We start from the raw sequence: 57,671 nt of genomic DNA, 5'->3' as shown, positions 1-57,671 counted from the left end.
GCCTTGCACGCGGGATATGGTGGTGTGCAGGCCCAGCGCATGGTTAATGACATGAATTTTGCTATCAAACGCAATTTTGCTGATTGGATCGGTTTTGCGCAGATGATCGTTTTTGATGTTTAGTACATAGTCATATAAAGCTTTGTCGGTTTTAATATCGTGTGCGGTTGGGTATTTTTTTAAAATTACCTCGGCAAGCTGATTGCTATCCAATAGTTGCTGTACTTTGGCTTGAATTGCGGCGGGGTAGGCGGCTAAGTATTTGAGTTGATTCATTTATATTTTTTCAGAAACAGTGCTGATATCAATACGATGGCCATCTATTTCTAATTTTAATAGCCAGTCTTGTCGTTTGTTGGTGCAAATAGGCAGGGCGGTTTGAGCATGCCAATGTTGCTGATCGTTTGATAGTAAGCGATAGCGGTTGGGGCCCATTTCCATACCTTGCATTTGCCAACTGGCGTGAATTTGCTTGGCTTTGCCCTCTACTTGTAATTGCACGGGTTTGTTGGCATTAAGCGGTGCTTGGCTGTTTACTTTGTAGCTTTGCCCTTCAAAATTAAAGGTACAGCCCTCACTAAATACTGGGCAATTAAGCCGTGCTTCTGGCTCATTATCTGGCGTAAACCAGCCAAATTTATTGCCAAGTACCGCTAAGATCAAAGCCAACACAATCACGTGCCCGACGATGATTTTAATTATCCACGTTTTCATACCCACGCTGCACGCATGATCGCTACGCCGTGTGCACCGTGTTCTTGTGCTAGGGCGATATCGTTTTTGCTCATTCCGCCTAAGGCGTACACCGGCAAGGGCCAGCCCAGTGCCAGTAGCGCGCTAAAATTAGCCCAGCCTAATGCGCTTTGATCAGGATGAGAAGGCGTGTCACACACATGGCCGAGCAGGGCGTAATCAAGGCCGAGTTGGCTGGCTGCAGCAAGCTCAGCGGCATTGTGGGTGGAAGCGCCTACCCAATCTAAGTGCGGGCGTTGCTGGAGCGCCAGCAAGCTGCGGGCGGGCAGATGCACACCGTCGGCATTGAGCTGGGTGGCTAAATCAATGGCATCGTGTAGCAAAACGCGGGTGTGTTGGCCGCGTGCAACGGCCAGTACACGCTCGGCTAGGCCGCGATATTGGTCTTGATTGAGCTGAGGCTCGCGCAAAATTAGCCAACTGGGTTTGTTTTGCTTAAGGCGGGCCAAAAATACGTCTTCGCCTAATTCGGCCACATTTGATAGCGTCATCACATTGGCTAGGGCTAGGCCGCGCAAAATAGGGCCATTGGCAGGCAAAATGGGTGAAACATTCAGCTTACCTGGTTGCTGCCAAGCGAACTCTTGCCCCTCATGCGCGGTGATTTCGCCTTGCCATGCCGTTACTCTAAAAAAGGAAAGACGGACACTGGCGTGTGGGTAATCAAAGCTTTGCACAATCCATGGCGTGGCCGCGGTGACTTCAATGCCCATCTCTTCGATTAATTCGCGTTTTAATGCCGTGATCTCGCTCTCGCCACTTTCTAGCTTGCCACCTGGAAACTCCCAATAGCCCGCGTAGGGCTTGCCTATGGGGCGGCTGCCAAGCAAAAACGAGCCATCGGCGCGCAGTAAAATACCTGCTGCAACATGAGTAATTTTGCGCATAAATCTTTGAATTCACAGAAGAGGCGGGCATTTTACCGTATTTGTGAGCGGGCGGCGTGTTACGTGAATACTGGGGCTTGGGGCTACGCCGCACTGATACGGCCAATCGTGGCGTAAATTAGAATTTTATTATTTAGCAATTTCTGTCATAAAAACACGTATATCATATCGGCGCTTTATCAGATCAATTGCAATATCAGGAAGAATCTGGTTAAAAATACTTCTAATCTGGCAGGGCATCTCCGTGTAAAGGATTTTAATAATGACGCCAGAACAAGCCAATAAAACGATCAATGATTTGCTGCGCATGATGCTGCAGCATCATGCGTCTGATTTATTTATTGCCGATGATTTTCCGCCTGCAATGAAAATTAATGGCAAGCTCACGCCGGTTGGCAATCAAAAGCTCAATGGAGTGGTCAGCAAGGCATTGGCGTATTCGGTAATGCGGGTTGATCAACAGGAAGAATTTGAGCGCGAATATGAATGCAATTTTGCGATTAATCCAGAAGGCATCGGCCGTTTTCGGGTTAATGTGTTTATGCAGCAAGAAAAAGTCGGCATGGTGCTGCGGGTTATTACCAGCAAGATCCCCGATTTTGATGAGCTAAAACTCCCCCCTGTTTTAAAAGAAGTGGTGCTGGCCAAACGTGGCTTGGTGCTTTTGGTGGGCGGAACAGGATCGGGTAAATCAACCACAATGGCGGCCATGATTGATTACCGTAATCAAAACACCCACGGCCATATCATCACCATTGAAGACCCGATTGAATACGTGCATAAAAGTAAAAACTGCTTGGTGACGCATCGCGAAGTAGGCCGCGACACTAAGCATTGGTTTGCGGCACTTAAAAACACCCTAAGACAAGCACCCGATGTGATTTTAATTGGTGAAATTCGTGATCGCGATACCATGGAATACGCTTTGTCTTTTGCTGAAACAGGCCATTTATGCATGGGTACTTTGCATGCCAATAGTGCGAATCAGGCTTTGGAGCGCATTGTTAATTTCTTCCCCGAAGAGCGTCATCCACAAATTTATATGGATTTATCCTTAAATATGCGTGGGATGATTTCACAGCGCTTAATTCCTACCCATGATGGAAAAGGGCGTGTGGCTGCGATTGAGGTTTTGCTTAATTCGCCTTTAGTGGCGGATATGATTTTTAAAGGCGATGTGGGCGGGGTTAAAACTGCCATGCTTAAATCAGAAGAGCTAGGGATGCAAACCTTTGATTCTGCACTCTTTCATTTATATGAAGATGGGCGAATTAGCCTAGAAGAAGCACTTAAAAACGCTGACTCGATTAATGAATTACGTTTGCGGGTTAAATTAAAAAGCAAAGACAGCAAAAGCGTTGGTCACGATGAGTTAGGCCATTTAAGCTTGGTGGCCGAAGCCGAGCCAGAGGAGGAGGAAGCACCATAGGCACAGCAGTTTTGTGTTTGCTTGGGGGCATCCTCCTGAGGGGCATGGCATGTTCCTTTACTACCTTACTATTACAGGCCTAATTCCCCCTGCAAGCCTAAGTCTTTATTCACCCTGACATCTACAGCACTATCGGCAAATTGCAGCGAGAGGGCATCGCCGTGTTTAAGATTTGCGCCAAGCCGAACCAGTTGCCCATCCGGTCGGCTCACTAGGGCATAGCCACGCGCTAACACGGCTTGTGGGTTCCATGGCTCTAAGCGGGCAGCGAGCATGGATAAGCATTGCTGCCGCTGCAAAAGCGTACGCGGTAGTGCGCTGGCCAGCCTTTGTTTTAGCGAGGCAAGTCTATCTTGCTGGCGGATGGTGCTGGGCTTGAGATGGTTTAAGCGCAGCGCTGATTGCGTCAAGCGATAACGGTTTTTTTCTAGCGCACGATTGGGAGCGAGATGCAGGCGGCGGCTTAGCTCCAAAATATAAGCGTGCTGCTGGGCTAGCCGTGCTCCAGGGTGTTGTAAACGTCTTGCTGCGGCGTCTAAGCCCTGCATTTTGCTTTGTAGCTGCCGCTCTACGGCACGGTGCAGGCGGCTGCGCTGGCGATCAAGGCGGGCCAGCCATTCCTCGCTATTGGGGCTCACCAGCTCTGCCGCTGCCGTTGGCGTGGCTGCACGGACATCGGCAACAAAATCGGCGATGCTAAAGTCGGTTTCATGGCCTATCCCACTCACCAGCGGAATGGTGCAAGCGGCAATGGCGCGTGCCACTACTTCTTCATTAAACGACCATAAGTCTTCTAGGCTGCCGCCGCCTCGGCACACAATCAGTACATCTACTTCTTGGCGCTGATTGGCTTTTTGGATGGCACTGGCAATCTGTGCTGCGGCATCTAGCCCTTGTACTGGGGTGGGATAAAGAATGATGGGCAAGCTGGGCATGCGGCGTTGCAAGGCGGCAATCACATCTGCGAGTGCGGCAGCGGCGGGTGAGGTGACGATGCCAACGGCGCGTGGAAAAGCGGGCAGGGGTTTTTTACGCTCTGGCGCAAATAAACCTTCTAATTCTAATTTTTGTTTGAGTTTTTCATAGGCAGCAAATAAAGCACCCAAACCAGCGGGGCGCAGGGCCTCAATGGTGAGTTGAAAATCACCGCGTGCTTCATACAAGGAAACCAGTGCGCGAGCTTCGACTTGCATTCCTTCACGAGGCTGAAAATCAATTAATGCAGCCCGATTGCGAAACATCACACACCTTACTTGTGCCTTTGAGTCTTTTAAGCTGAAGTAACAGTGGCCTGAATCGTAACGTTTAAAATTTGAAATTTCACCTGCCACCCACAACAAAGGAAAACAACTTTCTAGCAGCGATTTGGCGCGGTTGTTGAGTTCTGCAACGGTTAAAATGACGCCGTTTGTACTTGACAAATTCATGAAAATCTCGATTTGGATCTGTTTAATCCACAAAATGGCGCAAACTAACGATTTGCGTATGACTGTGAGTGTTGTAGTAGAGAATTATGCTTTAACTTGTTGATTTATATATGTATTAATAAATCATTATGTAGAATGTGTAGTTGCACATTTTTGCGCTTACACGCTATTTAATGCTTTTATTGAATATTGTGCACAAAGTTATCCACAGAGCGGTTGACAATAAAAAAACCATGGCAGATCACGGGCTTAGCCATCTTTTGTGTGGCACAGTTGCAGAATAACGCCGCTGAATAAGTGGGATTTTTGCATAATTTGTGATTTTAAAAACAAGGGAAATAAGCATTTTATCGCTCTAAACACAGATCTAAACACGGATCAGCATTTTAGTGAGAATGCACTTTGGGTGTTTTTGTTAGTGCACAGTGCTTCCCCCCGCCCCTTAATCCCGTTAAAGTTACGCGCTTCTAATCGTGCCTCAGGATTAAACACATGCTTGCTATTATTGAAGCGGCCGGTTGGCCGATCTGGCTCATTATCGCCGCTTCTGTTGCCACTGTAACAATCATCATTGAACGCTTTCTTTCTTTACGCCGAAGCCAAATTTTGCCTGATGGCTTGTTAGCGCGTGCGGTGCAAGACTATCGCGGCCAAGGCGTGAATGCCGAAATGCTGGGTAAATTGTCTGCTAGCAGCCCATTGGGCCGTGTTTTAGCGGCAGGCCTGAAGAATGTTCGCAGCTCCCGTGAAATTATGAAAGAGTCTATTGAAGAAGCGGGAAGTGTAATTGCTCACGACCTAGAGCGCTATTTGCCGATGCTGGGTACGCTGGCTGCAGTAACGCCGCTATTAGGGTTGTTTGGCACCGTGATCGGAATGATCGAAATTTTTGGTTCACAATCACCAACAGGTGCTGCCAACCCAGCCGCGCTAGCGCATGGGATTTCTGTGGCGCTGTACAACACGGCATTCGGGATTATTGTGGCTGTGCCTGCTCTGATGTTCTATCGTTTTTTCCGAGGTAAGGTAGATGGCTTTCTGGTGGAAATGGAGCAGCAGGCCGTTAAACTGGTGGAAGTTGTACACGGCGAACGGAATTAATCATGAATTTTCGTAAAGGACGTCATCGTGAAGAGCCGGAAATTAACTTTGTACCGTTGATTGACGTGCTCTTGGTGATTTTGATTTTTCTGATGGCAACGACAACTTACTCTAAGTTTGCGGAGCTAAAAATCACCTTGCCTACGGCAGATGCAGAAAAATCACCGGATAAACAGCCGCAGTCTATCAATGTGGCGATTTCAGCCAATGGCCAGTACAGCGTCAATGGTAATGCCACCACCTTTAGCACGGCTGATGATTTTGCCCTGCTATTGCGCCGTGCAGCGGGGGCTACGGCAGACCCGATGATTATCATCAATGCGGATGCTCAAAGCGCTCATCAAACCGTTGTTAATGTGATGGAAGCGGCACGCATTGCGGGCTATGGCAAATTGACCTTTGCTACGCAGACGAATGCGAAGTAAGTTGTTTATTGCAATGCAAGTGAGGCGGGCCGATGCTGCTTGATCGTATCTGGTACACGCCTCACCATCCCCTTTCCTACCTTTTGCGCCCGTTATCTATTTTGTTTGCTGGAATAGGTGCTGCGCGCCGTGCCTTGTTTACCTTGGGATTAAAGCAAAGTGTGCGCTTGCCAGTGCCAGTCATTGTGGTTGGCAATATTACGGTAGGGGGTACGGGCAAAACACCGCTGACTATTTATCTAGCCCAAAGCTTGCTGGTTCAGGGGTTTTCTCCTGGCATTATTTCGCGTGGTTATGGCGGCAAGACGCTTGTTCCTTTAGCTGTGAGCAAAGATAGCGATCCCGCCCAAAGCGGCGATGAGCCCATATTATTAGCCAGAGCCACTGGTGTGCCGGTTTATGTTTTTGCAGATCGTGCAGCCGCAGGCGCGGCCCTCTTGGCCGCACACCCAGAAGTGAATATTTTGCTCTGTGATGATGGCTTACAGCACTATCGGCTGCAGCGAGATTTAGAGCTGTGTGTGGTTGATGGTGCTCGTGGCTATGGTAATGGGGCTTTGCTTCCCGCTGGGCCCTTGCGTGAGCCTGTGTCGCGGCTAAAAACGGTAGATGCGGTGGTGGTGAATGGTGCTGAGCGGTTGCCAGGGCAGGCAGAGTGCTTTCAGATGTCTTTATTGCCTGGGGAGTTTTATTCTTTAACCGGCGCGGCGCGGCAATCATGGCAGGGTAAACGTCTTGCCGCCGTATGTGGAATCGGTCATCCGCAGCGTTTTTTTAATACTTTAACAGCGCTCGGATTAGAATTTACTGAGCACGCTTTTGCTGATCATCATCAATTTAGCCAGCAAGATTTACCTGATGCCGACATTATTCTGGTTACAGAAAAAGATGCAGTGAAGCTAGCAGGCCTCTCTGATGTTAGAATCTGGGCTCTGCCAATAAGCGCAAGCTTAACGCCTGACCTTGCTGGCTGGCTGGGGCAAAAAATGAATATGCTGAGCACGCGGTAATTACAAATTTCATAGCCTTACCGTCGCTTTCGAGGGCAAGTTTGCTCAAAGCAAACGCTGTAATCACCACTACGGTAAGGTTTGTGCGTTATCACCAAGCGGGCTCTTGCCCGCTGGAAAATAGCGTACTTCATCGATAAATAGCGAGAGAATGCCTAATGGATGCAAAGTTATTAGAAATTTTAGTTTGTCCGGTCTGCAAAGGCCCGCTGACTTATGAAAAAAGCCAACAAGAATTGATCTGCAAAGCCGATCGCTTGGCCTATGCAATAAAAGACGGCATCCCTGTGATGTTGCAAGCTGAAGCGCGTGAGCTTGCTGCTACGGAAGAAGTTCGGTGAGTTTTGTTGCACTTATCCCCGCTCGGCTTAAATCTACCCGTCTGCCTAATAAACCGCTAGCCGATATTGGCGGCAAACCTATGGTGGTAAGGGTGATTGAGCAGGTGCTTAAATCCTCGGCAAGCTTAGTTTGCGTAGCCACCGATGATGAGCAAATTAAAGCTGCAGTAGAGGCTGCCGGTTATCGTGCTATTTTAACGCGGGATGATCACCCAAGCGGCACAGATCGCCTCGCTGAAATGGTCGATTTGCTGGGTTTAAGCGATGATGCCGTGGTGGTGAATGTGCAGGGTGATGAGCCCTTGATTGATCCAAGCTTGATTGATGCGGTGGCGGCAAAGTTGATTGAAGATGCTAGCCTTGCTATGTCCACCGCTTGCCACACTATTGATAATGCCGCTGATTTTGCTAATCCAAATGTAGTAAAAGTAGTTTTAGATGCAAAGCAGCGCGCTATGTATTTTAGCCGTGCGCCTATTCCTTGGCCACGCGATGCATTTATGCATGATCGCTCGGTATTGCCCCCAGATTTAATGCCCTTACGGCATATTGGGATCTATGGCTACCGTGCTGGGTTCCTCCGAACTTACCGAGAACTGTCGCCATCCTACATCGAATCGATTGAAGCGCTGGAACAACTGCGCGTGCTGTGGCATGGTTACGCTATTGGTGTGCATATTACTGCTCATGCGCCCGTTGCCGGAGTCGATACGCCAGAAGATTTAGCGCGCGTGCGAAACGTTTTTAGCCAATTGCCATAATCAAAAATATTTCAACCATTAGGGAAAAACAATGAGACTCATTCTTCTAGGCGCACCAGGCGCCGGCAAAGGCACGCAAGCGACTTACATCAAAGAAAAATACAATATCCCGCAAATTTCCACTGGCGATATGTTGCGTGCTGCTGTTAAAGCAGGCACTCCGCTCGGTTTAGAGGCTAAATCAATTATGGATGCGGGCGGCTTGGTTCGTGATGACATCATTATTGGCTTAGTCAAAGAGCGCATTGCTGATGCAGATTGTGCCAATGGTTTCTTGTTTGATGGCTTTCCACGCACAGTGCCACAAGCTGACGCGATGAAAGAAGCCGGTGTAGTGATTGATTACGTGGTCGAAATTGATGTGCCTGATGAAGCCATCGTTGATCGTATGGCTGGGCGCCGTGTGCACATGGCATCAGGACGCACTTATCACGTTAAATTTAACCCGCCTAAGGTTGATGGTGTAGATGATGTAAGCGGTGAAGCGCTGATTCAGCGTGCTGATGATGAAGAAGAAACCGTTAAAAAACGCCTAGCTGTTTATCATGAGCAAACTGAAGTCTTGGTTGGCTACTACGGTGAAATGGCCGCCAGCGGCAATGCTACTGCACCTAAATATGTAAAAGTAAATGGTGTAGGGCAGGTTGAAGTGATTCGTGATCAGTTGTTTGCCGCTTTGGGTAAGTAATTTAAATTGCATTTAAGCTGTAAAAAAAGCCGCATTTTGAACTGACCCCAATAAGTTGGACAGTATAAAAACGAGGTGCTCAAGGGCTGGGTTCTGTATTGCACAGAGCTCAGCCCTTTTAACTTCAGCTTGATTCGGTGGTTATAGTCATGGATGTCATCCAGGCTGCTAGTTGTAAAAAGGGGGGGACTGCCCTCTATGACTTTACGGTTTTTCCACTGAGCATTCGGTCAATATGCTCTAGGATGGTATCTAGTTTGATGGGTTTTGTGAGGTAGCCATCAAAGCCTGCACGCTTAGCATGGGAGATTTCGTCGGAGCCTGTATCACCAGAAATCGCCAGTACTGGGATGTGCCGAGTTGTGCTTTGTTTGCGTAATTGCTCCAGTACGGCAGCGCCAGAAGCATCGGGTAGGTGCATGTCTAGCAAGATTAAATCAGGCTCGGCAGACAGGGCGAGGGCGAGGCCGGTGGCGGCGTTGCTGGCTGGAATCAATTTATATTGTGGGCGGTGCTGTGCCATGATTTTGACGAGCAATTGCTGCGATAAAATATCGTCTTCGATATAAAGCAAAATTTTATTATTGAGTGGGAGCGGGGTAGCCAGTGTGGTGGAGCAGTGTAAGGTGGCGCAGGGCAGGTCGATCCAGAAGCGGCTTCCCTTGCCTAGGCTGCTGTCCATATTGACTTCGCCACTCATAAGGTGTGCCAGTTTACGGGTAAAGGCGAGGCCGATGCCCGTGCCTTCAATCTCTATGGAATGATTACCCACGCGGCTGAATGGCTGAAATAGTAAGGCTTGATCGCTCTCTGAAATACCGTTGCCGGTGTCAGAAACCATGAGTCGCCAATGGGTTTCATCTGCAGCGGTAATGGTGATTTCCACACGGCCATTGGGGCGGTTGTATTTGATGGCATTAGAGATCAGATTCAGCAGCATTTGCTTTAAGCGCCGTGCATCGACTTGGGCAATAAAACGCCCAGTATTTAGATGGGGCTCGGCCAGATGCACATGTTTATCGATGGCGAGCTGGCGGGTTAGCTCAAGGCAATCTTGAATGATGGCAGTGAGATCAATGGGCTCGATGCGTAGCTTCATTTTTCCGGCCTCAATACTGGCCAGATCAAGTACTTCATTGATGAGCTCAAGCAAATGCCAGCCTGCCTTGGCAATATAGTTGCCCAGCTCGTGTGCGGTGGGGTCTGGCTCACCCTCTAGCAGCTGGGCAAAGCCTAAAATGGCATTAAGCGGCGTGCGCAGCTCGTGACTCATATGTGATAGAAAATCAGATTTAGCGCGGCTGGCGGCTTGGGCCTCGTCACGGGCAATACGTAATTGCTCTTCGGTGGCTTTAAGTGCGCTGATATCGTGCATGGTGATCAGCCTGCCAATGGCCTGTTGCCTGAGCAGCTGGGGATGGCTGTTTAGCTCAAAAACGCGGCCATCCTTTAGCCAGCACTCAAGCTGGCCATTGTGATATGGGTCTTGATAAAGTGTTTCTAGCCAGCGTAAAAAATGCGCTGGGTCTTGTAATTGGGATGCCATATGGTTAAAGAGCGTACTGCTATTGGTATTGGTTTGCCATTGCCAAATGATATTTACGCGTTGGTTAAAGTTGCAGATTATCCCGTCTAAATCGGTGACCAAAATGCCATCGTGGGAGGATTCTAGCGTGGCAGCCAGTAAGGATGAGCTGCGGGCGGTTTCATCCTCCAGCCGCTTGGCGGCGCTCACATCATGCACAGAAATCACGCAAAGCGGGCCTGTATCATCATTAAAACAACGTATGGTTTTTTGTACCGTGATACAAGAGCCGTTTTTGTGCCGGTATTCGCTTTGCACTGCCCGCACTGAGCTGATCGAATTTTGGCGTACTTCTTCCCAAAAAAACAAATCATGTAAGCCAATCTCAATATCCGCAATAGGCCGCCCCAGCAGGCTGGCTGCTGAGTAGCCAAGCAAACGCTCGCATTCTAAATTACTGCTAACGATCAGCCCCGAGCTGGGGTTGATGGCCAGCACCGCATAGCCACAGGCATCTAGTAGGGTTTGGGCATAGGGTTTCACTGCGCACTCGCATTAAAGTAATAACTGATGTGCTTGCCGGGGCTAAGATAAACCGCCGCTGCCTTGGGTAGCTGGGCCAGTTTGATCGATTTACAGATATTGAGCTGTGTTTCGTATTCTAGGTTAATGAGTACGGTGCCTTGGTCTTGCGTATTGGGGTTGTATACTTGAATCAACGGTTTTAAAGGCTTGGTGGTGTTCACTGCCATTACCAGCGCATAGCAATCATTGGAAAGTAGCACCAAAGACCCAGGTGGATATATGCCCATTGCTCTGATCAGTAAATTTAATGGCACCGGATCAAAGCTTGCTTTTTGCTGTGTATAGATCTGTGAAAGCGCTTCATGCGGCGTTAGCGATTCAGCAGGATTAAGGCGATTGCAGTAACTATCGTAGCAATTAACCAGCGCTAAAATTCGTGCCAGTGGATCAATTTCATCGTGTTTTAATCCCTTAGGGTAGCCACTGCCATCACACATCTCGTGGTGCTGGGCGATCAGGCGTAATACCTCTGGTGGTAGCCCCGCAGTTTTAGCCGCATTCACGCTCCATTGGCTGTGCTGTTGATACACTTTTTCTTCAGCTGCGCTGAGTGGGCCAGATTTCATCAGGATACGGTCTGGAATTTGCGCTTTGCCAATATCATGAAACAAAGCGGCCAGACCTAAAGTGCGAATATCTTGTTTCTGCAGCTGCATATCTCGAGCCAAAATTAAGGATATAACCACGACATTCAAAGAGTGGAAATACAGCTCCTCACCTTTGGTTTTGTCATTCATCAGGTGAATGATGATGTCGTTATCTACCAGCAGTGTATCCAGCATTTGCCCCACCAGCCTTTCTGCTCCAGCTAGGGTTTCCTTGGGGCGGCTATGGAGTTGCTTATCAATATTACGCACGGCTTGAGCCGTTGCAGCAAAGGCTTTGGCGCATTCGCTGCGCAACGCATTATTGTATTCAAACTGCTGCAATTTACTCTGCTTAGCTTCTAGCCTGACTCGCAAATCGGGATCAGGCTGAGCAGCAGGTGTTTCAATCACGGCCTCTTTGATTGCAATGGGTTGGATATCGCTTTTGGTGGGAGAGTAACGAATCTGCTGCACTCCTAGCTGCTTAATCATTTCAATTTGTTCACCTGACTTAATTTTAAAACTGCCAAAGGTAAACGGATGTTCATTCCACGGTAAATCTAAATGGATATACAGACCCACTTGCAATTGCTCAGCGTAAATAAAATGGACAAGTTTATCTATTGGCATGATACGGCAGGCTAAAAATCAGACTTTTAGTATGGCTTTTTTTAGAAAAAATGCAGGAAATATAAGCAAAGTCATGGTGTTAAATAAGTTTTTTATAAAAAAACAACAAGATTTAGAAATAAATAAGAAAGTTAGATATAGAGTTTTGTAATGATATGCCAGTTCATCCCCTCGCTGTGGGCTGGCTCTGTAGCGCTAAAAGGGCCTTTGCTGTGTAGCATCAGTTCGCGAATTCAAAAGCAAGACTCGGAGTGTATTGCTGCGGGCTGTTGTTTAAAGTGTGGCTTATCTTATTTAAAACATCGTTTTTTGAGGCCGCCATGTCTAAGCAAAAACAAGCAGCAGAAACGCTAAGTGACCCACGCTGGGCGGTGCTTATTGCGCGTGATGCTCAAGCGGAGGGTGGTTTTTATTACGCTGTGCTTACCACAGGGGTGTATTGCCGCCCCTCTTGCGGTGCGCGTTTGCCTCGGCCAGAAAACGTGCGTTTTTTTAGCAGCGGCCAAGCTGCTGAACAGGCAGGGTTTAGGGCTTGTAAGCGCTGCAAGCCCGATCAGGCCAAGGCTGAGCCGCATACCAAGCTGATTGCACAAATGTGCAGGCAAATCGAAATGGCTGACACGCCGCCCAGCTTGGCGCAGCTGGCGCAATTTGCACAGCTCAGCCCCGCTCACTTGCATCGAATATTTAAAGCGGAAACCGGTGTCACCCCCAAGGCTTATGCGGCGGCGCATCGTGGTCAAAAAGTGCGCGCACATTTAGCCAGCAGTGCTAGTGTGACGGAGGCGATTTATGCCGCTGGGTATAACTCTAATGGGCGTTTTTACGAGGGCGCAAACCAGCTATTGGGCATGACGCCTAAAAATTTTCGAGCAGGCGGTAGCAATACACAGATTCGCTTTGCCGTGGGCGAATGCTCACTGGGGGCTATCTTGGTGGCGGCGAGCGAGCGCGGCGTGTGCGCCATCTTGCTGGGGGACGATCCGCAAGCTTTGCTGCTTGATTTGCAGGATAGGTTTTTGAATGCAGAGCTGATGGGCGGCGATGCAGATTTTGAGTCGCAGGTGGCGCAGGTGGTGGGTTTTGTTGAAATGCCGCAGTACGGCCTTGATCTGCCGCTGGACGTGCGGGGTACGGCCTTTCAGCAGCGAGTTTGGCAGGCGCTGCTGGATATTCCTGCGGGGTTTACCGCCAGCTATAGCGAGATTGCACAGCGCATTGGCGCGCCAAAGTCTGCTCGCGCCGTGGCAGGGGCCTGCGCAGCTAATGCACTGGCGGTAGCGATTCCTTGCCACCGCGTAGTGCGCAATGATGGTGGCCTATCGGGTTATCGCTGGGGAATTGAGCGTAAACGCACTTTGCTGGAGCGGGAGGCTGGGCTCCTTGAGCAAAACACCCCTCGGCCCAAGTAAGCAAAACAATGAGGGCTCAATAAAAACAATGATGAATGATTTATTCGCTGATTTTGATGATGGCCTGCCGCAAAGAGAAGACTTAGCGGCAGGGGTGGTGTTGCTACGGGGCTTTGCGCGGGAGCAAACGGCAAGTTTGCTGCTGGCCGTGGCGCAGATCACGCAAGCTTCGCCTTTTCGGCAAATGAGCACGCCAGGCGGCTATCGGATGTCGGTGGCGATGAGCAATTGCGGCGCTTTGGGCTGGATTGCCGATTCGCAAGGTTATCGCTATGCGGCGCGTGATCCGCTCAATAATCACGCTTGGCCAGCCATGCCAGAGGTATTTTTAGCGCTTGCGCGCAGCGCTGCGCTGGAGGCGGGTTTTGCAGATTTTTTACCGGATGTTTGTTTAATCAATCGCTATGCGCCAGGTACAAAATTATCCATGCATCAGGATAAAGACGAAGCCGATTTTAGCGCGCCCATTGTGTCGATTTCCCTTGGCTTGCCAGCTATTTTTTTATTGGGTGGATTACAGCGCAATCATCCCAGCCAAAGAATAGGATTAAGTCATGGGGATGTGTTGGTTTGGGGCGGCCCAGCGCGGTTGCGTTACCATGGCGTATTAGCCTTAAAGCAGGACAGCCATGCAGAGCTGGGTGCTTGCCGTATTAATCTAACCTTTCGCCAAGCGGCGTAGTGATTTTTTGATGAACCAGTTACTTTCTTGCTCTATTCCTCTTACCGCCACCTTTCGTGCTGGCGATATTCTGGCTTTTCATGGCCGCGATCCGCAGGCCGTTTCTGAGCGGATTACTGCAAACACACTGCAAAAAGGGATGGTTTGGCGTGGGCAAGCGGCTTGTTTGTCTGTTTTTTTTCAGCCTGAGCAGGCTGAGGTGCAACTGCTGATAGATGGGGCGGCAGATGATGGCGATAGTCAGGCTGCGTTTGATGCGATGGCGTATCGCATGCTTGGGCTTACTCAAGATATTGAGGTATTCGAGGCGCAGTATCGAGATCATCCACTGCTCGGTGCTTTAATCAGCCAGCAAGCAGGGCTGCGCGTGCCATTAACGGCGACGCCTTTTGAGGCCTTAACGTGGGCGATTACTGGCCAGCAGATTAGCGTGGGGGCAGCGGTATCCATTCGGCGCAGATTAATTTTGGCCGCAGATATACGCCATTCGGGCGGCCTATTTTGTTCGCCCGAAGCTAGCCAGATTGCGGGTCTGAGTGAGCAAACCTTGCGCCAAGCTGGTTTCTCTTTAAGTAAAGCCCAAACACTGGCAACGTTGGTCGAATTGGTGGAGCAAAAGCAATTGCCGTTGGATGCTTGGGTGCAAAAGCTACCGGTAGAAGAAGCCAGAGCCGCACTTGAGGCGATTCGCGGCATTGGGCCATGGACGGTGAACTACACCATGCTGCGTGGATTTGGCTGGCTGGATGGCTCGCTGCACGGTGATGTTGCGGTGCGCAAAGCATTACAAATGCTGCTCGGCCAAACAGAAAAAATCAATGAAAAAGACGCCAAGATTTGGCTGGAAGAATTCTCTCCTTTTCGCGCATTAGTTGGCGCTCACCTTTGGAGTAGTTTATCCAAATTGGCGTAAACAGGCCGATGGTTGAGCGCCTTCGGCTTCAGTTGTCCCGACTGGGTGATATGAAATACGCTCAATGAGCAGCCGCTTGGATCTGGGTTGCTACTAAAAAGCCCATCTGCTCGACCAGCGTCAGCTGCGCCGCTTGCTGCAGTGCAAAACGGCTGTCTTTTAAGGCTTGAATCACCAGCAGATCTCCCCCTTGTCCCTGCCATTTTTGCCTGCAGCTTAAAATAATATCTAGGCCATAACGAATAACTGGGGTCAGAATAAAGTTAAATCCACTTTCTTTGGCTCTAAGAGTATTAAGCATAGTAGGATTTAATTTTGTTCTGACCCCAGTTATTAAATATATTAAATATATAGGCGGAGAGAAGAGAGAGAAATATCAGGGTATTTGCCGTGCCTCTGTTTTACCTACTTGCTGATATAGTCAGACAAAAATAGAGCAAGACTAATGCCATTGAATTAATAAATTCATATGGAATATTTATCAGTTCTATGGATGCTTTTAACGGAATGAGAGGCGATTTATGAAAATACTGAATGTGGTGTTGATCACCGTACTAATGACGCTGCTGGCAGGGTGTGCCAATTTGGCGGATGGCTCTGACCAGCCGTTTACCGGCAGTGGTGGAAAGGCTTTAAATATGATTCTGGTTAATCATACCAATCGGCCTATTTCGCAGGTTTTTGTGGGCACAAACTGGGCGGCTAATGCGGGGGCTGGTGATGCTAAAGGTCCTGACGGGGGGGGATTGTTTGTTGTTACAACGTGACTGACTGGCGTAAGCCCGTAAAAGTGATGTGGACTTTTAGTGCAGTACGTGAACAAAGTATTGATCATCCGGATGGCTCATATACCCCTGGCAAAGTTTTAATCCCTAAAGAGGACCATGTATTGATGGTGAATTTGCCGCCAAGGATGCCGATTGCCAGTTCTGATATGTTTAAAGATGAAGGTAATTTATGTGTCATTTTTAAAGATTTAAACACGGTTGAATTACAGTATTCGGTCAGTTTTGATTGTGGCGTTTTCTAATCGTAGCTTTAAATAAGGAAAATTATTGATGAAAAGATTTTATTGGCTCTTGATGGCCGTATTGATGGGCTTGCTGGCAGGGTGTGCCAATTTGGCGGATGGCTCGGACCAGCCGTTTACCGGCAGTGGTGGAAAGGCTTTAAATATGATTCTGGTTAATCATAACCATCGGCCTATTTCACAGGCTTTTGTGGGCACAAATTGGGCGGCTAATGCGGGGGCCGGTGATGCTAAAGGTCCTGGCGGGGGAGGGATTGTTTGTTGTTACAACGTGACTGACTGGCGTAAGCCCGTAAAAGTAATGTGGACTTTTAGTGCACTAGGCGAGCCTTCTTTTTATAACAAAGAGGGTATTCGTACAGAGGGTAAAATCACAACTCCGAAAGAAGACCATGTGGCGATGGTGAATTTGCCGCCAAGGATGCCGATTGCCAGTTCTGATATGTTTAAAGATGAAGGCAATTTATGTGTCATTTTTAAAGATTTAAACACGGTTGAATTGCAGTATTCGGTCCGTTTTGATTGTGGCGTTTTCTAATCGTAGATTTAAATAAGGATTAATGATGAGTCTAAGTCAGTCGGGTGCTTTTATTGAAGATTCCTCGCTATTGGCTGCAACCCGGGAGGCAGCTTTTGCGCGCGTTGCAAAAGAATGTAATTGGAGTACCCCTATAGAGCGGATTCAGTGTCGTTTATACCCCAAAATTAGTATTTATTTCGATGGTACGGGCAATAACCTTTATCTGGAGCAGGCAAAGCCGGTAGAGAAACAAGCTATCAGTAATGTGGCCCGATTATTTCTTGCTGCAAAGAGTAGGAAGGATGATCGGGAATGTTTTCGAATTTATATCCCTGGTGTGGGCACCCCGTTTAAGTCTGAGTTTATGGACGTAGGAGAAGACAAAGGCGGCGTATTGGGCTTGGCCTTTGGTAGTGGCGGAGAAATGCGCTTATTGCATGCCCTGCTGTCCGTTAAAAAGGTTTTAGATGTTGAGTATGGTGATGGGGCTATAAAGCATATTCGGGATATTCAGGTGGATGTATTTGGTTTCTCCCGTGGGGCGACGCAGGCTCGGGCCTTTGTGCGCCGCTTGCTGGATGAGCAATGTGAAATCAACGCAGAGGGAGGGGTGCTTTGGAGGTCGCACTTTGGAAAGAAAGCCCCCTTTACACTTAATTTTTTGGGCTTGTTTGATACGGTTGCCTCCGTGGGCGGCCCAGGGCTGCATAAGTACTGGGCAAATGATTTGCGTATTCCACCACAGGTAAAGCGATGCGTGCATTTAGTGGCGGCGCATGAGCTTAGAAGTGCTTTTCCTTTAGACTCCATTGCTTTTGCTGGGGTGTATCCGCCCAATAGCAGGGAAGTGATTTATCCTGGTGTGCACTCTGATGTGGGCGGCGGGTATTATCCAAACCAGCAAGGACGCAGTAATGATCTGGCTAAGATCCCCTTGCGTGAAATGTATTTGGAGGCCCTTAAGGCGGGGGTGATGTTGTTTCCGATAAATAATCTACCAGATAAACCAGTGCAGAAAGAGTTTGAATTACAAAGTCTTTCGGGAATTGCTGCATACACTAAATATCTCGAATATTTACCTCAATCCGGTGGTGATTTAGTAGCGCAAATTCGCGCACATCGTACTCCCTTTATCCATTGGCGAAGTATGCTGGCGCGGCGCGGTGATGCCAGTGCTTTACTGGCGGGGCTGCGAGCCACAGCGGATTGCGATGCGTGTTTGGCCGCGCCGGAATACCGCCCTCAGTTTCAGCACGATGATAAGCAATGGAAAGACAAAGCGTCCGAAGATGTAACCACACAGGGGAAGCAGCTGATTTCAGAGCAAAAGCGCTTAGTGAATCGGATTGAATTTATGCGTGCCCCTTATGATGGCGTTGGAAAAAACAGGGTTCCTCGGCCTCAGACCGAGTATGAGCAGTTTATTCTGGCCGCTTGGGATAATAAGGAGGCGCTGCCTGAGTCAACAGAGGCGTTCTTGACGCAGTATATCCATGATTCAGTCGCTCACTTTTCTGGCTGGCCTTGCGCTCTGTATGATCCCCGAGAGATTTATTTACACAAAGATACGGTTATTGCACAGCAGAGCACTGACCCGTTGATCGTTGGCTAGCTCACACTGGGTGGGGAAAGGTTTAACAAAGAAATAATGAAGGCAAAGCAATTAATCAGTTGAGCGTTTTTTTAATTAGTATCTGGCCCGCAATAGCGGGCCTTTTTTACGCCCAGTAAATAACTGGGGCCAGTGGTTCGCAGTAACAGTTATTGGGACAAGCAACCAATTTAATTGGCTTTACATATCACTGTAAATTTTATCTGATGTCAAATGTAATACCTGACCTATGCTTTACCTGCCAAATTCAAACAAAAACTTACATTTAACCATAGTAAATAAATCACATAGCTGACTAAAAAGCAAGACAAAGGTGGGAATTTCCGCTCAATCGTGTGTAATATATCGACCGAAATACTTCAGATCGCGCCCCGCAAGGTATTTCAAAGGGACGCAGCGTTTTTATACACCTAAGGTGGTAGTTTTACTGCCATTTTAGAGTGTCTACATCTTGTTAGCTGCTAGGAACTTCCTTATGCCCATCATCACCCTTGGAATCACCGTCCTTCTCGCCAAGTTGTTTCCATTCGGGGGCAGCTATTAGGCATGTTGCTTGGTGGCATGTACGGTCCAATCTTCGGCAAAGCATCACCAGCGTGGTTTCACTCAGCCATGCTTCTTGCGAACTACATTCCCGCCGCAGTTGCTGCAATCATCTTCGTTCGCAAAGCACAACTAAAAAGCCGTCTCCCGAAGGAAATTCCGGGAAAAACACCAATCCTTATAGGCGTAGGTCTGATTGTTTTGTACCTAGTCCCGCGCCTATTTGCATCAACCATTCCTGGTGGTGGGCCGGCCTATGTTGTATCGATGTTCGGTCCATTTTTCATCATTCCCGCCGACATTCTTATTGTCGTTGGGGTCACAAAAGCATTGCTCGCCACCTTGCCACGGCTAACCAATCATTCAACCAGACCTGCGCAAAAAGCTGCGCAGGCCGGTTAATTCAAATGTTAGAACTGTTCAAAGGAAATATTTATGGGTTTCCACGTTTCATGGATCACTATTCGCGGGATAGCTCCCGAGGCAGTGCGAGAGCAACTTCAACTTCGAGAAACAGGTGAGCGAGAAGAGTTGCCTGAATCTGATATTGCTGAAGCTCTTTTGCCATCGGGCTGGCAGTTGATATTTTTCAATGATCCATGCCCTGAAGAAATTGAAGACAAAAACCTAAAGGCTTTATCTGCAGGCTGTGAAGTAATGGCGTTCGTAGTTGAAGAGTGTTCAATGACTACTCTGGCCATGAGCTATGTAAATGGCGACTCCGTTTGGCATGTTGCACATGATTCAGATTCAGGATTAGAGCACATGGAAGTAACAGGGACACCCCCTGTGTGTTTCTCAGAGATTTATTCGAAATTATTGGCTGAATTGAAAGCGGACGAAAATCCTTGCGATTATTTGTTTGATGTTCCGGCAGAGCTGAGTAAAGTGCTTACGGGTTTTCGGCATGATTGCGACATCGAGGGCGCCGATGGTGATGTTTTCTCTATTTTGGAAAAAACGTAATTCAATAGTCTCAGCAAAACCTACAGGGTCAGGTCTTATATTTGATATGGGGCAATCAATTTGCCCAGCTTTGGAAACCACTATAAATTTTATCTTATGCAAAATGTAAGACCTACCCCCACTGATCCATTTTTTTGTAAGCAATATTGAGGCTGTTTGTTATTTAATCCAAAAGTAATAATTTTCCTTGAAGTGCTCGCGTTGGTATTTGCAAATTTTTATTTGCCATAATTTTAATTTTTGTTTGAATTAAAAATAAGCTGGCATTTAATTATGTTGATTAAATATATTTATGTCTGAGTATTTTTTTTTGCTTCCTCTTGGCTAAGTTTATTTCTCACCGAGATACAGCCAATTCTCTTCCTGTTTTCTAAAGTAAAACCATGAAAAAATCAATATTTATTCAAATGGGCTTTGTCATTGCATCGGCATTTACGGCGCAATATTCCTTGGCGGCCTTACCAAACAAAAATGTTGCTAAAGTAACGCCGCCTGCTTTATCTGATGAATTGTTAATCCGTTATGATCAGGCTTGGAAAATTAATTTTGCTCAAGATCATGCTCAGCTTTTGCAAGCTATTCCTGATCCACATACTATTGCCGAGAAAGAGCTAAAAAAGGCGCTCGAAAAACACGGTTATCATGATATTGATCCCAGTAATACTTTCTTCAATATGTTTAATGGTGCCAATAGCAGTCCAAGAAGTTATAACGGCTGGGAGCACACGGAGCAGCCCGCACGCTCATACACGCTTACTCAGGCGGTAATGCTTAATATCTTTAATGAATTTCGTGATGGTTTTCCGGGGGATATTAATTTATTTACGGGGGTTTATACTAAAGGAGCAGGGGCTAGCCAATATAATGAGCATAATGAAGTACGGCTGCTTTCATCAAAATTGTGGGATATTGATTATTACGATTTAGATATTCAAGCTTCCTATACTGCGGCATTAAAACAATTCTGGCAAAAATATAGTGAAAAGTTTACGCATTTAATGCGTGATAACTTTGCCTTTTCTGCTTATCAACAATATAAGCTGGGTTTGCTCAATCAGGCGCAATATCAACTGGCTAGAGCGGTCATTAAAGGTAAACGCCCGGATGATGTGTATGTTTATCGTTTTGATATCTATGGTTATGATTCAAGCGATATCCTTCTTATTGAGCAACAAGGCCATGAGCCGGGTTTACTTTATATTCCGGGCGCCGATCAGCCATTTATTGCATTTAATAATGAGCGGCAGCTTAAAAAAATACTCTACAGAGCCATACAATCAACAGCTTCTAGGCAAGCACTGGCAAAACACTTTAGTTTATATGATCGACAGGATGGGGTAAGTTATTCAGGGGTGGATTCCTCGCTCAATGCCCTGGCAAATCAGTCATGGGATGACTCTTATTTCATGATGAAAAAGCATCCGCTGTATGGTGATGTGTTTGCTCGTTTAACCGAGATTCAAAAAGCCAGAATGGCCAGCGATGGCGATACCGTGATCAAATCTAATAGTGAAGCAGAGCGCGATTATATTCTGAGTACCACTTATTCTTTGTTCTCTGTATTACCGATCATGGATATTGTTTTACCAGAGCTTGGCATTCCTCTTATGCTTGCCATCAGCACAACCCAGCTTGGTTTGAGTATCGATCAGTCTATTAATGGAGATACCTTCGCTGAACGGCAGCAAGCGGCCAAAATGACGGCCGTAAACGCCGCGCTGCTTGCTGCCACCGCTGTTATTCCTACTGTCGTTAAATTTGGTCGTGATGTATCAGAATCGCTGGTCTCTGTTGCTGCGAATATGGATAACCAAATCCTGCTTAACCGCGGGATTTCAGAGTCAGATATGGCGGTCTTCTCTCATACCCCGAAAGTGATCACACACCCTCAAACAGGTGAGGAATTACTAGGCGTTAAACTCACGGATCAGGCTAGGAATGTATTACTTAAAGCCGATGGATTTGGCATGTATAAGGAGGTTGATCCCTTAAGCGGGCGAATTCTCACTGACTCACGCGTGTTTCGGACTATCTCTTATGACACCGGAGAAGTTCAATGGCTGGGTCGTGGCGGTTTAAAAGGGGGTGTAGTCAGTGAAATAAGTGATGAAGGTAGTGCTTCTGTAAGCGCCGCGGGCACTTTGCCATCAGAAATTGTTCTGCCGGAAGACCTGCCGAAGCGCCCCGGATTAGGTGGCTCTGGCTATGCAAATATGAGCGGGCGTCTTGATGATGTCACCCGTGATTTTTTAGAATTAGAGATGAAAGTTGACCCATACGCCAAACTAACCGATGTAAAAGCCCTGCATCGTTTAAATAAGCAAGCGCAGATGGAAATCAGTCAAGTGCCGTTTTTATATAGTTACGAATCCAGGCTGAAAGGTATCACCACCTTCAGGGGCGATGAACGCTTGCCGGATGAAATCTTCCACTCAGGCTTTAACCGCCGCTTGGGCCCGGTGGAATATATACGATTAGCAAAGCATACCCAAGCCATCCGCGGTGTGATTTCAACCAGTCAGAATGAAGCGGTTGCCGTTGCCTATGCCGTACACAACCAGCGCGGCTATGTTTATGCCATTGAGCTTAATCGTGGCGGTGTGGCTGTTGAGACTTCTTTGCGCGGTGAAACTTTGCATGAAATTGCGACTTTGAATATTCCGCCAGAAGACATTATGTTTGCGCTTGGGCCGTTTAATAATACAGAAGCCACCCTGAGTATTCTTAAAGAAAATGCTGAGGCAAGAACCGCAGAGCTGCTGATTAACCCACACGCCACAGCATCTCCGGCAGTGGCAACAGCTGCATTTGAAAAACTCAAAGCCACATTAAAATATGATTTGAGCCCTGAAATGTCGTTTGCGGAGCGCTATGAAAATCGCCGGGATTTGTTCTGGCATGAAGATGAAACAATTATCCCTGACGCAATCCCTGAGCTAAGCCATTAAGCTATTTCGATAGACTGGATGAAAAAGATAGTAATCAGGCCAACACCCGCAGTGTGATTGCGGGTGTTGCATTTAGCTAAAACCGGCTGTGGCCACTCTGGAATTTGATCGGGGTGGCCACCAGCGTATCAATTTCGCAGCTGTGATTATACAAAGCTAATGATGGCCTTATGGTAGATTCAAGCCCGAAACAAAAACGGGCATTAGATGCTTGACCTCTACTTTTAAGTGAGCTTAAAAATGGGGGCTGGGGTGATTACCGTTAATGTATTGCATGCAATATATTAAAGGAGCCTAAAAAAATAGAAATAATTACTGCACTCTTTTCACTGTAATTTGTAAATTTTTGATCCCATGCTTTTCCAATTCAGCATTACTTAATCCCCTCTCCACCGATCGAGTGGATCGAGTGGATCGAGTGGAGAGGGGGATGGATGGACCATACACAATGGATGACCCATATGCTGTGTTTGCAGTAAAAACACCTTTTATTTTGACTTTCAAAGGTTGAGTCACTTGAGTTAAAGTATCTTTAACCAATTTCTTACCGTAATGATCAGTCATCCAACGCCAATCCCAATAGTCGCCCGTATCTCCTAAGCCTGGGTTGCTATACTGATAAGGTAGGTTTGTCATTGAATCAGTGGCTCGACCTATTGTATATTTTTTATTGATCGTGGGCCAACTTTGGTCATGGCTAAGCAAGGCATTTCCTGCACGCCGCATAAACCCAGAAAAATGAACGTCATAACTCACATCCGCATCAAATGTATAGGGATACTCAATATTAGAAACATATGTTTCCATAAAAACTTCTATTTTACTGTGAGGAGGGGCAGTGACAAAAACCGTATCTGTTATGGTTTTTGAATCGCCCCCCCCTTTTAATGATTCCCAAGTTTGGTTTGCACCAACCTCAATAGTAATATTAGTTTCACCAACAAATGGCCATTTAAATTGATTCATTGTTGTCACTTTCTGACTATATTCATATTTATCTTTTTTAGACCAATTTGATGAAACAATATAAGACAATGAGACGTGACTAGTTTGCTGAATATCGGAATTATTTGTTATAAAAACAGATTTACTTGCTATTTTCTTCTTTTCCGAAGAAGTAATCGAGTCAATATTAAATTGACCCGAATCAATCAAGTAATTAAAATTATCAACTTCTATTGATAATCTGTCTTTACAGCGATAACCATCGCAAGTTCCTTCTTTATACCCTTGGATCAGATATCCACCTGGCTTAGTTAACGACCGGCTAATAACCATACCGTGACCAATTTTATCCGCATTACTTCCCGCTGCCCAAGCGTATCCAAATAAATGGCCCAAAAGGGAGAGAGGTTGAAAAAAACTTTCTTTATTGACCAAGTTCCACTCAAAAACAGCATGACTACTTTCAGGGAAAATTATCGGGTCGAGTATTGGAATTGTAGGTTTTAATGAAGGGGTTACAGGTGTGCACCACGCTTCCACAGGAATAACTTTGTCAACTTTAATTTGACCTTTATGCCCCGAACCACTAATAGTCCAATTATTAGCTAAAGCCATTATCTCCCACACGCCCATTCTACTTACCAACCAACTCTGCAACACCCTTGCATTATCAGCGGTCAATAGCTTATAGCCGGGAGTGCAGTTTTTCTCAGCGAAAAATGATTGCCGATACACTTCATACATATTAACATTTTCAGAAAAAACGTTGCCTGCATACAATGCCATTGTAATAGAAAAAATATTTCTTTTGATGTTATAAGCCAAAATATACGCCTTAAAATTAACCATATATAAATTAATTAGCAGCTACGCTAATAAATAATAATATTATAAGATAATAATCTAGCAATAAAATATTAAAATAAATCTGCTCATACCTCTTGCGGACTCAGCTCAAAACGCTAAAAGTGAACGAATACTCTATCTATTGGGGATGACCATCGCAATCAATCAAACCCAGATGCGACAACGCGAAGCAGATAGTCCTTTATTCGCGCAGCGTACGTTTATCAGGTGAGGGGAGTGCCTTAGGTAAATAAGAAAAAACTGCACTTGTGACGTAGTGGAAATGTGTGGTTTTGTTGCACAAATCGGCCAATTCTTACATTCTTTCAGAATGAACCCATGAGCAAACCTGAACCGAGCAAGTACCCTCCCTCATTGCAAGGCCTATCACGCCGTACTTAAATCGCTTCACGCAATTGGGTACGCCAGTGACGGTGCGCGTGGCGTAAATCCGTATGGGGTTTGGGGTGGTTTGTTCTTAAATTGATTTAGCGGTGTCACATCAGTTAATAAAATACTCAAATGGTACCAGCAGCTCTGCTTCATCTGGCCGCTCTGGCGGGATGCGTGGTAGGGGCGCTGCGCGCTCTAGGGCTTCTAAGGCGGCGCGGTCTAACGCGGGTACGCCAGAGCTGCGCTCTAGTTTGGCTGCTAAAACTTGCCCTTCGCGATTTATTTTAATGCGCAAGTAAGCTACGCCTTCATCGCCACGTATGCGGGATGCGGTGGGGTAGCGGCGAAAGCGTTCTAGCCGCGCAAGTATTTTGCCTTCCCAGCTATTGCTGCCACCACTGGCTTGCTGGGTGGAAGCGGGTGCCGCCGCTGGGGCGGCGGCAATGGAGGTCGATTTATTTAATGGGCCGGTTTCGGCGCTTTGTTCTTTGGTTTTGGGCGGGCTGCTGATACTAGCGCTTAGGCTAGATACAGTGCTCTTTGTTGGGGGGCCTTGGTTTCAATGGGCTGTGGAGTAGCCTGAGGTGTTGGCTTGGCGGTTTTAGGCGCTTGTTTGGCCGCGGCTTGGCTCACTTTCGGTGCTACTTTGTCTTCTAATGGCACGGCTAGGGCTGGGGCTTGCAGTATGGTGACTTCAAGTTGCTGGCTTTCATGCGCTGTTACGGTATTGGGCGTACTCCAGTTTGCGCAAAAATAACCGAGTAGGCCTAAATGCAGTAGCAAACTCAGGCTTAGGCAGTATTTCCATAGCCGTTGCTTAGTTGGCTTATGCGTTGGCGCGTGTTGCGTGATGACTGAATTAGCTGAGTTGCTGTTTTCTTGGATCTCAGAAGGGCGGCGGATTAAGTAGATTGCCACCATCAACTCTGTGATACCCACTCCTACAACCACCCACCACGGGGCGGGGGTGAGGGAGAGGATCACTAGCCCAAACAGCATACCAAGGCAGGCGGCGCGTTTGGCGCGTAATGGCACCACGCGATGCTGCCGCCATGACTGTAGTGATGGGCCAAAGCGTGGATGCTGCAATAACCATTGTTCAAACTTAGGTGATGATTTGCTAAAGCAAGCCAGTGCCATTAGTAAAAAAATGGTGGTGGGCATTACCGGTAAAAATGCACCAATGATGCCAAGCAAAACCATCATGCAACCCAGCACGGTATAGGCCCAGCGTAATGGCGCATGCAGTCCACGTTGATGCATTAATACACCTGATCTAAATGGTTATTCATACGGGTGAAAGCAGCTTTGGCACCGGCTACTGCGCGTGTTTCTTCGGTCGCGCTTAAGGTAATGCCATCGAGTACCGCTACAAATTCGCGCCAGTTCTTCGCGCGTCCTTCAGGCGCTCCGGCTAAATGACGAGCACCAAATTCTTCGGATAAGCCAAGGCTTGCCGCCATTTTTAATAAAATGGCTGCGCCGAGTTTAGAGCCTTCGGTCACATACATCCAGCCCAAAGCGGTGGGAATATCTTGCGTATGCTCAAGGGCAGGCAAAGTATCGTGTTCCGGTAGGCTGCGTTCCAAGTCGGTGATATCGGCTGCGATACGATCATAGCGACGGCGCTCGGCTAAATCAGGGAAAAGGGCGGCTAGATCTGGGTTGTCATAAAGCGGATCGCAATCCCTTAGAAAGCCGTATTGGGCAATCAGAAAGCGGGCGTAATTATCACGGTTTGCAAAAGGCTTGTTGGCCATGATGCGCTTATCCAGCTGATCGTGTGTGTCAGTTGTTAAGGCTTTTAGTGCTTGGGTACGGCTTAGTTCGGCAACAGCATTCATAGTGGTTTGTTTACTCTAGTCATAAAGGTGGTGGGTGGGTATTTATAAATTGCTGGGGGTGTGGCCTTGGTTTGTATTCATTTCCCCTGTGCCCAGCCCGTCATCCCCGAGTGTTTTTATCGGGGATCCAGCAGCGCAGCTGGATTCCCGCCAAAGGCATGCGGGAATGACGGTAAAGGTATGAGGGCATGACGGTAAAGCTGGGATTTATTTTGAGTAGTGTCCTAAAACGCTTTAAAACTTCATCCCTAGCGACAAGCGCACGGTGCGGCCAGGCCCTGGCATCAGGCTGAGGGAAAGCGGGTCGATATAGTAGCGATCGGTGGCGTTGTCGATGCTCATATCTACACGGGTATCGGCGTTGATTTTGTAGCTGGCAAACAGATCCACCAAGCTGTAAGGCAGGGTTTTGATTTGTAATGTTGAGCCACTGTAGCTCTGCCAAGATGCACCTTCTTCGGCGGTGTTTAATGGGCCGCTTACATAACTAGCACGTACGCCCATGCTGAGTTTTTGATCCAGCAAACGCGCACCGAATGTGGCATTCATGCTGATCTTTGGCGGGATCATATTACTGACGTAAGACGAGCTAAATCCGATGGGTGAGCAGTCTGGGGTTTCGCTGAGTTTGGGCGTGTATTCTGCTTTGTTCCGCAGATAGCCTGCCATTTTTGAATCGCAAATCATGGCTTTATGATTCAGAGTGGCGGCTAGCTCGCCAAAGAAATCGCCACGGTCGTAAGACGATTGCAGCTCAAAGCCAGAAACGCTGAAGCTATCAATATTGGCCATGGAGAAGTTCTGATCCCAAGCCTTTTTGCCTGAGATCATCACGCGGCTGATGTATTGATCGGTGGTGTTATTAAAGTAGGCCACTTTAAAGCGCAGCTTGTCTTCCGTTGTAAATACATCGTCTTTCACAAAGCTAATACCGGTTTCCCAGTTTTTGCTGTGCTCAGGCTCCAGTGGCGAGGAGAAAGTCGCCGAGAAGCCAACCGTGGATTCATAAAGGCTAGGCATGCGCAGGCCTTCGGTGTAGCGCAGATAGCTGCTGATGTTGTCGCTTAGTTTAAATGTTAGGCCAAACGCAGGCGCAAAGCCGCTGCCTTCACGCTCAATAGGATCGGTGCGGCTAAAGGCCCCGGGGATATCGTTGTGATAAACCATATCGTTGACGGTGGATTCGTGAACTTGGCTGCTACTGATTTCTACCGGCTCTTCGTCTTTGTCATGCTCCAGAACAATTTTGTCGGCTTTGAGTGGGTTTGTTGCATCGCTAAATTGGCCGGTATTATCTTGATGCCAGAGCACACTGCCAATTCGATTACGTTTATCGTCATATAAATAGATGCGTTTCCAGCCTAGCGGCTCTTCAAGCTGGGTGGCGATGGAATTACGGTCTTTACTGCTATAGCGTAAATAGCGGCCACCGGCCTCTACAGTCAGCCAGTTTGTGGGCTGCCATTGCATATTAATAAAGGCGCTTTCTTCATTGCGTGTGCCGCTTCGATTTGTGCGGTTGTGGTTCACATCGTCTTGATCACGCTTTACGCTGTCTGATGGGGCGATATCTTCTTTTTGCAGCGAAAAACCATAGTCCAGGCTAAAAGCACCGTAGGCGCTATCAAAGCGCGAGGTATTGCTTATATCTGCGCCATAGCGCTGCGATTGGTTTTTAGCCAGATAGAGTGTTTCTACACATTGCTCGCATTCGTGATCCCAATTGGTGGGTTTACCTTCATGCGGGTTACTGAAAACATCGCCATTGCGGGCTGCGCTTTCCATATCGGTGTACCACAGATTGGCTTTCAGGCTAATCAGCGCATTGTCAGCGGGCTGATATTTATAGCGTGCGGTCCATGCATCAGTGCTGACTTCGCTCGGCTTCCATTGTTTAATAATGCCGGTGCTATTACGCAAAATTTGCGAAGGCATGATTTCGCCGTAAGTGCTTTTAAAATAGCGGTAGCTAAGCTCTAAAGCTTGATCGTCACTTAAGTTGATCGTGGTTTTCAGCAGAGCAGAATCGGTGGTGTTCGAGGTATTAAGCACTTCATCACCAGCGTGGTAAAACTGGGTGATGCCATTATCATCGCCATTTTCATCGATATTCTGGTAGCTGCTGAAGCCATTTTTACCCGCAAAGTAATTGCCAATGCTGCGATGGCTGATGGCCGCAACCACATCAAAATCATCTTGTTTGGTGGCGTAGGCAAGGCTTAAAAAGCCACTACGTGGGTCCAAGATATTGTTGCGATTAGCACGGGGTGTGGTTTCAAAATCAGTGGGTGCTTGCTTGCTATTGTTTTGTAGACCAGTGCGAACTCTAAAACCGCTACGCTCACCCGGCTTTAAAATATCTTCGCTGCGCAATGTTTGCATGCTCACCAGCCCACCAATCGCTCCCGCGCCTTCAGCACCCATGCTTGGGCCTTTGGCGATATTGATTTCGCTGATCAGCTCTGGGTCGATATAGCTGCGGCCGGCTATCCCTGCGTAGCCTCGGTAAACGGTGGAGGATTGCAAGCTGCCATCAATCAACACCGGCACGCGGCCTTGGCCCTGCATGCCACGGATATTCACATCGACTGCACCGCTATTTCTTGCATCGCTCACCACCACACCGGGCGTGCCCTTAAAAATATCGGCGGGTGAGGTGCCTCGAAAGCGATCAATATTTTCGCGGCTAATATGGGCAAATGAGCCCGGCTTTACATAGGGGTGATCGCTGGCTTCGATTTGCTCATCACTTAAAAATGCTGCCGCCGCGCCGCTGACTTTTACCGCATCAATGACAAAGGCATTATCCGCTTGCGGCGCTGGCTTTAAAACAATCGTGCCATCGCTATTTACCTCGGCACGCAAATCGCTGCCGCTCAGTAATTGGCGCAAAGCATCGCGCACGCTATATCGGCCTTTGAGTGCTGGGCTTTGGCGGCCTTCTGTAAGCTTGGCATCTACCAGCAACACCATGCCCGATTGACGAGCCAGCTCGTTCAAAGCGTGGCTCAGTGGCTGGCTGCTGATGTTAAATTCTGCGGCAGTAGGCTGGGCTGCATGGCTGGGCAGTGCTGAAAAAGCCAAGCTAAGCGCCAAAATCAAAGGACGAAGCGCAGTGCGGCGGGAAGGTTTCATTAATTTTTACTCGCTTGTAGATGATTTTAAGAATCATTCACAAGTAAAACGAATGAAACGCATTAACCCTGACGTGGCTGTGCAAATATTTTTTATTTAATTGATGTTACGCAGCCAAACCTAAATCTTGAAACACGGAGAAAAACAAGACTTGAATTAAGTTGTTTTATTGGTTTTTAGTGTTTAATACCCAGCGATTAAAATTCGTATCGCAGCAAGTAGTACGGGGCTTAAATCTCCCCTTGAAACACGCCGGAGCGAGTAACAAGCGGGGCGGGGTTTCGGCCAGGGAGCGAGGAACGAGCCAATCCCGCCTGCCGCCGACTCGATTGTCCGCAGCACAGGGGCCTTCGTGTTTCGTGGGGCAGCCTTCTTTGCGTACTATGATTTCTGGCCGTTCAAGAAAGTGAGTCCCCCGCGGGGATACCGCGCCAAAATCAACGTGCCGAAGGCACTAAAAAGATGATCACTGCGTAACATCAGTTATTTAATTGAGAGGCGAGTGGGAGTAAACCAGCAAAAGTGAATTTGCCTAAGCGCTGGTGGTAGGCGTATTGGCGAGGGTAGGGGGGCGCAAAGCTCAATAATGACATTTGCTTACATGGTGCGAAATATTGACTACTGGCTACTGATCAGAAGAATTTCAACTACTGTTGATATAGCGCGAATGAGCTGACATCCAGTTTGCTTGTGATTAAGGGCAAGCAAAGCTTGGAGTGGCATTGATCGCTTTTTTGCTTGAAGTGATATTGGCGATTTGTTAGGCGCTTTTAATAGAGGCTGATGAGTGAACTATTTAAATAGAATTAAAATTGGCGCTCGATTAACGATGGCATTCATGCTGATGCTGGTGTTTTTATTAATTATTTCTGTAAGCGTCTGGGCCGGTTTAGCCCGTATAGATCTAGCCATGCATAATATTGTGCAGGTGGAGGCTAGAAAACAGAGTGTGACTGCCGATTTAGAACGCCACTCTCAAAGTGCCGCACTGCTGCTATTACAAATTGTGACCACGCCTGAGCGACAAGCCCGTTTGCCTCTCTATACCGCTATGGAATTAGCCAGTAAGCAAACCAATAGCTCCTTTCAAAAATTGCAAGCCTTGCCTTGGGCGGAGGATAAGGTGGCCATTTTGCAAGCCTTGGCCGCGCTGCGGGAGCGGTATCTTCGCGCTTTTACCGATACGGTAGATTTAATCGAGCTAGGTGATCAAGCCACTTTAGCCCAACAATACGCTAGCCAGACTCAGCCATCCTTGAATGCTTTACTTGCGGCCACCGCACAATTGGCCGCTATGCAGCAAAGTAATATGTCGGGGGAGTTGGATAATGTATTAAAGCGCATGAGTGATACACGTTCTTTTCTCTGGGTTTTAAGCTTGGTCGCTTTAGCGGCAGGGCCCTTTTTTGCTTGGTCTGTAACGCGTAGCATTATTCGCCCACTTGGGCATGGCGTTGAGATAATGGTAAAGATGGCGGATGGCGATTTACGCTGTTTAGTGAAGATTGATGGGCGTGATGAAACCGCCATGATGTTGACGCAAATGCAGAAAATGCAGGCAGGGCTGGCCACGATGGTGTTGGGCTTGCGCGATTCGGCAAATCAAGTTTCTACTGCTGCGCAGTCTACCCAGCAAGGCGCTGCGGATGTTGCCGATGGCGTGGCTAGGCAGCAATCAGAGCTTTACCAAATCAATCGGGTGGTGGGCGAGTTTGTTAATAAACTGCATGTTGCAGAGCAAACGGCCAGCCTAGCTCAGCAGCAATCCAAACAAGCCGCCAGCTTGGCAGGGCGAGGCCAACAGCTGATTGAAGTTGCCTCACATGAAATCGCCTCTATCGCCAGCACCATTCAAAATAGTGCCGATGCCGTAGATGTATTGCGGCAAAGGGCTAACTCCATGCGCACCATGATTAGCTCTGTGACCGAAATTGCTGAGCAAACAAATATGCTGGCTTTAAACGCAGCGATTGAAGCTGCACGTGCTGGAGAAGCGGGCCGTGGGTTTGCGGTGGTGGCGGATGAGGTAAGGCGGCTGGCGGATAGAACTGCCAGCGCGACCAGAGAAATTCAAGGCGTAATTGAAGCGATGGATCAGCAGACCAGTGAAGCGATATTGCAAATTGGCCATGGAAAAAATGAAATGGCACGCGGGGTTAAAATGATTGGTGAAATCGTTGAGCCCCTCACCGAATTACGAGAAGGCGCAAATAAAGCTTCTGTGGAGCTAGATACCTTAAGCCAAAATATTTCTGAACAAGTCGCAGAAAGCCAAGCCATCGCCAATAGTGTGGCTTCCATCGCTCAGTTTGCGGATAACAATCTCAGCATCACACAGCAAGCCAGCCAAGATAGCCGGCAATTGTTTGAAATTAGCTTGCAGCTGCAAGCGCAAATGCAGCGCTTTCGGCTTGCATAGAGATGGTTTGATGCAGACTTATTGCTTTGAAATGGCGCCGTTATTAATCTGCACAGGTAATACTTGCGGCAAGGCGCGAGTAAATTGCTTGAGTTTATTAATCTCAAAGCTACCAGAAATACGGAGCTGGCCAAGCTTAGGAGTGGCAACGCTCAGCCCTGTATCGGCATAGCGTTCAAACTCGGCAATAGCATCGATGAGCTTGGTGTTATTAAAAGTTAATCGGCCTTGCCGCCAGCTTCCAACCGCCTCGGGAGCAATAAACTGCACAGGGGCCAGATGGTGATTGGCAAGTGACACCGTTTCTCCTGCTTGCAAAATAACGCCTGCCGATTGACTGGATGATGGCTTAGCGTAGACGGCTACTCTGCCCGATTGCACCGCAACTTGCGTTTGCTGCTGAATATTTCGCACCGTAAATTGGGTGCCAATCACGCTCACTTTGGCTTGATCAGTCAGCACATGAAACGGGCGGCCTTTGCTCACATAAAACATGGCTTGGCCCTTGATTAAGCGCACCTCGCGTTTATCTCTATACAGTGCTATTTCTAACTGGCTATCGCTATCTAATTCAATCCGGCTGCCATCGGGCAGTTGCTGCTCAAGCATTTGTCCACGCGCAGTGTGTATTTGCTGCTGGTAGCTTGGCGTGCTCAGCCAAAGGTAGCTACAGGCGAGTACTGCTAGCGCACAGCCAGCAAGTCGGCGTGGCGAGAAGTAAGCTTGGATCTGCTGCTTAAATCGAGCCCGTTTTTCTTGAGCGGCAAGCTGTTTGCGCTGCTTTGAAAAATGTTGGCCACAAGCGGCGGGCATCGCATCAATTAGGCCATTGATATCTTGCATCCCTTGCCAAGCCTGTTGATGAGCTGGGTGGCTAGCTAGCCACTGCTGAAAATGCAGCTGCTCATCAGGGCTTAGGCCATGTTCTTGGCGTAATAGCCACTCTGCCGCCGTGGTATCGGGATCAATGTGTGTGATGTGCATTGGGCAGCTCATTGTTCACCTCGACCATGCATGCCTTTTTTGCAGATCACTAGGGCGTTGATAATGTGCTTTTCCACCATATTGATCGAAATACCCATTTTTTTGGCAATTTCGGCGTGGCTTAAGCCTTCAAATTTATACAAAACAAAGGCCTCTTTACAACGAGGTGGTAAGTTATCAATCAGCGCGAGTAATTGATTCATCGATTGCCTGCCCGCAGCGCGATGCTCTGGCTCATCAGCCCGCGATGCGGCCAGCTCAAGATGCTCATAATTATCGTATTGGCGCGATTTATTCTGCCGGTATTGATCAATCACGATATTTTTAGCGGTGGTATAGAGCAGAGCCCCAAAGCTTGCGTCGTTATTGGCCGAAACTTGCTGATTGGCAAGCACGCGTGCATAAGCCTCTTGCACCACATCCTGTGCCTTATCGCGGCAGCCGATGGAACGGGAAATAAAGTGATGCAAATCGTGATAATAACGCTCAAACACTGCACATAACTCAAAGCAGAAAAGCGGCGAATCATACCGTTTGAATTTAAAGATAACAAGAATCATTATTATTTATAAGTGTAAGTTAAAACGTACAAATTATTCCATAAATTATATTCTGCGCCCCACCCCTCGATCTTGCTCCTACGGTAAGGTCGATACGCTATCCATCCGCGTATCTGCCTGCCGCAGGGTTAAGAGCGGTGGATGGAATCGAGTTTGAATAGATGGATCAGTGTTTTCTGGCCACAGATCACACAGATTCAGTGACGGAATTATTTATTCCAATTTATTAAAAACTGATGACTAAAGCGCGCACGACCGAGCTTTTTATTCAATAATCAGTACATCATGTCCGCGTCAGTTTATTGATGGGGTTTATTGTCTTTTTCTTGCACGAGTCCATCATGAAAAACACCCTAGATGCCGCCACCAAGCAAATGGCGAGTCAAATTATTTATCAGATTTTCCCCGAGCGCTTTGCTATTGGAGGCGGGCTTTCTAGCGCAGCAAAGCTTGCGCAAGCGGCGTATTCGCATCCAGATATTGTAAAGCGGGGCTGGGATGATACAACCCTAGATCAGCCTTGGGGCATGCAGTTTTTTGGTGGTGATTTGGATGGTATTGCCGAAAAGTTGGATTACCTACTTGATCTAGGGGTAACGGGCGTTTACTTAACGCCGGTATTTACTGCCCCCAGCAATCATAAATACGATGCAGTGGATTTTTTTAGCATCGACCCGATGTTTGGTGGAGAAGCTGCCTTGCTGCGGCTGATTGCGGCATTACACGCCAAAGGCATGAGCCTGACACTGGATGCGGTACTTAATCATGTATCCGACAGCCACCCGTGGTTTTTGGCGGCCAAGGCGGGAGATGCAACTAAGCGTGATTGGTTTAGTTTTACAGACGATGGCGGTTATCTTTGTTGGCAAGATTATGGCCAGATGCCAGAGCTGAACTTAAGCACCCCCGCCGTTCGCGATATTTTATACCGCCAGCCCGATAGCCTAGTACAGCACTGGTTAGCCAAGGGAGTCGATAATTGGCGCTTTGATGTGGCGCAGGATGTGGGAATAGAAGTGGCGCAGGAAATGGCGACCATCATTGCCCAGCGTTTCCCCAAGGCCGGCCTACTTGGCGAATTGAATGGCTTTTCGGGGAGCTGGTTTCAGGCGGGCGGCGGTTTTAAAGGCATGATGAATTACTGGTATCGCACCGCCACGTTGGCTTGGCTGGCGGGGGAAATTGATGCGCTGCAAATGAATTATGCGCTTAAGGACGCTAGAGCAGCTTACGGCTTAAGTGGCCTGCTTTGTTCATGGAACATGCTTTCAAGCCACGATACGCCAAGGCTTTTGACGACGGTGGGCAGTGTAGAAAAAGCCCAGCTTGCCATGATTATGCAGTTCACCTTACCAGGTATTCCGCTGGTTTATTACGGTGAAGAAATCGGTATGGAAGGCGGGGCAGATCCGGATTGCCGCCGCCCTATGCGCTGGAATCAGGGTGATTGGAATCATGCACAGCGCCAGTTTATGCAAGATTTAATCCGCATTCGCCAAAGTAATGCTGCGCTGCAATATGGTGATGTCTTGGTGCTGGGAGATCGCTTAGCAGGCAATGCGCTGGTATTTTTACGCTACACCGATATTCCCGGCGAGGCCGCCTTAGTGATCGTTAATTTAGCTAGCCAGCCGCTGATGACCAAGCTGCTCCTTCCTTACTCGCACTGGTATGACGGTGTGCCGCTGCACGATGCGTTTGGCGTAGCACCCGCATGCAGAGTGCAAGCGGGTAGCGTGGTGCTGAATATCCCCTCCCAATCGGCCGCCATCTACCTCGTGAGCGAGCCTTATCAGCACTACAATTTCTTTAAATTACGCAACCGCTAAGGCCGCTTTTACTGGTAAGCAAGGGTTGTTGCTTAATTAAGATTACATTAAATACTGTTTTTTCTTTTTATTTGGTAAGTTACAAACTAGGATTGATATATATAAATTACATTTTAACTTTATTTAATCTTTATTTTTGTTTGGTATGTGGCGATTAAGCCCGCAGCTACGCTTACTAAAAACCATTATTTTTAATTAAATAGTGGTTTTTTTCGGCCTGATGTTGCTGATTGGTCTTCCGCTATTTTTTGCCACTATTAATTTGGGGGGATTCATGATGAGTGAGGGCGTTGTTTTTGCTGCCGCCAAGCACAAACAGGTCATTGGCTGGTCAATGAAGCTTTCCATCGCTACGGTGGTGGTGCTGTGCATGCTGGTGGTGACCATGGCGGTGATCGGCATCGGTTGGAGCGGGGCGCGTACAACCCTGTTGGATACCGCATCTAGAACAGCAAAAGATGCGGGCCAGCTGATTACTGAAAAATCACGGCGCATGTTAGAGCCCGCCCAAGCGACGCTGCGTATGTTGGTAGATGATCCTATCTCCAATGCCTCCACGCTGGAAGAGCGTTTGCAGCGGCTGACTACCTTGGGCGAAGTGCTGAGCACGAATGAGTTATTTTCTTCCGTTTATGTGGGCTATAGCGATGGCTCCTTTATGCTGGTGCGGCCTTTAGACCGCGCGGATATTCGGGCTAAGTTTAATGCGCCGCCTATGGCTAATTTTTTGCTGCAGTCAGTGCAGGTTTTGCCTGACTGGCAGTTAAAAAGCGAGTACCTATTTTTTGATGCGAGTTATGGCTTATTAGAGCGCAGAAGCGCGCCGGAATATCGCTATGATCCCCGTACTCGGCCTTGGTATCAGGCCTCTGGCCGCACTTCCACTTCGGTACTATCTGAGCCGTATATTTTCTTTTCTAGTCAGAAAATTGGCGTTACGCTAAGCCAAAGAAGCCAAAATGGTAAAGCTATTTTTGGCCTTGATATGGTGCTAGATGATCTGGCGAGCAGCCTTGAAGGCTTGAAAATATCGCCCAATACCCAGTTGGCTCTTGTGAATGGGCAGGGCCGAGTATTGGCCTATCCGGATATGAAAAAAGTACTGATTAAAGGCGCTGACAAGGTTGAATTCAGTAGTGTGGATGGCTTGGGTGTTGCCAGCCTTAGCCGCTTAAGTGTATTGGCTCCTGAGAAGGGCAAGGTGGCCACTTATGAAGTCAATGGCGAAGAGTGGCTGGGAGTGGTTTTGCCTTTTGATGTATGGCAGTCAGAAGGAATGCGCTTATTGGTGGCCTTGCCCAGCAATGATCTCTTGGGCGAGCTACGCGGCAAATTATTTCATCTGATTGTAGCGGTGGTGTTGTTGTCTTTATTGCTGATGCCCTTGGGCTGGCTGGCTGGTGCCAAAATTGGCAAGAGTATGGATCAGCTCACATTACAGGCGCAGCGTATGCGCTGTTTTGATTTCAGCCTCAATCAACGTAAGCAAACCATGGTGCAAGAGGTGAATGACTTATCCGGCGTGCTTAGTGATATGAGCCAAACCATCCAGACTTTTTTGCAGATTAGTCAGGATATGGCCACCGAGCCTAAGGTGGAGCACATGCTGGACAATGTGCTAAAGCAGCTGGTCATGGCCACGCGTTGCGAGGCTGGAGTGGTGTATTTACTGAACCACAGCAGCGCTAAAATGGAGCGTGCCGTGGCAGTGGGGCCGTTATTTGGCCATACAGAGGCGGGCTTTGTGCATACTGATCGGCAGCAGGGCTCGCCGATGATTCATAAAGTGGCGAGCGCCCTGATCGAGATGCAGATTGAGCTACGTGGTCGCAGCGGGCAGCCTGAAGGGGTGCTTATTTTGCAGTATCAGGATGATGTTAGGCATGCTGACACAGCGTTTATGGAGTTTGTGCATAAGCTGTCTGGCATGCTGGCCGTATCCATTGAAACGCGTCAGCTGATTGAAGCGCAGAAAAAATTGCTTGATGCGGTGATTAGGCTAATGGCGGATGCGATTGATGCCAAAAGCCCCTATACCGGCGGCCACTGCGAGCGGGTGCCGGAGCTAGCTGGCATGCTGGTCGATCAAATGGGCCAAGAAGAAAGCGGGCCTTATGCCAGCTTTAATATGACCGAAGATCAACGCTATGAGTTTCACCTAGGCGCATGGCTACATGATTGTGGCAAGGTAATTAGCCCCGAGCACATCATCGATAAAGCCACCAAACTTGAAACCATTTACAACCGCATCCATGAAGTGCGGATGCGCTTTGAGGTGATGTGGCGCGATGCTGAATTGGATTACTGGCGAGCGGTGGCTTTGGGGGTAGATGAAAGCACATCAATGGCGGCGCTAAAACAACGCCAGCAAGCCTTACAAGATGATTTTACTTTTGTTGCCCGCTGCAATGTGGGCGGCGAATTTATGGCCGATGCAGATATAGAGCGCTTAAAGCAAGTTGGCGGGCAAACATGGTTGCGCTATTTTGATAAGCAGCTTGGCTTATCTGCAGACGAAAACCGCAGGCTAGGTGAGTATGTGCCTGAAGAGCTGCCTGTGGCCGAGCAACTGCTGGCAGACCGTGGCGACCATATTGTGCCTTGGGGAGCGCGCAAGCCCGCGGTAGAAAAAGATGATCCAAATAATCATTATGGTTTTGATATGGATTTACCAAAGCATGCGCAAAATATGGGTGAGCTCTACAACCTATCTATCCGGCGCGGCACATTAACGGAAGAAGACCGCTTTAAAATTAACGACCATATTGTGCAAACGCTGATTATGCTGCGCAGCCTGCCTTGGCCCGCTCAGCTAGCCAGAGTGCCGGATATTGCCGCAACGCATCATGAAAAATTGGACGGTAACGGTTATCCACGGCGTTTATCTGCCGATCAATTAACCACGGAGGATAGAGTGATGGCGCTGGCCGATGTATTTGAAGCGCTTACCGCTGCTGATCGCCCATATAAATCGCCCAAAACACTGACCGAATCGCTGCGGATTATGGCCTTTATGGCCAAAGATCAGCATATAGATACAGAGCTGTTTCGATATTTTTTGCACAGCAATCTGTGGCGGGTGTTTGCAGAAAAATTCATGCAGCAAGATCAGATTGATAACGTGGATATTGCTGCAATCGAAAAACTCTTGCCTGCTCCAACCGGCAATGCTTTAGCGGCCACGCCGCTGCTTCAAAGTTAATCTCACCAGCAGGCCGATCTTATGCTTTACACAAGAAAAGGCACACCATCAAGGGATTAAGTTTATTGATTTTACTGCTTGTTGCCTTACCTGCCTTAGCGCTGGAGCCACCAGTAATGAAGGTCATTCTGACTATTACAGGGAAAGTGGGTGACAAAAACACGGCTACGGCAGAGATATTTGATCTGGCGATGCTGGAAAAACTACCGCAGCAAACTTTCAACACGAAAACCCCTTGGGATGCGCTGCCTATTCAGTTGACTGGCCCCTTATTGCGTGATGCCTTGCTGCCAAAACTAGCGGCCAGCAAATTAAAGCCGTGGCGCTGAATGATTATAAAGCTGATCTTTCTTTTAATATTGCCAATAAATTTAATATGATCTTGGCGCATCAAAGGAATGGGTAAGCTATTCCCATACACACCAAGGGCCCGCTGTTTATTGCTTACCCTTACGACAGCAAGCCAGAGCTGCAAACCAAACCTTATTACGACCGATCTGCGTGGCAGGTGAAGTTTTTAAGTATCGAGTAGCGCCGCCGCCAATTAAGTACATTTATCGCTGCGGCTTAGCCTGAGCCGGTCTCTGCAGCTACGGCAATGTTAGAATTGTTTTTTTCCTTTGCCGGACCCCCCATGCCTTTTTCCCAGTTTGCCGCCAAGCTTGCAGAGCGCGCCGATGCAGGCTTGCTGCGCTCCCGCCGCCAAATTGATAGCCCGCAGGGTGCGCATGTGGTGATTGCAGGGCGCGAACTTATTAATTTTTGCAGTAACGATTACCTTGGCCTCGCCAATCATCCCGAGCTGGTCAACGCCAGCCAACAGGGGGCAGCGCAATGGGGGGTGGGCAGTGGTGCTGCGCATTTATTGGCTGGGCATTTTGGCCCGCACCAAGCGCTTGAAGATAGGCTGGCAGCCTTTGTGGGCATGCCTGCTGCGCTGGGCTTTTCTACCGGCTACATGGCTAATCTGGCGGTGATTACCGCGCTGGTTGGACGTGGTGATGCGGTATTTGCCGATAAGTTAAACCATGCCTCTTTAAATGATGCGGTGGCGCTTTCTCGGGCCGATTTTAAACGCTACCCACATCAGGATTTGGCTGCACTAGAGCGCTTGCTGGGGCCAGCAACGCGCCGCGTAAGCTGATTGTGGCCGACGCCGTGTTTAGCATGGATGGCGATATCGCACCGGTGGCGGCGCTTTTGGCCCTCGCCGAGAAATACGATGCTTGGCTATTTTTGGACGATGCACATGGCTTTGGCGTATTGGGGGAAGGGCGAGGCACGCTGGCAGAGTTTGGTTTAGCCTCAAAGCGCATTATTTATATGGCCACCTTAGGCAAGGCTGCGGGTGTATCGGGGGCCTTTGTTGCTGGCGAGCAAGTCTTATGCGATTGGCTGCTGAACACTGCTCACAGCTATGTATACACCACCGCCATGCCGCCACTTTTATCCTGTGCCATGCAGGCCAGCCTTGATTTAATTGAGGCCGAACCTTGGAGGCGGCAGCGTTTGGCCGAGCATATCGCGGCCTTTAGAGCGGGCTTAAAAGAGAGTTGCGACTTACTTGATTCCAATACGGCGATTCAACTGGTCTTGCTACCAGATAATGACGCCACTATCCGCATCGCCAAAGCGCTATTTGAGCGCGGCATCTGGGTAGGCGCAATCCGTCCCCCCACCGTGCCCACGCCACGCCTGCGTATCACTTTATCGGCAGCGCATTCCGATGACGATATCGCCGCTTTGATTTGTGAATTAAAAGTGTTGATGGATATGTAGGGCTGGTGCAACCCGCCAGAACTGAGTAAGAGATGTGAAAAAACGGCGGGTTGCACCCATGTCTGTTACACAAAATAAAAAAGACCTTTTTAGTGCCTTCGGCACGTTGATTTAGGTGCGGGCGTCCCGCTGGACCTTCCTTTCTTGTATGGCCAAGAAACGAAGCCAAAGAAGGCCACCCCACGAAACACGAAGGCTCCTGCGCTGCGGACAATCGAGTCGGCGGCGGGCGGGATTGGCTCGCTGCCTCGCTCCCAAGCGATCCCTCGCCCCGCTTGTTCCTCACTCCGGCGTGTTTCAAGGGGAGATTTAAGCCCCGTGTCGAGAGCGTAGTCATCATCTTTTGTCTTAGTTTGCTACTAAGAACCAAACGAGTTAGTGCATATGGGGTTTTACAGGCACGACGAAGCATGAAGCCGTATTTAATTTTTAAATATTTGGAAAAATATTATTTTTATGAAGGGTTTTTGTAAGTATGACTAGCAATTTTTTACATATTGAATCAATCGGCCGTGGGCCAGATGTGGTTTTGCTGCATGGCTGGGCAATGAATAGTACGGTTTGGCGCGGCGTAGCGGCCGCACTAAGCGATGATTTTTGCCTGCATTTGGTGGATTTACCCGGCCACGGCAAAAGCCATCGCGATCAGCCTTTATCGCTGGACTATATGGTGGCTGCGCTGGATGCAGCCTTTCCTCGGCCCGTGCAAGTGATGGGGTGGTCTTTAGGCGGTGCGGTAGCGAGTCGCTGGGCTTTGGCGCAGCCGGATAAAATTCGCTCGCTAAGCTTGATTGCCTCAACACCATGTTTTATGCAAAGAGAAGACTGGCAGCCCGCTATGGCGGCATCCACCATGAGCCAGTTTGCCGACAGCTTAGCCGTAGATTGGCAAGGCACATTAAAGCGCTTTATTAGCTTGCAAGTACAAGGCGGAGAAGCCGCAAGGGCGCTGGCTAAAACACTGAGCCAAGAATTATTTTTACACGGCGAGCCTAGTCTTGCGGCCTTGCAGCAGGGGCTGGCTATTTTGCGCGATACCGATCTGCGCGGGCAAATGGCCGAGCTAAGCTGCCCAGTATTACTACAATTTGGCAACCGCGATACGCTTACCCCGCTGGGTGCAGGAGAGTGGTTAGCCCAAACCTTGCCGCATGCCGAGCTGGTGGTTCACGCGGGCGCAGCGCATGTACCCTTTGCATCGCATTTAGATGACTTTGTTGCGGTGCAGCGCCGGTTTTTGGCGCGCGGTATGTAAGCGCCGTTCAATCCTAAACCACAGAGCACACGGCATTTCATCGTGAAAAGCTGTAATCCGTGGTTTAGTGTTTACTGGCTTTTATTTTTTTTGCAGGGTCAGCGAGCCATCTTGGTTTTTTAGCTCAATCTTGCCCGCTTCTAGCACTTTTACCTCAGCACCATTGGCAAAGGTTTGGCCCACTGCACGGCTGATCGCGCTATTGTCTTCGCCAAGGCAGGCCATCATGGTCGATGCCAGCATGCCTTTTAATTGTTGATTCTCATCTTTTAAACTGCCCATCACGCGGTTACAGCCATCAAAGCCAGTAATGCGCATGGTTTTAGCATCAAAAGCCAGCATTGCTTTGCTTTCGCTGCTTACCGCTTTATCGCCCACTTTCACAATGCTCCATTCACCATCAAAACTAGCCGCTGCACTAGGGGTGGCTTGCATTGAGCTGGCACAGGCAGATAGGCCAAGCACAATCATTGAGCTAAGAAACAATTTACACATCGTGTTTATCCTGAAAAGCTGCTGCAAATGCAGAAATCACAGCCGGTGCACCGTAAAGTGAAATTCTGCATTTGGAGTCAGAGGTTTTGGCTCTAAGTTGGCGGCCCTCTGCTGAATTTCTTTGGTGTCCGAGATTTGCATGTTCACTTACGCACTGTAGGTAGTCGGCGTATGCCTTTGCCCTTAAGTCACGTTGATGTTTTTTTCGAGGTGCCGAGAGAACAAATAACTGGGGTCAGAAGTTCGCAGTAACAGTAATTTAGCTAGCGGGTTAAAGTCCCGCCCGAGGAATTGTCCATACGCCTCGGTAGTACGAAAGAGCGGCGTTTGAGTAATCAAGGGTCGTGAGTTCTTTACGACAAAGAGGCAGACCGTAACGAAAGTGAACCTAGAAGTAGCCTCGTTAACATTGCAGTTGCCGACCTCGTTTCTGTATAGGGAAGGCCGTTGTGCTGATGTGTTGGCAATGGAAGCCACATCCGCGAGCTGTCGGGGTAGCAGGGGCGGTATGTTTTGGAAGTTAAATTACCCAGTGCTGGAGATCCATCACGGTGGCAGGGAGACTGCCAAGCGCAATGTATAAGGAAACGAAATCAGCGCGTATCGTGATGGAAGTCGGAGGGGTTCATAGTACCGTTTGAGATTGAGGGACAACATAACCCCAGTCGAGGGAAGGGACCCTGCTTTGTTCATGCAACTGAAGAGCTGAGGATCAGGAGATTGCCATGTTGCTAATCACTCCGAATGAGATCAGGACGCTACAGAGGAAGCTGTACATCAAAGCCAAGCAGGAACCAAACTATCGTTTCTACGCACTCTACGACAAGATTTACTGTGCTGACATCCTCAAGTTAGCGTGGCGACTGGTCAAGGCAAACAAGGGCAGTCCTGGGGTTGATGGGATTGACTTTGCTGCCATAGAAAGCGGCGAAGGGGTAGATTGCTACTTGTCGGTAATTAGTCAGGAACTGCAAGATAAAAGCTACCGGACTGGGGCAATCAAGCGCGTCATGATTCCCAAAGCGGATGGCAGTTTGCGTCCACTCGGGATTCCGACGATACGAGATCGCGTGGTTCAGATGGCGACCAAGCTGGTGATGGAGCCTATCTTTGAGGCGGATTTTTGCGAGCACTCCTATGGGTTTCGCCCAAGGAAATCAGCACATCAAGCAATAGACGCCATTGCAGAAGCTTTGTGGCAAGGTAAAACGCAGGTCATCGATGCTGATTTGTCGAAGTATTTCGACAGCATTCCTCACGCTAAACTGATGGCCACGGTAGCTGAGCGCATTGTGGATGGGGCTGTACTGGCCTTGATTCAACAATGGCTTAAAGCGCCGGTTATTGGAAAAAGTGAGAATGGAAAAGCGGCAACGGTCAGTGGAGGAAAAGGGCAGCGCAAGGGCACGCCGCAAGGTGGGGTGATTTCTCCGTTGCTATCGAACCTTTACTTACATCTACTGGATAGAATCTGGCATCGCCACAATATAGGGAAGAAACTACAAGCGAGCTTGGTGCGGTATGCCGATGACTTTGTAGTGCTCTGCCGTGGCGAGACCCAAAGCCCGCTGGCGCATATGAAGTGGATATTGGATCGGCTGGAATTGACGCTTAACGAAAGCAAGACAAAAATTGTTGATGCTAAAGCCGCGTCATTTCTATTTCTGGGATTTGATTTGCGCACGAACCTATCCGCTAAAGGCACTCGCTATCCCTATATTGAGGCCTCAGCTAAATCGGTAGAGAAAATCAAGACGCGACTAAATGAAATTACTGGAAGAACCCAAACATGGCGACCAATTGAAGAGGTGGTGCGAGATTTAAATCAAGCATTACGCGGTTGGTCGAGTTACTTCCATTACCGGAATTCATCCAAGCAATTTTATAAAGTGAAGCGTCATTCAGAAGAACGGCTAAGGATACATCTTCGCAAACGGCACAAAGTCAGCGATTGGAAAACGAGCATGCTCCGTTATCCAAGGCGGGTGCTAAATGAGCGATACGGTTTGTATTCATTACCGACAGCAGCAGGTTGGAAATCAGCGCATGCTTGATGTGAAGAACATCGGAAAGCCGTGTGCGGGAAAATCGCATGCACGGTTTGATGAGGGAGGGCAGGTGAAAACCTGCTCTCTACTCTACCAAATTTAAATCCTGCTATGCTTAATGCTCTCAAAGCCCAAAAAAGTGAGTTTAACTTTATTCTGACCCCAGTTATTCCAGATTTGGTTATCTTGAAACTGTGCCAGAAATGGCAGCCCACATCCTCATTTTTTCTCCCTATCCCCTCAATAAATCACACTGTTTTGTGATTTTTGCAATTACCTCAGTTTATTTTATTAATTCGGCGATAGCTTCGTTTTGGAATTCACCTTATGTTTAAACTCACCCTCATGCTGAGGAGCAAAGGTGCGCACGAAATCAATAAAGTAATGTACCTTTTCAGGAAAATGCTGAACATGAGGATAGGCTGCATTTACACAGAAAGATTTACAGGCTCGGCCGGAATGACGATTATTTGGACAAGCATCTGCTGGTGAAGGAAAAACTTAGGTGCTTGTTTATTAACCAATACTAATGCGATTGCCCTAGGGCACGATTGGGCCTTTAGTTCTATCATCTCTCAGAACCTGGCAAGCCGCCATCACAAGCTCATAAACAAAATTGTTGCAATTATAATTATCACCAAGATATACTTTATTATTGATTATCTCTTCTCCATCACTATTGTGCAGGGTGTACTGGTTTAATCTCTGGTGATAGGCACGTTCCATAACGTCAGAATTAAACTCGCTTTCTAACTTATACAAAACTCCTTTTTCACAAATATATTTAAGTTTATCCATTGGTACGGGCATGTCTATGAATGCAGCGATCGAAAGTCGCATATCTTCTTTCATACCATTTTTATAAACATTTATGGATCTCTCTGGCATGATATTGCTACTGTAACGATACTCGCTTAACGATGAAACACCTAATTGATAGCAACAGGAATATCTTATCTTTTCCTGATTATCCGCATTTATTACGGCAACTAAACCGTGTCGGTTCCATTCATTGTGGGTCGAGTTAGCTATTACAATGACATCGCCAGTCTTGAGGTCGTGAAGACTATTTATTACTTTGCCGTTACAAGCCAAGAGTTCTCGCAGGTATTCTTTCCCTTGTTTATTTTGTAGGTCGATATGATTTCTCCATGTACGTTGAATTGTGAGAGCAGCCTGATTTTTAAGCAGATATTGCTCGTCGGCGTTTAATCCATCAGAGGCTGGTTTAAGTGGATGTTCATCCTGCGATTTTTCTTTTATTTCCTCTCCATAAAATCCGGGATTATCCTGAGAATCGCGAATTAGTTTTTCTTTTATTGATTGAAATGTCATACCTTTACACAGTGAGTCGCGTCCTTCAGGGTCAGTGAAAACAACACCACCATCCACTTCTAATATGGTTATTTTTCGATTGTCTTGTAAGACAGCCGAAATATCTGTTATTTCTTGATTTTTTGCTAAGTCTAACGCATTAAATATAATGCGTGCATTGTCGCAATACTCATGAATTTTCGGATAAGAGCTAGGATTTTTTTTAATTAAAAGTAAAGCACCATGTTCAATAAAAAATGTTAACGATTCGATGGGGGTGTTAGCTGGTGTTGTTGCGGCCGTATAATTCCCTACGACATCCTTATTCATAAATGTGGAATGAAAGTGTTGAGTGAGGGGTTGTATTGATGTATTTGGCATGGTTTGTTGGTCTCGTAGTTTGATATTTGATATTAAAACAGGAGTTTTGGTCTATTTCTTGCAAAAAAAGCTCTGCTTTCCAAGTCATGTGCTACCTCCGCCATGATTGGTCTTTTGCCAACGTTACGTTGGATAAGCGTGGGGCCGAGAAATAGCTGAAATGCGGATAGATGGGATAAGAAGCAGGCTCGGCATCCCATAGGTGGGATTATCTGCATGGTGCTGGATGGATTGGGGGGCCCCCACGGCTTTATCATAAAAAAACGATTGCTTTTGGGTGTCCTTTGCATCTTTTTTTAAAAATAACTGAAAATAACTGGGGTCAGAACAAATTTAAATTCTGCGATGCTTAATGCTCTTAGAGCCAAAGAAAGCGGATTTAACTTTACTCTGACCCCAGTTATTTCAAACATGGCGACCAATTGAAGAGGTGGTGCGAGATTTAAATCAAGCATTACGGGGTTGGTCGAGTTACTTCCATTACCGGAATTCATCCAAGCAATTTTATAAAGTGAAGCGTCATTCAGAAGAACGGCTAAGGATACATCTTCGCAAACGGCACAAAGTCAGCGATTGGAAAACGAGCATGCTCCGTTATCCAAGGCGGGTGCTAAATGAGCGATACGGTTTGTATTCATTACCGACAGCAGCAGGTTGGAAATCAGCGCATGCTTGATGTGAAGAACATCGGAAAGCCGTGTGCGGGAAAATCGCATGCACGGTTTGATGAGGGAGGGCTGCTGTAAGGCAGCTCTCTACTCTACCTTGCAATCCAACAAATAGTTTCCTTGGTTGTTGCATTGCAAGACCTGACCCCAGCTTCTTTAAGTAATGAAAAAATGTCAGAAAAATAAACCTGTATTATTAAAAAATTGGTTTATAACCTAGAGTGTATGGTATTGAGCTTAATCATAAAGGATAGTTTTTTATGTTTAAAAAAATCATAATTTCAATTTTGGCATTTATTATTCAGGTCGATAGTAGTTTTGCGCAGAATAAAATTATTTTTAATGTGCCTATTTTTCCACCATATATGCTTGAAAATGATGGAAAAATTTCTGGCATAGGTGTTGAATTGGTTGAGAAAATAATGAAAGAGGCTGGGGTTCAATATGTACTTAAAATTGTTCCTAGTTATGCTAGGGCCCTTGAAGATGTAAAGGATAATAAATCTGACGGTTTCTTTTTGGCATCGCAAAGTGCCGAGAGAGATAAGTTTGCAGTATTCTCAAATACAATCATGATTAACAGATGGTGTTGGTTTTACCCTGCGGGCAGCACACTTAATCCGAAAGATATAAAATTTAAATCCGAAGCAAAAGTGGGGACATACCTTAACAGTAACACACATAAATGGCTGTTAGAAAATGGTTACATTGTGACAGGTTCACCACAGAAAATTGATTCTTTATTAAAGATGCTGAATGTGAATAACATCAATGTTGTGTTCTTAGCTGAGTTGGTTTTTATAGATTCTATTCATAAGATGGGTGGAAATCCGGACAGTTATATAAAAGTAATTCAAGAAGAAAAACCTTTCGGAATATATATTTCGAAAGAGTATTTGTCTAAAAATAAAGGCGTTATGGAAAAAATTAATGCGGCTATCAAAAAAATAATAAATAAGCCTCAATAAACGTAAAACAATTAGGGTCAGGTGTTCGCAGTAACAGTAATTTAGCTGGGAAAATAACTGGGGTAAATAACTGGGGTCAGAAGTTCGCAGTAACAGTAATTTAGCTAGCGGGTTAAAGTCCCGCCCGAGGAATTGTCCATACGCCTCGGTAGTACGAAAGAGCGGCGTTTGAGTAATCAAGGGTCGTGAGTTCTTTACGACAAAGAGGCAGACCGTAACGAAAGTGAACCTAGAAGTAGCCTCGTTAACATTGCAGTTGCCGACCTCGTTTCTGTATAGGGAAGGCCGTTGTGCTGATGTGTTGGCAATGGAAGCCACATCCGCGAGCTGTCGGGGTAGCAGGGGCGGTATGTTTTTGGAAGTTAAATTACCCAGTGCTGGAGATCCATCACGGTGGCAGGGAGACTGCCAAGCGCAATGTATAAGGAAACGAAATCAGCGCGTATCGTGATGGAAGTCGGAGGGGTTCATAGTACCGTTTGAGATTGAGGGACAACATAACCCCAGTCGAGGGAAGGGACCCTGCTTTGTTCATGCAACTGAAGAGCTGAGGATCAGGAGATTGCCATGTTGCTAATCACTCCGAATGAGATCAGGACGCTACAGAGGAAGCTGTACATCAAAGCCAAGCAGGAACCAAACTATCGTTTCTACGCACTCTACGACAAGATTTACTGTGCTGACATCCTCAAGTTAGCGTGGCGACTGGTCAAGGCAAACAAGGGCAGTCCTGGGGCTGATGGGATTGACTTTGCTGCCATAGAAAGCGGCGAAGGGGTAGATTGCTACTTGTCGGTAATTAGTCAGGAACTGCAAGATAAAAGCTACCGGACTGGGGCGATCAAGCGCGTCATGATTCCCAAAGCGGATGGCAGTTTGCGTCCACTCGGGATTCCGACGATACGAGATCGCGTGGTTCAGATGGCGACCAAGCTGGTGATGGAGCCTATCTTTGAGGCGGATTTTTGCGAGCACTCCTATGGGTTTCGCCCAAGGAAATCAGCACATCAAGCGATAGACGCCATTGCAGAAGCTTTGTGGCAAGGTAAAACGCAAGTCATTGATGCTGATTTGTCGAAGTATTTCGACAGCATTCCTCACGCTAAACTGATGGCCACGGTAGCTGAGCGCATTGTGGATGGGGCCGTACTGGCCTTGATTCAACAATGGCTTAAAGCGCCGGTGATTGGAAAAAGTGAGAATGGAAAAGCGGCAACGGTCAGTGGAGGAAAAGGGCAGCGCAAGGGCACGCCGCAAGGCGGGGTTATCTCTCCGTTGCTATCGAACCTTTACTTACATCTACTGGATAGAATCTGGCATCGCCACAATATAGGGAAGAAACTACAAGCGAGCTTGGTGCGGTATGCCGATGACTTTGTAGTGCTTTGCCGTGGCGAGACCCAAAGCCCGCTGGCGCATATGAAGTGGATATTGGATCGGCTGGAATTGACGCTTAACGAAAGCAAGACAAAAATTGTTGATGCTAAAGCCGCGTCATTTCTATTTCTGGGATTTGATTTGCGCACGAACCTATCCGCTAAAGGCACTCGCTATCCCTATATTGAGGCCTCAGCTAAATCGGTAGAGAAAATCAAGACGCGACTAAATGAAATTACTGGAAGAACCCAAACATGGCGACCAATTGAAGAGGTGGTGCGAGATTTAAATCAAGCATTACGGGGTTGGTCGAGTTACTTCCATTACCGGAATTCATCCAAGCAATTTTATAAAGTGAAGCGTCATTCAGAAGAACGGCTAAGGATACATCTTCGCAAACGGCACAAAGTCAGCGATTGGAAAACGAGCATGCTCCGTTATCCAAGGCGGGTGCTAAATGAGCGATACGGTTTGTATTCATTACCGACAGCAGCAGGTTGGAAATCAGCGCATGCTTGATGTGAAGAACATCGGAAAGCCGTGTGCGGGAAAATCGCATGCACGGTTTGATGAGGGAGGGCAGGTGAAAACCTGCTCTCTACTCTACCAAATTTAAATTCTGCGATGCTTAATGCTCTTAGAGCCAAAGAAAGCGGATTTAGCTTTACTCTGACCCCAGTTATTTTACTTACTCATAAACTAACTCGGTGGCGCACGCAGCAGGACGTGGAAAATCATAATCGCCTCCTTGACTTCTAATGCTCAAAGTTGAAGCGACTAGGTCTACGAAATAAGAATGTCCGCGACTATCACGTTCTCTAGTTTTGTAAGAAGTTCCATATGGGTTCCAAGGCCATTCAGCTGTCTGTAAAGGCTGTAGGTTAGCTAATGCCAAGGCCTCAGCTCCATTAATGAGTCGATACCCCAAGTCTCTACACAAATTCTCTGCAGGTTCTGTTCTTATATCTGCTGCAACCCACGTATACATGGTTGGCGCAACATCAACCAACGAACCCAGAGCGTTGACTTGAACGGGCGCTGCATTAAAAACGGCTCGATATTTAGTCTCAATAAATACGTTAACCGAAGTATTACGCCCAAAATCATCAAAACCTGTAATTACAAATGCCTCACCAAACATCAGTTTAAAGTATGGATGACCTGAAATCACTCCAGTGGATTTATTGAATTTCATTCCCGGAGGTAATGAAGATGAAATTTCAAATCTAACCAGTTTAGCGCCTTTATATTTTGGCTCTATAGGGGGATATGTGATTCTTGGAGGAAAACTAGATACTTCAAAACCATATATTAATCCATCAGCTAAACCTGTAGGCAAGCCGATGATGTGATTGCTATATGACAAGTCAGTAGGCATTTCTGGTAAATCGGCCTGAATTGAAAATGTAAATAAATTCGAATTCAATGTACCCGCAGCATTTCTACCCTTAACCTGAATTGTATAGGATCCGGCAGCAGTTGCATCGGCTAAACCAGTCATCATTCCCGTCTTTGCGTTCAAAGTAACGCCTATCGGCAATGAGCCTGAAGTAAGCGTAAAACCAGTTAATGCTGTACCACCCAATAGCGCCGGTGCTAGTTCGATTTTCTCGCCAACTTGAAAACTTCTTCCGTCTGGATATTCAAACGATGAAGGTAAAATCTCATCTTTAGTTACCATGATTCTTAAAAAGGCTTTTGCTGATCCGGCCGAATTCGTGGCTTGTACTGTATAAATTCGAGAAATGGACAGATTACTTGGAGTTCCTGAAATTTCGCCTGTATTTGGATTTAACGACAAACCAGCTGGAAGGGGCGCTGAAGATGCCAGTGTAAATGAATCCGCTACAGAACCATTGTATGACGGAAGCATTTGCCCAGCAGGTACTGTTTGATCTTGTTTCAAAGCAATATTTGCGATGGGATACAAAAAACCAGAAGGAGCCACAGTTTGCGCCGATACTGAAATTCTTAAAAATGCTTTTGCCGATCCAGCCGAATTGGTGGCTTGTATCGTGTAAATTCGAGAAATTGACAAAGAACTTGGAGTTCCTGAAATTTCCCCAGTATTAGGATTTAAAGACAAACCAGCAGGGAGATTCACAGATGAAGCCAGCGAAAATGAATTCGCTACCGTTCCCGTATAAGACGGAAGCATTAATCCAGCAGGCACCACTTGACCTTGCTTCAAAGCAACATTAACGATGGGATACAAAAAACCAGAAGGAGCCACAGTTTGCGCCGATACTGAAATCAGCAATACAGCAGTCGATGAGCCTTGAGCATTTCGTGCAGTAATTGTATAAGCACCCTCAGCAATCAGCTCAGTGGGCTGGCCACTAATTACACCTGTAGCTGGATCTATCACAAGTCCATGAGGTAGCGCAGGCGCAACCTCGTACTGATTAAATGAAGCACTTGTAAGTGGCACATTTGATGGAATGACTTGGCCAACAATGTACTCAGGATGCATATTGCTATACGCCAAACTTAAATCTGCAATAGGAGGTTGAGAACCATTTTTTACTTCCAGTTTTAGCGTGGTTGATGCGCTACCCTGTGCATTTGATGCGGTTACAACATAATCGGCGAGTGGGGATTGAACCAAAGGCGTTCCGCTAATTTCTCCGCTAGTCAGATTAATATGCAGACCTGCAGGCAGGTCAGGATCCACCGAAAACACCTCAACATAGCCACCTGTTACTTCAGGCTTATTCACAACACTTGCAACACCCACGACGAGCACATCGTGAGCGCGCTCATAACTTAAACTAGTGGGCTTCATACCTACACCATTATTAAAGCCACCGCCATCGCTACAAGCGACAAGAAGCAGTACAAGCACCCAGTTAAAAAGGAATCTAGTAAATTTCACTTTAAAGTAACCTAAAAAAAATATTTCAGAATTTCAGTATCATCCCAAAAGAACTCAAATTGATGAAGTGAAATAGCGTGAAAAATAATGAAATACTTTAAAATCCATGCATTATTCTTCGATTTCCTTTCTAACAAGAGGGAATGCTATTTGTATACCATCACTCCGCGCCTAGTTAGCAATGTCTTCAATCTTGTGATGAAAATATACAATAGCTTCTTGATAATTGCCCAATATCATTGGCCTCTCCCACTTCACAATAGCCTCTAGAGCCCTTTTTCCCCAACAAAGGTCAGTACGTGCATTTACCCCACCCCCGAATCCTTTAGTTTTCATTGGAAGCGCATATACCTTGGCTGCCTCGGTCATGGTGTAGTGCTTAACAATTTGATTGATATCGATTGGTTTGCGATAGAAACTAACACCACGCGCCTCTATGTCCTTACTACTAACTAATCCGACAGATTGAAGCGCAGCCATGCCTAGCGTCATTATTTTTGATTTATCTAGAAGTAATGCATAGCAGTTACATTAACAGGCCATTTAGTTGTTGAAAGGCAAAGCTCGCATTCTTCTCCAAGTACTCCCCGATTGCTGGACTAAAATTAGCCTTATTAACTGCCGTCTTGTCACCACACCCGACTTAGAGAACAGATTGCAAATAAGAGCACATTAGAGTTTTCGCATAGATTCGCATTTCCTTGCCTGATTGTGTCTCTTGTTCAGCCATGCTTTCGCACGCGCATGATCCGGCTTGAGTAAGGTACATGTATGTGGAATAAGGGCGCTCCACGTCAAAACCAATTAAATCGTCTGAAGTTAGTCGTGCCGTAGAGGTCGCTAAATCAAGAGTTCCGGAGCAAGAGACAATAATCAGGATAAATAAAATACCAAAACGCAACCTATACCGTCCAGTTACATATACAGAAAAACAGTGAAATATTAAGAATATATGCAACCAAACTGCGATATAAATCAGTCATTAGTTAGTGGGAGAGTTGCCAAGGCAAGCTCACAAAACATGGCTAAAAAGAGATCTTGGGAAATAGTACTAACCAAGAGCCCAACAGCAATATGCCCTTCGCCTGTAGCTTGCGATTATGAATTGTTGTGAAAATATATGGACTACGCGTCCGCACTATAAATTTCAAGTAACAATTACTTTTAGATCACCTACACTGAGCTTTGGATTTCGTGCATGATCTTGATTTTTTCTTATGTAGTTTGTACTTGATGTTGAATTTTGTAGTTGCGCCATACTGGCGTGGAAGAGGTAATTGGAAATTAAGCTATCAGCCATAAAAATCTTAACAACCATACACTATGGACGTCGCGGCGCGCATTACCTTATGTAAAGTCAGTTTATTACTGCAAAGTAACAGATTGTTTTGTGTGCTGTAATATTTTATGCGGCATAAAGATGCAGGGAGGTATAAATGGCAATAGTAGCGAAAATATAAGCATGTAGGTTTTTAACCTACAAAATTAGAAGATTGATAGTTTTTTTATTTGGTATGTCCTTAAAAATAACTTACCTTAACATTACAAAATTTTAACCTTATTTCTGTGAAATATTCAGTACTATTAAAACAGAAATTAGTTAAATCATTGAAAAAATTTAGAATCATGATCAAATAGGAAAATTTGAATTTTCAAGCTTTACAGCTACACTTTCAAAAAATTAATTATAGTAAAAAAAGTTAAGCATCGCTCAATAGTTAGATGAAAATAGTCAAGTAAATTTTTATATAATACAAAGTTAATAATTAAATTATACATGCCAAGCAGAAAACACAATGACGGAAAAAATAAATTTCGACCCATTTACGAGCTCTATAACGATCAATGGTATTGAGAAGAAAATTGGGGCGAGAGATGCTTTAGTACTTGCAGCATTATTAAAAATGAATGGCGAAGTTGCATCTAAAAAATTCATTATGGATCATGCATGGAGCGATGTAGAAGTAACGGATACTTCTCTCACAAAGAGTATATCTACGCTTAGAAGTATTATTCAAGAGTTTCATCCTGATACAGATGTTATCATCACAGTACCAAGAGTGGGTTATCGAATTCGAACATCCTTATTTATGACATGTTCGTCCGAACAAAATATCAATGTGGAGCTTGAACCAGAGGCAATAAAGGAATCATCGGTTGAAGGCGCTGTGTCTAAGTTAAAAAAAATAATGGCGAAAGTAAAGTCAATCAACCACCGTTACTTAAAAATAATATTATTTATATTAAGCCTATTTTTCTTCTGGCTAGGTGGAGTGCAAATTGCTAATATTGTTGCATTCAAAAAAGATGCCTTCACATCAAAAGAGCTAAATAAAATATCATTAAAAAATGGCAACATTGTTTACTACATAGGTTCGAAGAATAAAATACTCATTGATCTTGAGCTCGTAAAATGTAAATGCACTTTTTTTATTGCAGATAGCACTATTTCCGTTTTTGATCATAATAGTAAAAGATCAGCTAGTTTTTTATTCGACTACAGTGATAGCACTGACAGAATAGCATCAATCATAAACAGTAAAATGGGCATTTAAAAATGACACTAAAAGCACATATTTTACTATTTATATCTTCTATAATTTTCTACACCTCCGTAGAATTAATTGACGTTGACATACCTATTTCAACCGGTATATACCGAGGAGAAAGGTATAGACTATCTGCAATAGAACCAGATGCTGAAGTGAAAACACAAGTAACAATCAATCGAAGTGGCGAGATCCAGCAAACACTTGTTTTGAATGATTTGAGTTTGAAATCGAATGCGGCATTTAGCTTCACAGGCCGCCTCTTCAATTGCAGCTTGTATTACTGTACCTTTGAAAGTACATCTCATGCATTAGAAAAACCGAAAATAAATCAGACTCTATATAAGAGCCGGTACTTAGACCTACTAAAAATGGACAACAAGATTAAATCAAGCCCTATCCATTTTATATACAAAGACAAATCAATATTGTTTTTAAGTATTGAAGATAAATATGAGCAAAGATATAACTTATATACGTTAGAATCGAGAGCGTCGCCAGATTAAATAAAACCAGTTGTTTTGCAAGGCGTTAGGGTTTAAAAAGTAACCATACCATTTGCAGTTATCTATTTATCTATGCAACAGAAGCAATTTTATATACAAACGTATTTCTAGTTTCATGATAACGAGAATCTTCCCCATAAAAATTTTCTCACATTTTTCTTCCTGATTATGTCTCTCGCTCAGGCAAGCGCCCATACGGGCGTGGTCTGGCTTGAGTAAGGTATGCAGCATGTGTGGACTAAGAGCTCCCTAATTCAAAACCGCTTAGACCGTCTGAATTTATGTCATACGGATTATCAAATCAAGGGTACCTGAGCAAGAGACATAATCAGGAAATTAAATCCTACTATGCTTAATGCTCTTAGAGCCAAAGAAAGCGGATTTAACTTTACTCTGACCCTAGTTACTCCTACTCAGTTATTTTTCTAGTTATTTTCCAAATTTGCAGCGCTTCCAAGCATCGATCAGATCGATGAATACCCATGCTACAGCTCCAAAGATAAAAAGCGCAGCATGCCAGAGTTAATCGAAAAATTGCTGTGGTACGGCTGAGTGCTTACATTGGAGACAATGGCTTTTTCTTTTTTAAGCGGAGCAGGCTAGCATAGGGGGCTGGCTGGCGTTGCATGCGGCCGCCGGGCCGAGATCCCGCACTATGTCGCGGATCACCGCATTCAGCTGATGAAGGCTGTGATGATGAGGCAGGATGATGAGGTGGGAATGCTCGCCCGAGGTCGCCAGGCAATGGGTCTTCCAGGTACGTTCCGAGGGACGCGGGAAGACCACGGTAATGGAGTGCGGATGCCGCCAGGCAGGCACCCCCTGGTGATTCAGCCGCTCCACCACCTGCTGGGCTATGGCCAGGCAGCGCCTTGTCCGCTCGCGCCACTGGGCCAGCGTCCGCCCCTTGATGGCCGCCCACATAACCAGAGGCGTGAAGCCGTTGCGCGACCCGCTGATGGTCTGATCGCTGGCCGAGATATAGTCCACCTCTACCGCAATCCGATCTACCAGATGACGCTTGGCGAGCACGATACCGCAGGGTATCGGCGAGCCAATCATCTTGTGACCCGAAACACTGATGGAGTCGATGTCATCGGCAAACGAAAATGCCGGCGCATTGTCCACGAATGGCAGGATCATGCCGCTCAGAGCCGCATCCGCGTGCAGGTAGTAATCTTGGCGGGCAATGCCGATGGCCGACAATCGTTGCTTGATGAGGGCTATGTTGTCGATCGCTCCCTTCAGGGTGGTACCGATGTTGGCGAAGATGATGGGATGCCGTTCGCCGTCGCACAAAATCTGTGTCGCCAGCTGGTCATAATCCAGCTCCCCATTGGGTTGCGTTGCAATCTTTTTCGCCTTGATGCGTAGCAATTTGATGATTTTCATCACCGAGTAGTGCGTCTCTTGCGAATAATAGAGGGTGCCCTCCGGAAATAATTCTCGCGCTAGGTAGCAACCAAACATATTGCCTTCGGTGCCGCCATTGGTCACATATCCCCAACTGTGTGGTGCAGGGATGGAAAATAATTCGGCGAAAAAATGCATGACCTCTCGCTCGAATTCAAAACTATTGAGCACATAGTTTCCGGGCACTGCCCAATCACCGCAGTTATTGATAGAAAAATATAAAAAGCGATGCAACGCCGAATAATCAAAATCGGCAGCCTCGGGATAACCGACATTGAAATACTGATGGGTTCGGCAGAATTGCCAAAACTGCTCGAGCCTGTGCTCGTCTTCCGCTGACAAAGTCATGATGGTATCCGTGATTTCTGGGGGTAATGGGGGTAACGGGAGTAATGGGAATTAACTGGAGTCAGAACAAAATTAAATCCTACTATGCTTAATGCTCTTAGAGCCAAAGAAAGCGGATTTAACTTTACTCTGATCACAGTTATTTTTTTGAATAGAAGCAAGTCTGTTGATAAAGCACTAACCTATTCAATAGTGCTATTGTACTTTGACTTGATTATCACAAATATTGGGAGCCTTGTCAGGGAGACCCAACATATCGAAATAGTTCTGACCTAGGGCAATATTACGGAATGCATTGTTATCGACAAATCGATAAATATAACTTGTCGCCATTAATTCTCCTAAATATGAGTCGAACGTTTTATCATTAGACGCGACAAAATCTGTTCCTGGTAGAATTCGCGTAGAATATTTATTTATGAAAGGAACGTATTTGGCTCGTATTTCAGGTTTGAAAAAATAATTATCAGCAATAACACGCCATGAAAGATCTATCATCATGTTTGGGTATTTATCCAGTAAATTTGATAGAATTTTAATATGCGTGTCGGGATCTATATTGGTCAGTTCCTTTGATAACCCCATGTGAAGCCAGATTACTTTATTATTTGGGTACTGATTAACAACTTCGGTAATTAAATCCAAATATTTAGTTGGGTTTTCATTGTTGCCGAGGTCTCCATGCAAGCCTATCGGCATATTTCGCTCGCGTAGAGTATCCATAAATGGTTTCCAGTTGCGGATTTCTGCTAGCGTAACTGGC

Annotated in this window: 47 protein-coding genes and 2 pseudogenes (2 of these 49 running past the window's edge); 28 read left to right on the top strand and 21 right to left on the bottom strand. The window is 46.7% G+C overall.

The genetic code is table 11. The annotated features are described in order from the left end of the window. The 3 genes in view from C1H71_RS03165 to C1H71_RS03155 are tightly spaced (each overlapping or abutting the next) and all read right to left on the bottom strand, a layout consistent with a single transcriptional unit that may run on beyond the window. Positions 1 to 276, bottom strand: partial view of a M48 family metallopeptidase gene (locus tag C1H71_RS03165; protein ID WP_130105277.1) — the 5' portion only. 228 nt of this gene lie to the left of the window's left edge; the window shows 276 of its 504 coding nt (coding positions 1-276); its start codon is at positions 274 to 276; the stop codon falls past the left edge of the window. Then, positions 277 to 714 carry a hypothetical protein gene (locus C1H71_RS03160; protein ID WP_130105276.1) on the bottom strand — a complete coding sequence of 146 codons (438 nt, stop codon included), beginning with the start codon at positions 712 to 714 and terminating at the stop codon, positions 277 to 279. It abuts the gene before it with no gap. Further along, positions 711 to 1,640, bottom strand: coding sequence for a Nudix family hydrolase (locus tag C1H71_RS03155; protein ID WP_130105275.1), 930 nt, complete (start codon positions 1,638 to 1,640; stop codon positions 711 to 713). The genes C1H71_RS03160 and C1H71_RS03155 overlap by 4 nt, the downstream gene beginning before the upstream one ends. 262 nt (positions 1,641 to 1,902) lie before the next feature. Here C1H71_RS03155 and C1H71_RS03150 point away from each other — a divergent pair, with 262 nt between their 5' ends. Beyond that, positions 1,903 to 3,069, top strand: a complete 1,167-nt coding sequence (locus C1H71_RS03150; RefSeq protein WP_130105274.1) for a PilT/PilU family type 4a pilus ATPase — start codon at positions 1,903 to 1,905, stop codon at positions 3,067 to 3,069. A 71-nt stretch (positions 3,070 to 3,140) separates the two neighbouring features. Here C1H71_RS03150 and xseA read toward each other — a convergent pair whose 3' ends face one another. After that, a complete protein-coding gene (gene xseA, locus C1H71_RS03145; protein ID WP_130105273.1) occupies positions 3,141 to 4,496 on the bottom strand; it encodes an exodeoxyribonuclease VII large subunit in 1,356 nt (451 codons plus the stop codon). A gap of 492 nt (positions 4,497 to 4,988) precedes the next feature. Here xseA and C1H71_RS03140 point away from each other — a divergent pair, with 492 nt between their 5' ends. The 6 genes from C1H71_RS03140 to adk all read left to right on the top strand — a co-directional run bounded on the left by C1H71_RS03140 (position 4,989) and on the right by adk (position 8,822). Further along, a complete protein-coding gene (locus tag C1H71_RS03140; protein WP_130105272.1) occupies positions 4,989 to 5,597 on the top strand; it encodes a MotA/TolQ/ExbB proton channel family protein in 609 nt (202 codons plus the stop codon). A gap of 2 nt (positions 5,598 to 5,599) precedes the next feature. Then, complete coding sequence (locus C1H71_RS03135) at positions 5,600 to 6,022, top strand: ExbD/TolR family protein (RefSeq protein WP_130105271.1); 423 nt, start codon at positions 5,600 to 5,602, stop codon at positions 6,020 to 6,022. Between the two features lie 32 nt (positions 6,023 to 6,054). Then, positions 6,055 to 7,032 carry a tetraacyldisaccharide 4'-kinase gene (gene lpxK, locus C1H71_RS03130; RefSeq protein WP_130105270.1) on the top strand — a complete coding sequence of 326 codons (978 nt, stop codon included), beginning with the start codon at positions 6,055 to 6,057 and terminating at the stop codon, positions 7,030 to 7,032. Positions 7,033 to 7,190: 158 nt separating this feature from the next. After that, a complete protein-coding gene (locus C1H71_RS03125; protein ID WP_130105269.1) occupies positions 7,191 to 7,373 on the top strand; it encodes a Trm112 family protein in 183 nt (60 codons plus the stop codon). Beyond that, positions 7,370 to 8,134, top strand: a complete 765-nt coding sequence (gene kdsB / locus C1H71_RS03120; protein ID WP_130105268.1) for a 3-deoxy-manno-octulosonate cytidylyltransferase — start codon at positions 7,370 to 7,372, stop codon at positions 8,132 to 8,134. The genes C1H71_RS03125 and kdsB overlap by 4 nt, the downstream gene beginning before the upstream one ends. Before the next feature lie 31 nt (positions 8,135 to 8,165). Next, entirely contained in the window at positions 8,166 to 8,822 is a 657-nt protein-coding gene (adk, locus tag C1H71_RS03115; RefSeq protein ID WP_130105267.1) for an adenylate kinase, read from the top strand. A gap of 80 nt (positions 8,823 to 8,902) precedes the next feature. Here adk and C1H71_RS20550 read toward each other — a convergent pair. From C1H71_RS20550 to C1H71_RS03105, 3 genes and pseudogenes are all read right to left on the bottom strand, one after another. After that, positions 8,903 to 8,977 (bottom strand): annotated as a pseudogene (locus C1H71_RS20550) (IS3 family transposase); the annotation flags it as partial. A gap of 41 nt (positions 8,978 to 9,018) precedes the next feature. Further along, entirely contained in the window at positions 9,019 to 10,890 is a 1,872-nt protein-coding gene (locus C1H71_RS03110; protein ID WP_130105266.1) for a PAS domain-containing hybrid sensor histidine kinase/response regulator, read from the bottom strand. Beyond that, positions 10,887 to 12,149, bottom strand: a complete 1,263-nt coding sequence (locus C1H71_RS03105; RefSeq protein WP_130105265.1) for an HD-GYP domain-containing protein — start codon at positions 12,147 to 12,149, stop codon at positions 10,887 to 10,889. The genes C1H71_RS03110 and C1H71_RS03105 overlap by 4 nt, the downstream gene beginning before the upstream one ends. Positions 12,150 to 12,469: 320 nt before the next feature. Here C1H71_RS03105 and ada point away from each other — a divergent pair, with 320 nt between their 5' ends. Genes ada through C1H71_RS03090 form a run of 3 tightly spaced genes read left to right on the top strand, consistent with a single transcriptional unit; the run spans position 12,470 to position 15,156 of the window. Beyond that, positions 12,470 to 13,561, top strand: a complete 1,092-nt coding sequence (ada, locus tag C1H71_RS03100; protein ID WP_130105264.1) for a bifunctional DNA-binding transcriptional regulator/O6-methylguanine-DNA methyltransferase Ada — start codon at positions 12,470 to 12,472, stop codon at positions 13,559 to 13,561. Further along, positions 13,533 to 14,243, top strand: coding sequence for a DNA oxidative demethylase AlkB (gene alkB / locus C1H71_RS03095; protein WP_262488379.1), 711 nt, complete (start codon positions 13,533 to 13,535; stop codon positions 14,241 to 14,243). The genes ada and alkB overlap by 29 nt, the downstream gene beginning before the upstream one ends. 10 nt (positions 14,244 to 14,253) lie before the next feature. Then, complete coding sequence (locus C1H71_RS03090) at positions 14,254 to 15,156, top strand: DNA-3-methyladenine glycosylase family protein (protein ID WP_130105263.1); 903 nt, start codon at positions 14,254 to 14,256, stop codon at positions 15,154 to 15,156. A gap of 61 nt (positions 15,157 to 15,217) precedes the next feature. On the opposite strand, the gene C1H71_RS03085 is transcribed toward C1H71_RS03090, so the two are convergent. After that, positions 15,218 to 15,457, bottom strand: coding sequence for a hypothetical protein (locus tag C1H71_RS03085; protein ID WP_130105262.1), 240 nt, complete (start codon positions 15,455 to 15,457; stop codon positions 15,218 to 15,220). 220 nt (positions 15,458 to 15,677) lie between these two features. Between C1H71_RS03085 and C1H71_RS03080 the strand changes: the two genes are divergently transcribed. From C1H71_RS03080 to C1H71_RS20905, 7 genes are all read left to right on the top strand, one after another. Next, positions 15,678 to 15,923: a hypothetical protein gene (locus C1H71_RS03080; protein WP_130105261.1), complete on the top strand. Its 246-nt coding sequence runs from the start codon at positions 15,678 to 15,680 to the stop codon at positions 15,921 to 15,923. After that, positions 15,920 to 16,186, top strand: coding sequence for a hypothetical protein (locus C1H71_RS03075; RefSeq protein ID WP_130105260.1), 267 nt, complete (start codon positions 15,920 to 15,922; stop codon positions 16,184 to 16,186). Before C1H71_RS03080 ends, C1H71_RS03075 begins: the two co-directional genes overlap by 4 nt. Positions 16,187 to 16,214: 28 nt before the next feature. Continuing rightward, entirely contained in the window at positions 16,215 to 16,724 is a 510-nt protein-coding gene (locus C1H71_RS03070) for a DUF3304 domain-containing protein (RefSeq protein ID WP_130105259.1), read from the top strand. Positions 16,725 to 16,746: 22 nt separating this feature from the next. Then, entirely contained in the window at positions 16,747 to 18,318 is a 1,572-nt protein-coding gene (locus C1H71_RS03065) for a T6SS phospholipase effector Tle1-like catalytic domain-containing protein (RefSeq protein WP_130105258.1), read from the top strand. A 546-nt stretch (positions 18,319 to 18,864) separates the two neighbouring features. After that, complete coding sequence (locus tag C1H71_RS03060; protein ID WP_130105257.1) at positions 18,865 to 19,263, top strand: hypothetical protein; 399 nt, start codon at positions 18,865 to 18,867, stop codon at positions 19,261 to 19,263. 33 nt (positions 19,264 to 19,296) lie between these two features. Further along, positions 19,297 to 19,827: a hypothetical protein gene (locus C1H71_RS03055; protein WP_130105256.1), complete on the top strand. Its 531-nt coding sequence runs from the start codon at positions 19,297 to 19,299 to the stop codon at positions 19,825 to 19,827. Between the two features lie 383 nt (positions 19,828 to 20,210). Continuing rightward, positions 20,211 to 22,775 carry a dermonecrotic toxin domain-containing protein gene (locus C1H71_RS20905; protein ID WP_223145973.1) on the top strand — a complete coding sequence of 855 codons (2,565 nt, stop codon included), beginning with the start codon at positions 20,211 to 20,213 and terminating at the stop codon, positions 22,773 to 22,775. Positions 22,776 to 23,087: 312 nt separating this feature from the next. On the opposite strand, the gene C1H71_RS03045 is transcribed toward C1H71_RS20905, so the two are convergent. The 5 genes from C1H71_RS03045 to C1H71_RS03025 form a co-directional block, all read right to left on the bottom strand. Beyond that, positions 23,088 to 24,545, bottom strand: a complete 1,458-nt coding sequence (locus tag C1H71_RS03045) for an aerolysin family beta-barrel pore-forming toxin (protein WP_188053550.1) — start codon at positions 24,543 to 24,545, stop codon at positions 23,088 to 23,090. Between the two features lie 523 nt (positions 24,546 to 25,068). After that, positions 25,069 to 25,404, bottom strand: a complete 336-nt coding sequence (locus tag C1H71_RS03040) for an energy transducer TonB family protein (RefSeq protein ID WP_262488430.1) — start codon at positions 25,402 to 25,404, stop codon at positions 25,069 to 25,071. A gap of 74 nt (positions 25,405 to 25,478) precedes the next feature. After that, a complete protein-coding gene (locus tag C1H71_RS03035; protein ID WP_130105253.1) occupies positions 25,479 to 26,222 on the bottom strand; it encodes a YbaN family protein in 744 nt (247 codons plus the stop codon). Further along, a complete protein-coding gene (locus C1H71_RS03030; RefSeq protein ID WP_130105252.1) occupies positions 26,222 to 26,803 on the bottom strand; it encodes a biliverdin-producing heme oxygenase in 582 nt (193 codons plus the stop codon). The genes C1H71_RS03035 and C1H71_RS03030 overlap by 1 nt, the downstream gene beginning before the upstream one ends. A 234-nt stretch (positions 26,804 to 27,037) precedes the next feature. Continuing rightward, complete coding sequence (locus tag C1H71_RS03025; protein ID WP_130105251.1) at positions 27,038 to 29,938, bottom strand: TonB-dependent receptor; 2,901 nt, start codon at positions 29,936 to 29,938, stop codon at positions 27,038 to 27,040. A 787-nt stretch (positions 29,939 to 30,725) separates the two neighbouring features. Here C1H71_RS03025 and C1H71_RS03020 point away from each other — a divergent pair. Beyond that, a complete protein-coding gene (locus C1H71_RS03020; protein WP_130105250.1) occupies positions 30,726 to 32,357 on the top strand; it encodes a methyl-accepting chemotaxis protein in 1,632 nt (543 codons plus the stop codon). 18 nt (positions 32,358 to 32,375) lie between these two features. On the opposite strand, the gene C1H71_RS03015 is transcribed toward C1H71_RS03020, so the two are convergent. Both C1H71_RS03015 and C1H71_RS03010 read right to left on the bottom strand, forming a co-directional pair. Then, on the bottom strand, positions 32,376 to 33,341 hold the full coding sequence (locus C1H71_RS03015; protein ID WP_188053548.1) for a FecR family protein: 966 nt from the start codon (positions 33,339 to 33,341) through the stop codon (positions 32,376 to 32,378). Positions 33,342 to 33,349: 8 nt separating this feature from the next. Then, positions 33,350 to 33,835, bottom strand: coding sequence for an RNA polymerase sigma factor (locus tag C1H71_RS03010; RefSeq protein WP_130105248.1), 486 nt, complete (start codon positions 33,833 to 33,835; stop codon positions 33,350 to 33,352). Positions 33,836 to 34,242: 407 nt separating this feature from the next. Between C1H71_RS03010 and C1H71_RS03005 the strand changes: the two genes are divergently transcribed. From C1H71_RS03005 to bioH, 5 genes and pseudogenes are all read left to right on the top strand, one after another. Beyond that, positions 34,243 to 35,730: a glycoside hydrolase family 13 protein gene (locus tag C1H71_RS03005; protein WP_188053546.1), complete on the top strand. Its 1,488-nt coding sequence runs from the start codon at positions 34,243 to 34,245 to the stop codon at positions 35,728 to 35,730. 274 nt (positions 35,731 to 36,004) lie between these two features. Continuing rightward, positions 36,005 to 38,932 carry an HD domain-containing phosphohydrolase gene (locus tag C1H71_RS03000; RefSeq protein ID WP_130105246.1) on the top strand — a complete coding sequence of 976 codons (2,928 nt, stop codon included), beginning with the start codon at positions 36,005 to 36,007 and terminating at the stop codon, positions 38,930 to 38,932. 65 nt (positions 38,933 to 38,997) lie between these two features. Beyond that, on the top strand, positions 38,998 to 39,261 hold the full coding sequence (locus C1H71_RS02995) for a hypothetical protein (protein ID WP_130105245.1): 264 nt from the start codon (positions 38,998 to 39,000) through the stop codon (positions 39,259 to 39,261). A gap of 269 nt (positions 39,262 to 39,530) precedes the next feature. Next, positions 39,531 to 40,711 (top strand): annotated as a pseudogene (gene bioF / locus C1H71_RS02990) (8-amino-7-oxononanoate synthase). A gap of 475 nt (positions 40,712 to 41,186) precedes the next feature. After that, positions 41,187 to 41,966 carry a pimeloyl-ACP methyl ester esterase BioH gene (gene bioH / locus C1H71_RS02985; protein WP_130105244.1) on the top strand — a complete coding sequence of 260 codons (780 nt, stop codon included), beginning with the start codon at positions 41,187 to 41,189 and terminating at the stop codon, positions 41,964 to 41,966. Positions 41,967 to 42,047: 81 nt separating this feature from the next. Here the strand turns inward: bioH and C1H71_RS02980 are convergent, their stop codons facing one another. Continuing rightward, complete coding sequence (locus C1H71_RS02980) at positions 42,048 to 42,461, bottom strand: META domain-containing protein (protein WP_130105243.1); 414 nt, start codon at positions 42,459 to 42,461, stop codon at positions 42,048 to 42,050. A gap of 725 nt (positions 42,462 to 43,186) precedes the next feature. Between C1H71_RS02980 and ltrA (C1H71_RS02975) the strand changes: the two genes are divergently transcribed. After that, positions 43,187 to 44,515, top strand: coding sequence for a group II intron reverse transcriptase/maturase (ltrA, locus tag C1H71_RS02975; protein ID WP_130104759.1), 1,329 nt, complete (start codon positions 43,187 to 43,189; stop codon positions 44,513 to 44,515). Between the two features lie 534 nt (positions 44,516 to 45,049). On the opposite strand, the gene C1H71_RS02970 is transcribed toward ltrA (C1H71_RS02975), so the two are convergent. After that, positions 45,050 to 46,153: an IQ calmodulin-binding motif-containing protein gene (locus C1H71_RS02970; protein ID WP_130105242.1), complete on the bottom strand. Its 1,104-nt coding sequence runs from the start codon at positions 46,151 to 46,153 to the stop codon at positions 45,050 to 45,052. 472 nt (positions 46,154 to 46,625) lie between these two features. On the opposite strand from C1H71_RS02970, the gene C1H71_RS02965 reads away from it, so the two are divergent. The 3 genes from C1H71_RS02965 (at position 46,626) to ltrA (C1H71_RS02955) (ending at position 49,736) form a co-directional block, all read left to right on the top strand. Beyond that, positions 46,626 to 46,880: a group II intron maturase-specific domain-containing protein gene (locus tag C1H71_RS02965; RefSeq protein ID WP_130105241.1), complete on the top strand. Its 255-nt coding sequence runs from the start codon at positions 46,626 to 46,628 to the stop codon at positions 46,878 to 46,880. A gap of 252 nt (positions 46,881 to 47,132) precedes the next feature. Then, the gene (locus C1H71_RS02960; RefSeq protein ID WP_130105240.1) at positions 47,133 to 47,840 is read left to right on the top strand and encodes a substrate-binding periplasmic protein; all 708 of its coding nucleotides are present in this window, start codon (positions 47,133 to 47,135) and stop codon (positions 47,838 to 47,840) included. A 567-nt stretch (positions 47,841 to 48,407) separates the two neighbouring features. Further along, positions 48,408 to 49,736 carry a group II intron reverse transcriptase/maturase gene (ltrA, locus tag C1H71_RS02955; RefSeq protein ID WP_130105239.1) on the top strand — a complete coding sequence of 443 codons (1,329 nt, stop codon included), beginning with the start codon at positions 48,408 to 48,410 and terminating at the stop codon, positions 49,734 to 49,736. Between the two features lie 169 nt (positions 49,737 to 49,905). Here ltrA (C1H71_RS02955) and C1H71_RS02950 read toward each other — a convergent pair whose 3' ends face one another. Together C1H71_RS02950 and C1H71_RS02945 are read right to left on the bottom strand one after the other, a co-directional pair. Beyond that, on the bottom strand, positions 49,906 to 52,092 hold the full coding sequence (locus C1H71_RS02950; RefSeq protein WP_130105238.1) for an Ig domain-containing protein: 2,187 nt from the start codon (positions 52,090 to 52,092) through the stop codon (positions 49,906 to 49,908). A gap of 171 nt (positions 52,093 to 52,263) precedes the next feature. Beyond that, the gene (locus C1H71_RS02945; protein WP_130105237.1) at positions 52,264 to 52,572 is read right to left on the bottom strand and encodes a hypothetical protein; all 309 of its coding nucleotides are present in this window, start codon (positions 52,570 to 52,572) and stop codon (positions 52,264 to 52,266) included. A 1,316-nt stretch (positions 52,573 to 53,888) separates the two neighbouring features. Here C1H71_RS02945 and C1H71_RS02940 point away from each other — a divergent pair. Continuing rightward, complete coding sequence (locus C1H71_RS02940; RefSeq protein WP_130105236.1) at positions 53,889 to 54,647, top strand: winged helix-turn-helix domain-containing protein; 759 nt, start codon at positions 53,889 to 53,891, stop codon at positions 54,645 to 54,647. Between the two features lie 1,085 nt (positions 54,648 to 55,732). Here C1H71_RS02940 and C1H71_RS02935 read toward each other — a convergent pair. Beyond that, the gene (locus tag C1H71_RS02935; RefSeq protein ID WP_130105235.1) at positions 55,733 to 56,908 is read right to left on the bottom strand and encodes a histidine decarboxylase; all 1,176 of its coding nucleotides are present in this window, start codon (positions 56,906 to 56,908) and stop codon (positions 55,733 to 55,735) included. A 195-nt stretch (positions 56,909 to 57,103) separates the two neighbouring features. Beyond that, positions 57,104 to 57,671, bottom strand: the 3' portion of a protein-coding gene (locus C1H71_RS02930) for an amidohydrolase family protein (protein WP_130105234.1). 518 nt of this gene lie beyond the right edge of the window; 568 of the gene's 1,086 nt are visible here — the last part of the coding sequence; its start codon lies off the right edge, out of view; the stop codon is at positions 57,104 to 57,106.

The sequence above is a fragment of the Iodobacter fluviatilis genome (genome assembly GCF_004194535.1).
In the GTDB taxonomy this organism is placed as follows: Bacteria; Pseudomonadota; Gammaproteobacteria; order Burkholderiales; family Chitinibacteraceae; genus Iodobacter; species Iodobacter fluviatilis_A.
This window is presented reverse-complemented; position numbering and strand designations above follow the sequence as displayed.

Coding starts and splice junctions, on each gene's coding strand:
- C1H71_RS03150 (WP_130105274.1), top strand. CDS start 1,903: ATGACGCCAGAACAAGCCAATAAAACGATCAATGATTTGCTGCGCATG.
- C1H71_RS03125 (WP_130105269.1), top strand. CDS start 7,191: ATGGATGCAAAGTTATTAGAAATTTTAGTTTGTCCGGTCTGCAAAGGC.
- C1H71_RS02980 (WP_130105243.1), bottom strand. CDS start 42,461: ATGTGTAAATTGTTTCTTAGCTCAATGATTGTGCTTGGCCTATCTGCC.
- C1H71_RS03090 (WP_130105263.1), top strand. CDS start 14,254: ATGAACCAGTTACTTTCTTGCTCTATTCCTCTTACCGCCACCTTTCGT.
- C1H71_RS02940 (WP_130105236.1), top strand. CDS start 53,889: ATGACGGAAAAAATAAATTTCGACCCATTTACGAGCTCTATAACGATC.
- ada (WP_130105264.1), top strand. CDS start 12,470: ATGTCTAAGCAAAAACAAGCAGCAGAAACGCTAAGTGACCCACGCTGG.
- C1H71_RS03035 (WP_130105253.1), bottom strand. CDS start 26,222: ATGCATCAACGTGGACTGCATGCGCCATTACGCTGGGCCTATACCGTG.
- C1H71_RS03055 (WP_130105256.1), top strand. CDS start 19,297: ATGGGTTTCCACGTTTCATGGATCACTATTCGCGGGATAGCTCCCGAG.
- C1H71_RS03025 (WP_130105251.1), bottom strand. CDS start 29,938: ATGAAACCTTCCCGCCGCACTGCGCTTCGTCCTTTGATTTTGGCGCTT.
- C1H71_RS20905 (WP_223145973.1), top strand. CDS start 20,211: ATGAAAAAATCAATATTTATTCAAATGGGCTTTGTCATTGCATCGGCA.
- C1H71_RS03080 (WP_130105261.1), top strand. CDS start 15,678: ATGAAAATACTGAATGTGGTGTTGATCACCGTACTAATGACGCTGCTG.
- bioH (WP_130105244.1), top strand. CDS start 41,187: ATGACTAGCAATTTTTTACATATTGAATCAATCGGCCGTGGGCCAGAT.
- C1H71_RS03065 (WP_130105258.1), top strand. CDS start 16,747: ATGATGAGTCTAAGTCAGTCGGGTGCTTTTATTGAAGATTCCTCGCTA.
- C1H71_RS03015 (WP_188053548.1), bottom strand. CDS start 33,341: ATGCACATCACACACATTGATCCCGATACCACGGCGGCAGAGTGGCTA.
- ltrA (WP_130104759.1), top strand. CDS start 43,187: ATGTTGCTAATCACTCCGAATGAGATCAGGACGCTACAGAGGAAGCTG.
- C1H71_RS02935 (WP_130105235.1), bottom strand. CDS start 56,908: ATGACTTTGTCAGCGGAAGACGAGCACAGGCTCGAGCAGTTTTGGCAA.
- C1H71_RS02970 (WP_130105242.1), bottom strand. CDS start 46,153: ATGAATAAGGATGTCGTAGGGAATTATACGGCCGCAACAACACCAGCT.
- C1H71_RS03005 (WP_188053546.1), top strand. CDS start 34,243: ATGAAAAACACCCTAGATGCCGCCACCAAGCAAATGGCGAGTCAAATT.
- C1H71_RS03060 (WP_130105257.1), top strand. CDS start 18,865: ATGTTGCTTGGTGGCATGTACGGTCCAATCTTCGGCAAAGCATCACCA.
- C1H71_RS03140 (WP_130105272.1), top strand. CDS start 4,989: ATGCTTGCTATTATTGAAGCGGCCGGTTGGCCGATCTGGCTCATTATC.
- adk (WP_130105267.1), top strand. CDS start 8,166: ATGAGACTCATTCTTCTAGGCGCACCAGGCGCCGGCAAAGGCACGCAA.
- lpxK (WP_130105270.1), top strand. CDS start 6,055: ATGCTGCTTGATCGTATCTGGTACACGCCTCACCATCCCCTTTCCTAC.
- xseA (WP_130105273.1), bottom strand. CDS start 4,496: ATGAATTTGTCAAGTACAAACGGCGTCATTTTAACCGTTGCAGAACTC.
- C1H71_RS03030 (WP_130105252.1), bottom strand. CDS start 26,803: ATGAATGCTGTTGCCGAACTAAGCCGTACCCAAGCACTAAAAGCCTTA.
- C1H71_RS02945 (WP_130105237.1), bottom strand. CDS start 52,572: ATGGCTGCGCTTCAATCTGTCGGATTAGTTAGTAGTAAGGACATAGAG.
- C1H71_RS03085 (WP_130105262.1), bottom strand. CDS start 15,457: ATGCTTAATACTCTTAGAGCCAAAGAAAGTGGATTTAACTTTATTCTG.
- C1H71_RS03070 (WP_130105259.1), top strand. CDS start 16,215: ATGAAAAGATTTTATTGGCTCTTGATGGCCGTATTGATGGGCTTGCTG.
- C1H71_RS03155 (WP_130105275.1), bottom strand. CDS start 1,640: ATGCGCAAAATTACTCATGTTGCAGCAGGTATTTTACTGCGCGCCGAT.
- C1H71_RS02960 (WP_130105240.1), top strand. CDS start 47,133: ATGTTTAAAAAAATCATAATTTCAATTTTGGCATTTATTATTCAGGTC.
- C1H71_RS03135 (WP_130105271.1), top strand. CDS start 5,600: ATGAATTTTCGTAAAGGACGTCATCGTGAAGAGCCGGAAATTAACTTT.
- C1H71_RS03000 (WP_130105246.1), top strand. CDS start 36,005: ATGATGAGTGAGGGCGTTGTTTTTGCTGCCGCCAAGCACAAACAGGTC.
- C1H71_RS03160 (WP_130105276.1), bottom strand. CDS start 714: ATGAAAACGTGGATAATTAAAATCATCGTCGGGCACGTGATTGTGTTG.
- ltrA (WP_130105239.1), top strand. CDS start 48,408: ATGTTGCTAATCACTCCGAATGAGATCAGGACGCTACAGAGGAAGCTG.
- C1H71_RS03105 (WP_130105265.1), bottom strand. CDS start 12,149: ATGCCAATAGATAAACTTGTCCATTTTATTTACGCTGAGCAATTGCAA.